Source organism: Pseudomonas orientalis (genome assembly GCF_001439815.1).
Taxonomy (GTDB): domain Bacteria; phylum Pseudomonadota; class Gammaproteobacteria; order Pseudomonadales; family Pseudomonadaceae; genus Aquipseudomonas; species Aquipseudomonas orientalis.
The window spans coordinates 1-55,527 of sequence record NZ_JYLM01000008.1 but is presented as its reverse complement, the minus strand read 5'-3'; the positions used below and the strand labels follow the sequence as shown (position 1 = coordinate 55,527).

Sequence of the window (55,527 nt, the reverse complement as noted above, 5' to 3'; positions counted from 1 at the left end):
TGGTGGAGGTACTACGTGCGCGCCTGGGCGGTTTCGGCCCATTGACGCTGCCCGAAATCGCCGCGCCCCTGGCGCTGCCGCCCGCCACCGTGGCCCAGGGGTTGGCGCGGCTGGAGCAGGAAGGCTACGTGCTGCGCGGGCACTTCAGCCCGGGCTGTGGTGATGAGCAATGGTGCGAACGGCACCTGCTGGCGCGTATTCATCGCTACACGGTCAAGCGCCTGCGCCGCGAAATCGAACCGGTGGCGCTGCAGGATTTCATGCGCTTTCTGTTCGACTGGCAGCACCTGTCCGACAGCACGCGCGGCCAGGGCAGCGCGGTGTTGCCGCAGATCGTCGGCCAGTTCGAAGGCTACGCCGCCGCCACTTCGGCCTGGGACAGTGACCTGCTCAGTGCGCGTATCAAGGACTATTCCTCGACCTGGCTCGACGACCTGTGCCGCAGCGGCAAGCTGGTTTGGACGCGCCTGAGCCACAAGGGCGGCGCCATGGCCTTGCGCAGCACGCCGATCGTGCTGTTGCCGCGCAGCCAGGTACCGTTGTGGAGCGGACTCACCGAACAGACCGACAGCACCACGCTGTCGCCCAAGGCGCAGAAAGTCCACTTGGCCCTGCGCGAACAGGGCGCGCTGTTTTTCGATGAGCTGGTGCACGAAGCCCATCTGCTGCGCAGCGAGCTGGAAACCGCGTTGCAGGAGCTGGTCGGTGCGGGGTTGGTGAATGCCGACAGCTTTGCCGGGCTGCGCGCCCTGACCACACCCGCCAGCAAACGCCAGGCGCGCAGCAGCCGGCGTGGACGCGGCGCCTTTATCGGCGGCATGGACGATGCCGGGCGCTGGGCCTTGATACGCCGCGCGCCAGCCGAGCCCGGTGCGCATTCGGCCGAGACGCTGGAGCATGTGGCGATGACCCTGCTGCGCCGCTATGGCGTGGTGTTCTGGCGCGTGCTGGACCGCGAAGCGGACTGGTTGCCGAGCTGGCGCGAATTGCTGCGCACCTACCACCGCCTGGAAGCGCGGGGCGAGATTCGCGGCGGGCGGTTTGTCAGTGGCCTGGCGGGGGAACAGTTTGCACTGCCGGAGGCGATCCCGCTGCTGCGTGAAGTGCGACGCCGGCCCCATGACGGGAGCTTGATCGCGGTGTGCGGGGCCGACCCGCTGAACCTGGTTGGTACGCTGCTACCGGGGACCAAAGTCCCGGCGGTGAGTGGCAATCGGATTGTGTACCGGGATGGGGTGCCGGCGGGGGTGATGGTTGGCGGCAAGCAGCAGGTGTTGCTGGAGGTGGATCAGCAGGCTATTCAGGAGAAGTTGCTCAGGTGGTGACTTTGAGGGCCTCATTGGGGGCAAGCCCCCTCCCACACTGGATTTGTGAACACCGTTCAAATGTGGGAGGGGGCTTGCCCCCGATAGCGTCGGCTCAGCCACCCCAATCACTCGGCACGCGGCTGCTCGGTCATCGCCACCTCATGCTCCTGCCCCACCCGCTTGGGCAACAACACCTGCTGTGGATAAGTCTGCGCGAAATGCACCTCGTCGCAGTTATCCACAAGCTTCTTCAAGCGCTGGTTAAACGCGCGGCTCACCGCATATTGCCCACCCGACACAGTACGGAACTGCGCCGTCAGCACCACGCCGTTGAGGTCCATCTTGTCGACGCCGAACACCTCCAGCGGCCCTTGCAGGTTGTACTTGAGGAACACGTCGTCGCGGATCGACTGCCCGGCCTCGCGGATCAGCTCCACGGCTTTGTCCACATCGGTGTCGTAAGTGAACTGCACTGAGAAGAAGGCATAAGCGAATTGCCGCGACTGGTTGGTGACCGCCTTGATCTGCCCGAACGGCACCGAATGCACGAAGCCCTTGCCGTCGCGCAGGCGCAGGGTGCGGATGGTCAGGCCTTCGACGGTGCCGGCATGGCCGGAGTCGAGCACCACCCAGTCGCCGATCGACAGGGTGTCTTCGATGATGATGAACAGGCCGGTGATCACGTCCTGCACCAGTTGCTGTGAGCCGAAACCGATGGCTAGGCCGACCACACCGGCACCCGCCAGCAGCGGCGCGACGTTGATGCCCAGGTTGGCCATGGTGGTGATGGCACAAATCACCACCAGGATAATTTTCACCGCGTTGCGCAACAGCGGCAGGATGGTTTTCACCCGGGTGCTGGGCTGGCGGCTGGAGCGCTTGTTGACCGGCGGTTTGAGCGCTTCCTGGATCGCCGTATCGAGCACCACCCAGAACAACCAGGTCATCAGCAGGATCAGGCCTATGCTGCTTAAGGAATCGCTGATCGCCCGGCCCACCGAGTTGCGCTGGGCAAACTCGAACAACGACACGCCCCAGATACGCCCGAGAATTTCGATAAAGGCGACCGCCATGACGATGCGCAAGACCGCGTGCAACAGGCTGAGGAAGCGCTCCTTGTAGGCGCTGCTGCGCTGGATCGCCACCTGGCTGCGAGATTTGAACAGGTGTTGCAGCACCGTGCTGAGGAACACCGTGCCGATCAACAAAATAGTGGTGAACAAGGCACAGCGCAGGGCCTTTTGATTATCGTCGCCGGCACCGATCAGGTTGATTGCCGAGACCAGCACCATCAGCAGAATCGGCCAGTACCAGAGCCCGGAAAATACCCGCAACGACTGCTGCAACGCCGGGTGCTTGAGACGCTGGGCCAGCGGCCGATTGCGGATCAGGTGCGCCACCGGACGCCGCAGGCGCACCACCAGCACGCCAAAGATCACCGTGGCAAACAGGCCGGTGAACACCGCGATGCTGCTGGTGATATTGCCGCCGAGCTGACGGGCGATCTGCGGACTGGTCAGCGCGTCGCTGAGGGCGGCGAGGAAGCCGATCAGGAACAGCGGCTTGGGGCAGTAGTCGCGGATCAACCGCACCGCCGGGCGCTTGTGGCCGAGGTTGAACATGACAATGACGCACAGCAGCATCGAGGTGGAAAAGATGCCGCTACTGGTGGCGTAGGCAAAACACAGCGCCAGCGCCCGGCCCACGGAGGTGGCTAAAAAGTGGCTGACATACAGCGTCAAAGGCAGGCAGATGATGGCCGGGACGGTGTAGGGCACCACATACCCGAGCACCGCCAGCAGGCGCTCACGGCGCTGGAAAAAACCACGCTGGCCCAGGCGCCGCACGATGACGCGGCCCACCAGGGTCAGCACTGCAAAAGCACCGATCCACACGGCGGACAGCAACAGGAAATCCCCGGCCACGCTCCACGGCGAGCGCGCAGCGGTCTGGTCGACCAGACGCCCGACTTCGTTCGCGGCCCGGTCGGCCCGCAGGCGCCACTCGTCAATGAAGTTCTGGTTGAGGTCCAGCTTCTGCTGCACATCATCGATGCTGGAGCTGATCGCCCCAAGCAGGCCGCCCTCCACCAGCAATTCCGGCTTGGCCGGGGCTTCGGGTTCAGGCGCGGTGGCCGCGGCCTGCAGTGCGCCGTTGCCGCATAACAGCAGCGCGCCGAGCAGTAATGCAGTCTTTAAATTCAGCAAAACACCGGGCTCCTTCAGGGGGTCTGTAAGGAACTGACGGGTTTGAGCCGCGATCGTTCCCCTGATTCGCCCAGCCCCTTTTCTACATTCCGCCCCTCTACCGCCTGTAGGAATGTGGAAACTTTCGGCCAGAGATCGCAGTCATCCCAACACGCGGGGCAATCGACCCTACTTCAACGGGAGTAAGCATGGCGGCGATTCACATCGGCATTTCCGGCTGGCGCTACACGCCCTGGCGGGGCGATTTCTACCCCGAAGGCTTGACCCAGAAACGCGAGTTGCAGTTTGCGTCACGCGCCGTCAACGCGATCGAAATCAACGGTTCGTTCTACGCGCTGCAAACCCCCAAGCGCTATGCCGAATGGTATGCCGACACGCCCGAAGGGTTCATGTTCAGCGTCAAGGCGCCGCGCTATATCACCCACATCCTGCGCCTGCGCGATGTGCACAAGCCCATGGCGAATTTCTTCGCGTCCGGGGTACTGGAGCTCAAAGACAAGCTTGGCCCGATACTCTGGCAGTTCCCGCCCAGCTTCAAGTTCGACCCGCCCCTGTTCGAAGCCTTCCTGGCCGAACTGCCCACCACCACCTTGCAGGCCGCCGCCCTCGCCCATCAGCATGAGCCCCGCCTGAACGGCAAGGCGAGCATGAAGGCCTACGGCAAACAGCCGTTGCGCCATGCTGTGGAAATTCGCCACCAAAGCTTTGCGGTGCCCGAGTTTGTGCAGCTGCTGGACAAGTATGGCGTGGCCCTGGTGGTGGCGGACACCGCCGGCAAGTGGCCGTATGCCGAAGACGTCACCGCCAACTTCATGTACCTGCGCCTGCATGGCGACAAGCAGTTGTACGCCAGTGGCTACACCGACGAAGCGCTCAAGCGCTGGGGCGACCGCATCGAGCGTTGGCGTCACGGCAAGCAGCCTGCGGATGCGCATTTGATCGACCCGCAACACAAGCCACGCGTGCGCAAACAGCGCGACGTGTTCTGCTTTTTCGATAACGACATCAAGGTGCGTGCGCCTTTCGATGCCCGTCAATTGCTGCAGCGCTTCGATCTGGACAAGCACCTGGCCACAGCGCCGGGGCAATTGCCGGAACCTGGAGTGCTGCCATGACCCAGCCGGAGTTGATTCCCATCACACCCACGACGCCCATAACCCGCTTCACCGTGCTGACGGTCAATATCCATAAGGGTTTTACTGCCTTGAATCGGCGCTTCATCCTGCCCGAGTTGCGCGAAGCGGTGCGCAGCGTCGGCGCCGACATGGTGTTCCTGCAGGAAATCCATGGCACCCATGAGCAGCATCCGCAGCGCTACAGCGATTGGCCGAAGATGCCGCAGTACGAGTTCCTGGCCGACAGCATCTGGCCGCAGTTCGCCTACGGGCGCAACGCGGTCTACCCCCATGGCGACCACGGCAACGCGTTGCTGTCGAAATTCCAGATCGTGCGTCACGACAACCTCGACATCTCCCAGAGCGGCCACGAAAACCGCGGCCTGTTGCATTGCGTGCTGCGCTTGCCGGGTAGCGGGCAGGAGATGCATGCGATCTGCATCCACCTGGGCCTGCGCGAAGTGCATCGCCAGCAGCAACTGCGCTTGCTGGAGCAGCGCATCAGCGAGATTCCGGCCGACGCGCCGGTGGTGGTCGCCGGCGATTTCAACGACTGGCGCCAGCGCGCCGACCTCAGCCAAAGCGGTCTGGAGGAAGTCTTTGTACAGACCCAGGGCAAACCGGCGCGCACCTTTCCGGCGCGCCTGCCGTTGTTGCCGCTGGACCGCATCTACGTGCGCAATCTGAAGGTGCATAACCCCCGAGTGCTGACCACGCGGCCCTGGTCCCATCTGTCCGACCATGTGCCGCTGTCGGTGGAGATTGAGTTATGAACGTTGCTGTAGAACATATCGCCACCGACCAACCGCCGGATGATGCCAAGGCGCGCGACCTCGACTACGGCTGGCAAAGCGGGAACCGCATCGAGTTGCTGGAAAATGGCGAGGCCTACTTTCCCAGGGTGTTCGACGCCATGCGCGCGGCGCAGCGCGAGATTCTGCTGGAGACGTTTATCCTCTTCGAAGACAAGGTCGGCTTTGAACTCAAAGCGATCCTGATCGAAGCCGCGCAGCGCGGGGTGAAAGTGGTGGCCAGCCTGGATGGCTTTGGTTGCGGCGAACTGAGCTCCGCATTTTTGCGCGAGCTGGCCGAAGCCGGGGTGGAGGTGCAGATGTTCGACCCGGCCTCGAAGACGCTGGGCATCCGCACCAACTGGTTCCGCCGCCTGCACCGCAAAATCGTGGTGGTGGATGCCAGCGTGGCGTTCATCGGCGGTATCAACTTTTCCGCCGACCATCTGGGTGACTTCGGCCCTGAAGCCAAGCAGGATTATGCGGTGCAAATCGTGGGCCCGGCGGTGGCCGACCTGCACCACTTCGCCCTGGCGCAGAGTGGTCGCCAGGTGCGCACGCGGCGCGGATGGCGGCGCCGTCAGCAACGCCCTACGCCGTGGGCAACCTCTGATGAAGACGGGCTGGTACGCCTGATTTATCGCGACAACGTGCAGCATCGCGATGACATCGAGGAAGCCTACATCCACGCGTTGAGCAAAGCCCGTACGCGTGCCGTGATCGCCAACGCGTATTTCTTCCCCGGTTACCGCCTGCTGCGTGAAATCCGCAACGCCGCGCGCCGTGGCGTGCATGTGCAATTGATCATGCAGGGTCAGCCGGATGTGCTGCTGGCCAAGCTGGCGGCGCGCATGCTGTATGACTATCTGCTCAAGGACGGCGTGGTCATTCACGAGTACTGTCAGCGCCCGCTGCACGGCAAGGTCGCCTTGGTGGACGATGACTGGAGCACCGTAGGGTCAAGCAACCTGGACCCGTTGAGCCTGGCATTGAACCTTGAAGCCAATGTGCTGATTCGCGACCGGGCGTTCAATCAGCAGTTGTACGAGAGCCTGGAAGCGCTCGCCAGGGACCATTGCCAGACCATGCCGGCAAAACGCAAACCGCGCCTGTGGTTGTGGCGCCTGACCGTGGGCTTCCTGGTCTTTCATGTGATGCGTCACTTCCCCGCCCTGACCGGCTGGCTGCCGGCACACAAGCCGCGTTTGAAACCCATTGAGAGTCCGGCCCATGACGTCTGAAAAAAAAAGCTCCCGGTTCCAGCGCTGGAAGAAGCCCCTGACCATCGCGTTCTTCCTGCTGCTGATCGTGCTGTTCACCTTGCTTGCCCGACGCATCGACTGGAGCGAAGTGCTGCAGACGTTGAGCGAATTCAAGGTGCGCACGCTGCTGATCGCCGGCGCGCTGACGGTGTGCAGTTTTATCGTGTATGCCTGCTTCGACCTCATCGGCCGCACCTACATTCGCCAGCCCTTGCGCTGGAAGCAGATCCTGCCGGTGGGCATCATCAGCTACGCATTCAACCTCAACCTGAGCGCGTGGGTGGGCGGCATCGCCATGCGTTATCGCCTGTACTCGCGACTGGGCGTGAGCACCGGCAATATCGCCAAGATTCTGGGGCTGAGCCTGGCAACCAACTGGTTCGGCTATATGGCGTTGGCCGGCGCGGTGTTCAGCAGCGGCCTGGTCACCATGCCGCCGGGTTGGAAAGTCAGCACTACGGCACTGCAAGGCATTGGGGCGCTATTGGTACTGGCCAGCCTGGGCTATCTGGTGGCCTGTCGGTTCTCGAAAAAACGTGCGTGGACGATTCGCGGCATGGAAATCAACCTGCCGTCACTGCGCATGGCGTGTCTGCAATTGCTGTTGGGCGCGTTGAACTGGTCGCTGATGGCGGCGGTGATTTTCACCCTGTTGCCGGCGAAACTGGATTATCCGCTGGTGCTCGGGGTGCTGCTGATCAGCGCGATTGCCGGGGTGCTCACGCATATTCCAGCCGGCCTTGGCGTGCTGGAAGCAGTGTTTATCGGGCTGTTGCAGCATGAGGTGTCACGCGGCAGTTTGCTGGCCGGGTTGATTGCCTATCGGGCGATCTATTTCATCTGCCCGTTGTTGATCGCGCTGGTGATGTACCTGGGGGTGGAGGCGAAGGCCAAGGCGTTGCGGGTGAAGAAGACACCCGCCTAGCGCGTCAGCGGGACTGGATGATGCTCAGCCGCTCACCCACCACCATCTCGGTGATCCAGTCCACCAGGATCGAGGTGTACGCCTGCTGCGACACCGGGTCGCTCAGTGAATGGTCGGCGCCATCGATGATGCGGTGGGTCAGGGAATGGGTGTGCTGGCAGGCCGCGCGGTAACTCATGATGGTGGCGTGGGGCACGTGGTCGTCGGTCTCCGACTCGACGATCAGCACATCGCCGGTGAATTTTGCGCAGGCATGCAGGGCCCGGTTGGTTTCGGCCTGCACCAGCGTGCTGCGGTAATCCATCAGGTCGGCCTTATCCAGGTCACGCTTGGGCTTGAGCCATTCCTGATCGCGGTACAGCGCAGGCACCCGCAGCGCCAGCCAGCGAACCGGGCGCAATGAGGTGAGGATGGCCGCCAGGTAACCGCCATAGCTGGTGCCCACTACCGCCACCGCCGAGGTGTCGATGGCCGGATGCGACAGCAGGCGGTCGTAGGCGGCCAACAGGTCGCGCAGGTTGTCTTCACGGGTCACACGCGAAAGCGGGATACCCGTACCGGCATGGCCGCGCAGGTCGAAGGTCAGGCACACGCAACCCAGCCCCGCGATACCCTTGGCGCGCTCCAGGTCGCGCTCCTGGCTGCCGCCCCAGCCATGCACGAACAACACGCCCGGCACTTTGGATTTGGGGCTCAAAAAGGTCCCGCTCATCTGTTCGTCGTCGATGTCGATTGCAATGCTCTCGCTTCTAGCCGTCATAAGCGTTAACCGTCACATATTTGAGAAGAAAGTCGCTGTTTTCAGCCGGCCCGCGGTACACCTCGATGGCGTCCGCCGGCAACGTCTGGTCTACGTAGGTTTCCACCGAGGCCACCCGGATCGCGCGCAAGCCGGGCTGGTTGACGAAGCTCTGCAGCGCCGCGACTTCCGCGCTGCTGGCCCCGCCCATGCGCCAGGATTGTTCGAGCACGCCACTGCGGCGCTGGCCGTCGCTGTCTTGCCCCTGGGCGATGTCGTAGTTGCGTCGCGAAGCGTAGAAGCCGGGGTAGGCTTCATCGGCGGCCTTGTCGAAAACCTGCGCTTGCCTGACGGCTTCGCGTACATCGTCAGGCAGGTCCAGCGCGAGCAGGTCGTCGTAGCCGCCGGACACCACCAGCAGCTTGGAACCGCCATAGACCTCTTCGCCCTGCCCGTCCCGGGTCAGGTATTGCTCGCCGCAGTAGCTGAACGGGTGATCGCCAATAAAGCTCTGACCCACACTGTGAGTGACTACGTCGTGCAGGTCTTGTTCCAGCACCACCCCATCATTGAACAGTGCGGCGGCTTCGGAACGCGCCAGCAGGGCATCGAATTCGTCGAGGCTGCGGATGACTTGTTGCCCGCGTCCCGCGCAGGCGTTTACGGGCTTCAGGCGAATCGGCCCGCTGTAGAGCAAGCGGGTAGCGGCAGGCCGTGCGTCTTCCAGCGCAAAGACGCTCAAGCCATCGAGGACTACGTCGCGCACGCGCTCGCAAAACAGCGGCGACCAACCCTCGGGCGCCTTGGCTTGGGGGCTTAACAGGCCATGAGTGATGGCTTTGGAGCAGATAAATGCATGGTCGACGTAGCCGCCCCACAGGTCCTGCGGGCCTTTGATATTGAGCGCCCTTGCCTGGGCTGGGCCCACCAGGGTTTGTGTGGGAAGCAGGTAAATATCGCGGTCGGCGTGCTTCTGTGGGTCATAGCTGCCGCCGAATTCGAGCCCCAGTATCTGCGCCAACCAGCGCGCCAGGGCGCGATTGGTCTCCACTTCATGCTGAGGTGCGCCGCTGCGAGTTGAATGAGAGAGCACCAGTTTTTTACGTGAAATCGGGGTCATGCATCCCCCTTGGCATCCGGCCATGTGTGTAGCAAAAGCGTAGCAGGGATCAGGCCAAGGTCGCGCTCACGAGGACCTCTTTAAAATCAATCGGTTGCCGCAAATGCAATAGCAGTTAGCCTGCGCCATTTTGCACGATGGGTGCTAGGACGCGCGGCGTTCTGCACGATTCACACGCCGAAGCGGCTGCGGTAGGCACTGGGGGCCATGCCGGTAATTTTCTTGAAGGTGGCGCGAAAGGCGCTGGGGTCCTGGTAGCCCACGGTCCAGGCAATGTGATCGATAGTGCCGTTGGTGAGTTCAAGCAATTGCCGCGCCTTGCCTACGCGCAGGTGCTGGCAGTACTCGGTCGGTTTCAAACCGGTGGCGCTGCGAAAGCGGCGCAGGAAGGTACGTTCTTCCAGGCCCGCCTCTTGCGCCATGGCCGCGATGGACACCTCCACCGCGCCGCTGGCTTGCAGCCAATGCTGGACCTTGAGGATTGCAGCGTCACCATGTCCGAGGATCGGCGCGAAGTTGCTGGCGCATTGGCTGGCGCTGCCACTGTGTTCAATCACCAGAAAACGCGCGGTATCGGCGGCGATGCTCGGCCCCAGCAAACGCTCGACCAGGCGCAGACCCAACTCGGACCAGGCCATCAGCCCGGCGGTGGTGATCAGGTCGCCGTCATCGACGATGGGCTTGTCCGCCTCCAGTCGCACAGCCGGATAGAGGACGGCGAAGCTGGCGGCGGACGACCAGTGGGCGGTGGCGCGGCGCCCGTCCAGCAGGCCGCTGCGCGCGAGCATGATCGAACCGATGCACACGCCTGCGAGCACAGTGCCCGCCGCGTGCTGCTGGCGCAGCCATTCGAGCAACGCGGGGGGCGTCTGCTCTTCACTGAAATCGCCCACCGAGGGAGGCACCAGCACGGCAGCCATGGGCAGGTCCTGGCCAGGCTGAGTATCGAACACCCGCACAGGCATGCCTTGCTTATCGACCTGCCAATGGCTGACCCGCAACATCGGCAATTGCGCGGATGGGTGCTCGGCGGCCATGCGATTGGCGACGCCAAACAAATCGGTCAAGCCATGCACGGCGGCCAATTGCGCGCCCGGGTAGATCACTATGCCCAGCTCAACCACCGCCATTGTCAGTTTTCCCTCTGTTATTGTCGGTACAGCCAATGTCCGACGTGCGCGCCAGCTAAGATACTGGGCCCATCAACCCATTACGAGGCAACACACATGGCCAAGCAAGCACTCATCCTGATTGATATCCAGAACGACTACTTCCCCCAGGGCAAGTGGCCGCTTGACGGTGTGGAGGCCGCCGCGGACAACGCTGCGCGGGTGCTGCAGGCCTTTCGTCAGGCCGGGGATGCGGTGATTCATGTACGTCATGAGTTCGCAGGCGATGACGCGCCGTTCTTCACGCCGGGCTCCGAAGGCGCGCACTTGCATGCCAAAGTGCTGAACGAGGGGAACGAGCCGGTGGTGCTCAAGCACTTTGTGAATGCCTTTCGCCAGACCAATCTGCGCGAGCTGCTGGAACAGCGCAGCATTACCGACGTGGTCGTGGTCGGCAGCATGAGCCATATGTGCATCGACGCCGTGGTGCGGGCGGCGGCGGACTTGGGCTACAAGGTCACGGTGATCCACGACGCATGCGCTACCCGCGACCAGGAGTTCAATGGGCAGGTGATTCCCGCCGCGCAGGTGCATGGCGCGTACATGGCTTCGCTGGCGTTCGGGTATGCGGGCGTGGTGTCGACGGATGAATATTTGAAGGCCCAAGCGGCGGCTTGACCGCCGCTCGGCGCGGTCAGCGAGTGGCGATGATGAACAGACGCGGGAATGGCAGCAGCACCGTACCATCGACCAGGGCTGGATAGGCCTGGATAATCCGCGCCTGGTACGCCTGCAGGAAAGCGGCTTTTTCGTCATCGTTCAGTGGCGCCAGGAAAGGCCGCAGGGCTGACGCCTTGAACCACTCCACCACTGCCCTGTGATCCGCCAACGGGTGGTGGTAGGTAGTGCGCCAAACATCGACGGTGCCGCAATGCCGGTTCAGCAGTGCGTAGTAATAGCTCGCCGAATGCCGCTCGTTATGCCTGACCGCGCCGATCTTCGCAGACCACGGGCCCTCGGCCGCGACTTCACGGGCGAGCCGATGGGCAGGCTCGTCGAGGTTGTCCGGCGTCTGTACCGCCAGCGTACCACCGGGTGTCAGTTGGTCGACAAGGTGCGGATAGAGCGTGGCGTGGTCAGGTAACCATTGCAGGGAAGCATTGGCGAGAATCACGTCGAACCGCTGCGCCGGACGCCAGGCGCCGATATCCGCCAGTTCGAAGCTCAAGGCCGGCAGGCGCTGGCGGGCGTCGCGCAGCATGTCATCGGAACTGTCCAAGCCGGTAATGTGGGCCTGTGCAAAACGCTCGGCCAACACCTGGGTGGAATTGCCGGGGCCACAGCCCAGATCGACGGCCGTGCCCACATCGGTATTGGGAATCGCCGCTACCAGGTCGCGAACGGGACGCGTGCGTTGCTGCTCGAACATCGTGTACTGCTTGGCGGACCAGGTCATCGGGGTTTTCCTCTTGGTGATTAAGCATCGCCCATAAAAACCCCCCGACGCCAGGGCTATCGGGGGTTTTGTAGATCTGGGTGTCAGACCTTAACCTCCTTACCCGTTCAGCCACGCCGCATAAGCGGGCCGTGCCTTCGCTTCAACAGAACTTCCCCGACTCCTTGAACTGCTCGGTCGCCTCGATCAGCGCACTGATGATCCCCGGCTCCGATGGCGAGTGCCCGGCGTCGTTGATGATCTTTAACACCGAGCCTGGCCAGGCCTTGTGCAAGCGAAAAGCGGAATTGGGCGTGGCGATCATGTCGTGCCCGCCCTGGATGATTTTGCACGGGAGATGTTTGACTGCCTCAATGTTGATCAGTTGATCTTCCTCAAGAAACAGCCGGTTTTCCAGATGCTCGCGTAGCTTTTCCAGGTCGTCGACCAACGCCTGCGTCGTGTTGTGGCGCAATTCGCCCAAGGGCGCCGAGCGAAGGGCGCCGCGCTGATCGAACAGCACGATGCGGTAGTGATCCGGATCCCAGAACTGGCGCTTGCCGGGCGGGGCACCTTCGCCGGGGCCGCCGTGCAAGTACACGACCGGAACGCCGTGAGGGTTGCCGCTTTCTTCCCAATAGAGGGTATGGATTGCATCGACTTTCAGCGTACCGCTGCATCGTGGTTCTTCGATGGAGGGGAACAGGTTGTAGGTGACTTCACGGGGGGCTTCCATTGTTCATCCTTGCGATTGGCAAATGAAGGGCCGCTCGGTGTGACCTCGCAAGGTCCGCGCGGCCCTGGATGAAGGACATATTCGTGCTCATCGACCACGCAGGCTGCGTGTGGAGGTCAGGACATGCTCCAACTGCGGTTCTGCCAGCGCCATGTGCATGGCCAGATCCTGCGCCTGCTCCCATTGCAGGTCGGGACTTAGCCATACCCACGCATCCGCGGCAGTAAAGGCCAGCAGGCGTTGCTGTTTGGTGGAGCTTTCCTGGTGCGTGATCAATGCGAGCCCGTCACAGCCATTGAAGTTTTCACTGGCCTGCGCCAGCGCCGCGAGGAAAATCGGCGCGCTCTGGCGCGACGTGGTGTAGCTGAGGTGGTGGCTGTTCTTTGATTGCTCGGGCTCGCAGGCTTCATACCAGCCGTCAACAGCGATGAGCATGCGCCCTTCGCGCTTGACCCGGTCGAACACCTTCGAACGCATCACCAGATGCAGAGGCAGATGAGTCATCGGGGGCATTGTTCCCATCGACCAGAAAGGTTTCCACCCCCAGCGAACCTTAATGCATTCCAACAGCCCGTCGCGGCTTCGTATGGCACTGACCCGCATGTTCGGCTTGATCACGTTTGGGCTGTGCTGCGGTTCGTAGGTTCGGTGCAGGCTGCCGTCCGCCACAGCAATTGCACTCCCGGAACTCTGGTTTTGCGCTGCGACAAACAACGCGTTGAGTCCCTCGGCCACATCCTGTTGAACAATGCACTCGCACATTGCGAAAACTCCTTGCAGTGGCTATTTCAAAAGGTCCGCCGCATCGCGTCTTAAAATCTCTACGGATTGTGCGGCGGGTTATGTAAATGCGAGTCAGGGGTTTGCAACGTGGTTCGAAACTCCTTTCTTTGAGCGGACGAGCGGAAAAAAGCTGGATTACGTGGCCGTTCATCGGGTGCTGCCGTTTGAAAAGGGAGGTGAATGCTCAATCTTTTTGTCGTCAGTCAATCGGGTCAAGAGCCGTTCAGGAGGGCAGCGCATGTCACTTAACCCAGATGAGTACAGGAAAGATTCAGATCGCCCCGAATCAGCCCTCAGCGGTCATGTCGACGTTGATTGCCTGATTGTCGGCGCAGGTCCCGCAGGGCTTACGACGGCGGTTTATCTGAGCCGCTTCCACCGGCGAGTCGTGGTCGCCGACGGCGAGCAAAGTCGTGCGAGCCTGATTCCGCTTTCGCACAATTATCCCGGCTTTCCACCAGGCATATCGGGTAACGACTTGCTTGATCGATTGCGCGAGCAAGCCTTGTCATACGGTGCGACGATTGAAGCCGGGTGCGTGGAAAGTCTGCTCAAGAACCGCACCGGCTTCGTTGCGCAATTCAACGGACGAGCGCTGAGCGCACGCCGCGTGGTGCTGGCAACGGGTATCGTCGATACCTTGCCGCTGATGGACCGCCCCTACGATGGCATCGCACAGTCGGTCATTCGGCTATGCGCCATATGCGACGGCTACGAAGTCAACGGCCACAATGTCGCGGTGTATGGCGAAGCACACTGCGCGATTAATCACGGGCTGTTTTTGCGCAACTTCACTGACCGCGTGACGGTGCTGGTGGAGGGTGATAGCGCAGCGTGTGAGGAGGCGGTCGTGGCAGCGCGGCAAGCGGGGATATGTATGGTCAGTGACCGGGTCGAGAACATCGAAGTGAGCGATGGCAAAGTCCTCGTGAAGGTGTGCCAGGGCCAAGCGTTTTGCTTTGATATCGTCTACCCGTCGCTGGGCTCGCACTACCGCTCGGAGTTGGCAGTGCAACTGGGCGCGCAGGTTGACGAGGACGGCGCTTTGCACGTTGACAATCACCAATGCACATCGATCAACGGGCTCTACGCGGTCGGGGATGTCGTGGACTCGCTCAAGCAGATCAGCGTCGCTACGGGCCAGGCGGCGGTCTGCGCGACTGCGGTGCATAACAGCCTGGACGTGCGTTTGTGGGACCGCGTACGGGATGAAAGAATCGCTCAGCGCGACGGTCATAAATCCGAGGCATGAACCTGCTTCACCTTATTTCTACAGCGCGAAACGAAGAAACCCCCGCAATGCGGGGGCTTTCAAGAGAAACCTAACAAAAAAGTCTCTGGTGGTACTTAGAACGGAATATCGTCATCAAAGCTGTCGAAATCCGGAGCTGGCTGCGGCGCGGCCTGTTGTGGCGCTGGACGCGACTCACGCTGCGGCTGCTGGCTTGGCTGCGGACGCGATTGCTGTGGACGCGGCGCCGAGTTGGACATGCCGCCCTGGCCCTGTTGGTCGCCCTGTGGACGGCCGCCCAGCAATTGCATGGTGCCTTGCATGTCGACCACGATTTCAGTGGTGTAACGCTTGATGCCGTCTTTTTCCCACTCGCGGGTTTGCAGCTTGCCTTCGATGTAGACCTGCGAACCTTTGCGCAGGTACTCACCGGCGATCTCGGCCACTTTGCCGAACATCGACACACGGTGCCATTCGGTTTTTTCGACCTTCTGGCCGGTCTGCTTGTCGGTCCACTGTTCGCTGGTCGCCAGACTCAGGTTGGTCACGGCGTTACCGTTAGGCAAGTAGCGAACTTCGGGATCCTGGCCGCATGTACCGACCAATATGACTTTGTTAACCCCACGGGCCATAACGTTCTCCTAGGCTGGGCGCGCTGTCGGCACTGGGTTGACCAGTTGCTCGAGCGTCGCGCGATCCAATAATTCGGTGTCCAATTTGATGTAAATCGCAGTTTCTTCTGCGACCACTACTGCGTCCGTTACTCCAACGACGGCCTTCAGGCGCTCGGCCAGGCCAGCTTCGCGCATCGCTTCAGGCGATAACGGCAGGCGTAGGCTCGTCACATACGGAGGTTCGCGCATGGTAACAGCAAAGACCAGCCAAAGTGCAGCCAGCCCGGCGCATCCGAGGAACACAACCGACAAACCGCCATGCTGGAACATCCAGCCGCCCATGATCCCGCCCAGCGCCGAACCGAGGAACTGGCTGGTGGAATACACGCCCATCGCCGTGCCCTTGCCGCCGGCCGGTGAAACCTTGCTGATCAGCGACGGCAATGACGCCTCCAGCAGGTTGAACGCGGTGAAGAACACCACCGTGCCGACCACCAGCGCCCGCAGGCTGTCGCCGAACTTCCAGAAGAATAGTTCAGTGAGCATCAATGTCGCGACGGCGCCGAGCAGAACTCGTTTCATTTTGCGTTTTTTCTCGCCGTAGATGATGAACGGAATCATGGCGAAGAACGAAATCAACAGGGCGGTCAGGTAGACCCACCAGTGCTGTTCCTTGGGCAAACCGGCTTTTTCCACCAGCGCCAGGGGCAAGGCGACGAAGCTGCACATCAGCATTGCGTGCAACACGAAGATACCTAAATCCAGGCGCAGCAAGTCCGGATGCCTGAGCGTCGGCAACAGCGCCTTGCGCGCGACACCCGATTCACGGTGCTGCAGCGTGCCGGTGGAGCGCGGCACCATGAAGGCCACGATCACGATCCCGAACAACGCCATGCCGCCGGTGGCCAGGAACAACCCGTGCAGGCCGAAGGCGCGCGTCAGCAGCGGGCCGACCACCATCGCCACGGCAAACGACAGGCCGATGGTCATGCCGATCATGGCCATGGCCTTGGTACGATGCTGTTCGCGGGTCAGGTCTGACAGCAATGCCATCACCGCAGCGGAAATCGCCCCGGCGCCTTGCAGGATACGTCCGGCGATCACGCCCCAGATCGAATCGGACTGCGCCGCGAGCACACTGCCCAGGGCGAACACGATCAGCCCCAGGTAAATCACCGGGCGACGGCCAATACGGTCGGAAATGATGCCGAACGGAATCTGGAAGATCGCCTGGGTCAGGCCATAGGCGCCAATCGCCAGGCCGATCAGTGCGGGGGTCGCGCCTGCGAGATCCATTCCATAGGTCGCCAGCACCGGCAACACCATAAACATGCCCAGCATACGGAAGGCGAACACCAGGGCCAGACCGCTTGCCGCTCGGGTCTCGCCGCTACTCATGCGTTCGCTGTGGGGATCGTGCATGGAAAAACCTCGTGTGAACCGGCGGCGATTCTACCAGTCCCATCGATTGAGAGGGTATATGCGGCGCTTTGCCGCGCAGCTTTCATGTAAGGCTGCAAGCGGCCTTTTGACAGTGTATATTCATCCAGTCTTTAGCCGTATACTCCGGCATTATTTACGCCCGCCGTGCGAGGCCATCTTGGACAAGATCCTGATTCGTGGGGCTAGAACCCACAACCTGAAGAACATCGACCTGACCCTGCCCCGGGACAAACTGATCGTCATCACCGGCCTGTCCGGCTCGGGCAAATCGTCCCTGGCGTTCGACACGCTGTATGCCGAAGGCCAGCGGCGCTATGTGGAATCGCTGTCGGCCTATGCCCGGCAGTTCCTGTCCATGATGGAAAAGCCCGACGTCGACACCATCGAAGGTCTGTCGCCGGCCATTTCCATCGAGCAGAAGTCGACGTCCCATAACCCGCGCTCCACCGTGGGCACCATTACCGAAATCTACGACTACCTGCGCCTGCTGTACGCACGCGTGGGTATTCCGCGTTGCCCGGACCACGATATTCCGCTGGAGGCCCAGACCGTCAGCCAGATGGTTGACCTGGTGCTGGCCCAGCCGGAAGGCGCCAAGCTGATGCTGCTGGCGCCGGTGATTCGTGAGCGCAAGGGTGAACATCTTTCCGTCTTCGAAGAGCTGCGTGCCCAAGGGTTCGTGCGCGCCCGCATCAACGGCAAGCTTTATGAGCTGGATGAAGCGCCCAAGCTCGACAAGCAGAAAAAGCATTCCATCGATGTGGTCGTTGACCGTTTCAAGGTGCGCGCCGACCTGCAGCAGCGCCTGGCGGAATCCTTCGAGACCGCATTGAAGCTGGCCGACGGTATTGCCCTGGTCGCGCCGATGGACGACGAGCCGGGCGAAGAGACCATCTTCTCCGCGCGCTTTGCCTGCCCTATCTGCGGCCATGCCATCAGCGAGCTGGAACCCAAGCTGTTTTCCTTCAACAACCCGGCCGGCGCCTGCCCGACCTGTGACGGCCTGGGGGTAAAGCAGTTCTTCGACATCAAACGCCTGGTCAACGGCGACCTGACGCTGGCGGAGGGGGCGATTCGTGGCTGGGACAGGCGCAACGTCTACTACTTCCAGATGCTGGGGTCGTTGGCGTCGCACTATAAGTTCAGCCTCGAAGTACCGTTCAACCAGCTGCCGGCGGACCAGCAGAAGGTCATCCTCAACGGCAGCGGTTCGCAGAACGTCGATTTCAAGTACCTGAACGACCGTGGCGATATCGTCAAGCGCTCCCACCCGTTCGAAGGCATCGTGCCGAACCTTGAGCGCCGCTACCGCGAGACCGAATCGGCCAGCGTGCGTGAAGAGCTGGCGAAATTCCTCAGCACCCAGCCTTGCCCGGATTGCCGCGGCACACGCCTGCGTCGCGAGGCGCGGCATGTGTGGGTGGGCGAAAAGACATTGCCGGCTGTCACCAACCTGCCGATCGGCGACGCCTGCGAGTACTTTGGTGTGCTCAAGCTGACCGGCCGGCGCGGCGAAATCGCCGACAAGATTCTCAAGGAAATTCGCGAGCGACTGCAGTTCCTGGTCAACGTCGGCCTGGATTACCTGTCGCTGGATCGCAGTGCCGACACGTTGTCGGGCGGTGAGGCCCAGCGGATTCGCCTGGCCAGCCAGATCGGTGCCGGCCTTGTGGGTGTGTTGTATATCCTCGATGAGCCGTCGATTGGCTTGCATCAACGGGACAACGATCGCTTGCTGGGTACGTTGAAACACCTGCGCGATATCGGCAACACGGTGATCGTGGTCGAGCACGATGAAGACGCAATTCGCCTGGCGGATTACGTAGTCGACATCGGCCCGGGCGCGGGCGTGCATGGCGGACATATTGTCGCCCAGGGCACGCCTGCCGAAGTCATGGCGCATCCGGACTCGCTGACCGGCAAGTACCTGTCGGGCCGCGTGAAAATTGCGGTGCCGGCCAAGCGCACGCCGCGTAACAAGAAGATGGCGCTGCACCTCAAGGGCGCGCGTGGCAACAACCTGCGCAATGTCGACCTGGAGATTCCGCTGGGCCTGCTGACCTGTGTGACCGGTGTTTCCGGCTCGGGCAAATCGACGCTGATCAACAACACGTTGTTCCCCTTGAGTGCCACCGCCTTGAACGGCGCGACCACCCTTGAGGCGGCGCCCCACGACAGCATCAAAGGCCTGGAACTGCTCGATAAAGTCGTTGATATCGACCAGAGCCCAATCGGCCGTACGCCGCGTTCCAACCCGGCGACCTACACCGGGTTGTTCACGCCCATTCGCGAGCTGTTTGCGGGTGTTCCGGAATCCCGTTCGCGGGGTTACGGGCCAGGCCGTTTCTCGTTCAACGTCAAGGGCGGGCGCTGCGAAGCGTGCCAGGGCGATGGCTTGATCAAGGTGGAGATGCACTTCCTGCCGGATATCTATGTGCCGTGCGATGTGTGCAAGAGCAAGCGCTATAACCGCGAGACCCTGGAAATCAAATACAAGGGCAAGAACATCCACGAAACCCTTGAGATGACCATCGAGGAAGCTCGGGTGTTCTTCGATGCGGTTCCGGCGTTGGCGCGCAAGCTGCAGACGTTGATGGATGTGGGCCTGTCGTATATCAAACTGGGCCAGTCGGCGACCACGCTGTCCGGTGGTGAGGCGCAGCGGGTGAAGCTGTCCCGCGAGCTGTCCAAGCGCGATACCGGCAAGACCTTGTATATCCTCGATGAGCCGACCACCGGCCTGCACTTCGCGGATATCCAGCAACTGCTGGACGTGCTGCACCGCTTGCGTGACCACGGCAATACCGTGGTGGTGATCGAGCACAACCTGGATGTGATCAAGACCGCCGACTGGCTGGTGGACCTGGGGCCGGAAGGCGGTTCCAAGGGTGGCCAGATCATCGCGGTGGGCACGCCGGAGCAAGTTGCCGAGATGCCGCAGTCACATACCGGCTACTACTTGAAGCCGCTGTTGGAGCGCGACCGGGCCTGACTTTTTCGGGCCCAATGAAAAGCCCCTGTCACTTTGCTGTGACAGGGGCTTTTTCGTAGCCGGGAATCAGAACTGCGATTGCAGGTAATTTTCCAGGCCGATCAGCTTGATCAGGCCCAGCTGCTTTTCCAGCCAGTAGGTGTGATCTTCTTCGGTGTCATTCAACTGCACTCGCAGGATTTCCCGCGTGACGTAGTCGTTGTGCTGCTCGCAGAGCTCGATGCCCTTGCAAAGCGCGGCACGGACCTTGTACTCCAGGCGCAGGTCGGCAGCGAGCATGTCAGGTACCGTGGTGCCCACATCCAAGTCATCCGGACGCATACGCGGCGTGCCTTCAAGCATGAGGATACGGCGCATCAGTGCGTCGGCGTGCTGTGCCTCTTCTTCCATCTCGTGGTTGATACGTTCGTAGAGCTCGGTAAAGCCCCAGTCTTCGTACATGCGCGAGTGGATGAAATATTGATCACGAGCCGCCAGTTCGCCCGTCAGCAACGTGTTGAGGTAATCGATTACGTCGGGGTGACCTTGCATCGCCCTACATCTCCCTGCTTGAAAGTCTGTAGTTTGAACCATGCTGACCTGAAGGTCACGGGACTAACGGCAGAAAAGCGAAGATTTCCGGAGAAAAGTGGCTGAAATAACGCAAAAACCGCCCAAATGAGGGCGGTTCTGCTTATCGTTTAGAGTCAGTTAAGCGATACACCCAGTGCCTTTGCGATTGCTTCTCCATAAGCAGGGTCTGCCTTGAAGAAGTGCTGCAATTGACGCTGAACCACATCACTGGAAACTCCGCCCATCGCACCGGCGATGTTGCTGGTCAACAATGCTCTTTGCTCATCCTTCATCAAGCGGAACAGTGCACCGGCGTGGCTGTAGTAGTCGGTGTCTTCGCGATGATCATAGCGATCAGCCGCGCCGCTCAAGGCCAGTGCAGGTTCCGCGTACTGTGGCGCCTGCTTTGGCGCATCGGCGTAGCTGTTAGGCTCGTAGTTTGGCGCCGCACCACCATTGCTGCCAAAAGCCATCGAACCGTCGCGCTGGTAGCTGTTCACCTGATTACGCGGGGCATTTACCGGCAGTTGCTGGTGATTGGTGCCGACGCGGTAGCGGTGAGCATCTGCGTAGGCGAAGACGCGACCTTGCAGCATCCGGTCTGGCGACAGGCCAACGCCTGGCACCATATTGCTCGGGCCGAACGCGGCTTGTTCCACTTCGGCGAAATAATTCTGCGGGTTGCGGTTGAGCTCCAGCTCACCCACCTCGATCAGTGGAAATTCTTTTTGCGACCAGGTCTTGGTTACGTCAAACGGATTCTCGTAGTGAGCGTTCGCTTGAGCCTCGGTCATGATCTGGATGCAAACGCGCCATTTTGGGAAATCACCACGTTCAATGGCGCCGAACAGATCGCGCTGTGCATAGTCTGGATCGGTACCCGCCAGGCGCGCAGCTTCGGCTGGTGCCAGGTTCTTGATGCCTTGCTGGGTCTTGTAGTGCCATTTCACCCAGTGGCGCTCGCCACTGGCGTTGATCAGGCTGTAGGTGTGACTGCCGAAGCCGTGCATGTGGCGGTAGCCATCCGGAATGCCACGGTCCGAAAACAGGATGGTGACCTGGTGCAGCGCCTCCGGGGAGTGCGACCAGAAGTCCCACATCATCTGTGCGCTTTTCAGATTGCTTTGCGGCAAGCGCTTTTGGGTGTGGATGAAATCAGGGAATTTCAACGGATCGCGGATGAAGAACACAGGCGTGTTATTGCCGACGATGTCCCAGTTGCCTTCCTCGGTGTAGAACTTCAAGGCGAAGCCGCGTGGGTCACGCTCGGTGTCAGCCGAACCGCGCTCGCCACCTACAGTGGAGAACCGCAGGAAGGTCGGGGTTTGCTTACCCACTGACTCGAACAGTTTGGCGCTGGTGTATTGAGTGATGTCCCGGGTGACGGTAAAGGTACCGTAGGCGCCCGAACCCTTGGCGTGCACACGGCGCTCCGGAATATTCTCGCGGTTGAAGTGAGCGAGCTTCTCGATCAAGTGGAAGTCGTCGAGCAGCAGTGGGCCACGAGGGCCGGCGGAACGGGAATTCTGATTATCCGCAACGGGAGCGCCGCTGGCGGTGGTAAGGATTTTATTCTGGCTCATGCGCAATCTTCCTCAGGTCGGACTTGGAACTGCCGGCTAATCGGCTTGGAGGGAGTATCAATCAACCACATGACACCTACAAATTTATTAAATCGTAGGCATCAATAGAAAATTACTAACACCCAAGCCAACCCTCATCATGCCCGCTGTTTTCCTGGGAAACTTGTACCTATCGCGCTTTTGTTACGCGCACAAAAAACCGGGCGCTAGGCCCGGTTCTTCGTTACAGACTGTCGTCTTACTCGGCGCTTACAGCTTCGCCGGCAGTAGCACGATCAACCAACTCGACGTACGCCATAGGCGCGTTGTCGCCAGTGCGGAAGCCGCACTTGAGGATGCGCAGGTAGCCACCCTCACGGGTAGCATAACGCTTGCCCAGGTCGTTGAAGAGCTTACCAACGATAGCTTTCGAACGAGTACGGTCGAAAGCCAGACGGCGGTTAGCCAGGCTGTCTGTCTTGGCCAAAGTGATCAGCGGCTCAGCAACGCGACGCAGTTCTTTAGCTTTCGGCAGTGTAGTTTTGATCAGCTCGTGCTCGAACAGCGACACCGCCATGTTTTGGAACATGGCCTTGCGGTGCGAGCTGGTACGGCTCAGGTGACGACCACTTTTACGATGACGCATGGTTCATTCCTTACCAAACTCACGTTCGGTGATTACGACGATCAGGCAGTCGCCTTGTCGTCCTTCTTAAGACTTGCAGGCGGCCAGTTGTCGAGGCGCATGCCGAGGGACAGACCGCGGGAGGCCAGAACGTCCTTGATTTCAGTCAAGGATTTCTTGCCCAGGTTCGGAGTCTTCAACAGCTCTACTTCGGTACGCTGAATCAGGTCACCGATGTAGTAGATGTTTTCCGCCTTAAGGCAGTTAGCCGAACGTACAGTCAGTTCCAGATCGTCAACCGGGCGAAGCAGGATCGGATCGATCTCGTCTTCCTGCTCGATTACCACTGGTTCGCTGTCACCCTTGAGGTCGACGAACGCAGCCAACTGCTGTTGCAGAATGGTTGCAGCGCGGCGAATAGCCTCTTCAGGATCCAGAGTACCGTTGGTTTCCAGATCAATAACCAGCTTGTCCAGGTTAGTACGCTGCTCGACACGGGCGTTTTCCACCACGTATGCGATACGGCGAACCGGGCTGAACGAAGAGTCAAGCTGCAAGCGACCAATGCTGCGGCTTTCGTCTTCATCGCTCTGACGCGAGTCGGCCGGTTCATAACCACGACCACGAGCTACGGTGAGCTTCATGTTCAGGGCGCCGTTAGACGCCAGGTTAGCGATTACGTGATCGGGATTAACGATCTCGACATCATGATCCAGCTGAATATCGGCAGCGGTAACCACCCCCGAACCCTTCTTCGACAAGGTCAGCGTAACTTCGTCACGGCCGTGCAGCTTGATAGCCAGACCTTTAAGGTTCAACAGGATTTCAATTACGTCTTCCTGTACACCTTCGATGGCGCTGTACTCGTGGAGCACACCGTCAATCTCGGCCTCGACTACTGCACAGCCGGGCATTGAGGACAACAGGATGCGGCGCAGCGCGTTGCCCAGGGTGTGGCCAAAACCACGCTCGAGAGGCTCGAGAGTGATTTTAGCGCGGGTTGGACTGACAACCTGCACATCAATGTGGCGGGGTGTCAGGAACTCATTTACCGAAATCTGCATGGATGCACCTATTTTCTAGCCCTTACTTGGAGTAGAGCTCGACAATCAGGCTTTCGTTGATGTCGGCGGACAGATCACTGCGAGCAGGAACGTTCTTGAAAACGCCCGACTTCTTCTCAGTGTCTACTTCTACCCATTCTACGCGGCCACGTTGGGCACACAGATCGAGAGCTTGGACAATGCGAAGTTGGTTTTTTGCTTTCTCGCGAATCGCGACCACGTCACCAGCACGAACCTGGTAAGACGGTACGTTAACGGTTTGGCCGTTTACGCTGACGGATTTGTGCGATACCAGCTGACGGGATTCGGCGCGAGTCGAACCAAAGCCCATACGGTATACAACGTTGTCCAGACGGCATTCGAGCAGTTGCAGCAGGTTTTCACCGGTTGCACCTTTCTTGCCAGCAGCTTCTTTGTAGTAGCCGCTGAACTGACGCTCGAGAACGCCGTAGATACGACGGACCTTCTGCTTTTCACGCAGTTGGGTGCCGTAATCGGACTGGCGACCGCGGCGTTGGCCGTGGATACCAGGTGCTGCTTCAATGTTGCACTTCGATTCGATCGCGCGCACGCCGCTCTTCAAGAAGAGATCGGTGCCTTCACGACGAGCGAGTTTGCATTTTGGACCAATGTAACGAGCCATTCTTTACAATCTCCTGGATTACACGCGGCGCTTCTTCGGCGGACGGCACCCGTTGTGCGGGATTGGCGTCACGTCGGTGATGCTGGCGATCTTATAGCCACAGCCGTTCAAAGCACGGACAGCAGACTCACGACCTGGACCTGGACCTTTGACGTTGACGTCGAGGTTTTTCAGGCCGTATTCCAGCGCAGCTTGACCAGCACGTTCAGCAGCTACTTGAGCAGCAAACGGGGTGGACTTGCGGGAACCGCGGAAACCCGAACCACCGGAGGTAGCCCAAGAAAGCGCGTTACCTTGACGGTCGGTGATGGTCACGATTGTGTTGTTAAAAGATGCATGGATGTGGGCGATGCCATCAACCACTGTCTTTTTAACTTTTTTACGAGGACGAGCAGCAGGTTTTGCCATGATAATTTTCCTGTCGATTCGCGTGGGCGATTACTTGCGGATCGGCTTACGCGGACCTTTACGGGTACGCGCGTTAGTCTTGGTACGCTGACCGCGTACTGGAAGACCACGACGATGACGCAGACCACGGTAGCAACCGAGGTCCATCAAACGCTTGATTTTCATGTTGATTTCGCGACGCAGGTCACCTTCAGTGGTGAACTTCGCCACTTCGCCACGCAACGCTTCGATCTGCTCGTCGCTCAGATCCTTGATCTTTGCGGCTGGGTTTACCCCAGTGTCTGCGCAAATTTTCTGCGCAGTAGTGCGACCAACACCATAGATGTAGGTCAGCGAGATAACAGTGTGCTTGTTATCTGGAATGTTAACGCCTGCAATACGGGCCATTCAGTGGGACTCCAATTGACAGCTACCTACGCCCCGGAAGCCAAGAAATAGGGCGCGAGATAATATCGCTGTAATAACAAATAATCAACCCGGCAGCGCACTAGCTGCCGGGCTTCAAGCGGATCACATTCAGCCTTGGCGCTGTTTGTGACGCGGTTCCGCGCTGCAAATTACTCGAACAACACCTTCGCGGCGAATAATCTTGCAGTTGCGGCACAGCTTTTTCACCGATGCACGAACTTTCATCACCAACTCCTCGAACCTTATGGGGTACTCAGCGCAACATGCCGCTGCCGTAGCCCTTCAGGTTGGCTTTCTTCATCAGGGATTCGTACTGGTGCGAAACGAGGTGCGATTGTACTTGGGACATGAAGTCCATCACAACCACGACCACGATCAGCAACGAGGTCCCGCCAAGGTAGAACGGAACGTTTGCTGCAACCACCAGGAACTGGGGAAGCAAACAGACGGCCGTCATATATAGAGCACCGAACAGGGTCAAACGAGTCAGAACGCCATCAATGTAGCGCGCAGACTGCTCACCTGGACGAATACCCGGAATAAAGGCACCGGACTTCTTCAGGTTTTCCGCTACGTCTTTCGGATTGAACATCAACGCCGTATAGAAGAAGCAGAAGAAAATAATCCCTGCACTAAACAGCAGAATATTCAACGGCTGACCAGGAGCGATCGACTGAGAGAGGTCCTGCAGCCAGCCCATATTTTCAGACTGACCAAACCAGGTACCCAACGAAGCCGGAAACAGCAAGATGCTGCTCGCGAAAATTGCCGGAATAACGCCGGCCATATTCACCTTCAGCGGCAAGTGGCTGGTCTGCGCAGCAAACACCTTACGGCCCTGCTGACGCTTGGCGTAGTGAACAGCAATACGACGCTGACCACGCTCAATGAACACCACAAAACCGATAATCGCTACTGCCAGCAAACCGATGGCAACCAGGGCGAAGATATTGATATCACCCTGACGTGCAGACTCGAAAGACTGCCCGATTGCTCTCGGAAGACCGGCGACGATACCTGCGAAAATCAACATCGAGATACCGTTACCAACACCACGTTCAGTAATCTGCTCACCCAGCCACATCATGAACATCGCACCAGCCACAAACGTGGATACCGCGACGAAATGGAAGCCAAAGTCACCAGTGAACGCAACGCCCTGCCCCGCCAAGCCAACGGACATGCCGATAGCTTGAACCAGGGCGAGAACGACAGTGCCGTAGCGGGTGTACTGGCTAATCTTGCGACGGCCAGCTTCACCTTCCTTCTTCAACTGCTCCAGCTGCGGGCTGACGGCGGTCATCAGTTGCATGATGATCGATGCCGAAATGTACGGCATGATCCCCAGTGCAAAGATGCTCATCCGTTCCAGCGCGCCGCCGGAAAACATGTTGAACAAGCTAAGAATGGTCCCCTCATTCTGTCGAAACAGGTCTGCGAGTCGGTCCGGATTGATACCTGGAACCGGGATGTGTGCGCCTATTCGGTAGACGATAATCGCCAGGAACAGAAAACGCAGACGAGCCCAAAGTTCAGACATACCGCCTTTGCCGAGCGCTGAGAGAGCACCTTGCTTAGCCATTTATTCCTCGAACTTGCCGCCAGCTGCTTCGATAGCCGAACGCGCACCTTTGGTGGCGCCGATTCCCTTGCCGATAGTGACAGCGCGAGTCACTTCACCGGACAGCATGATTTTCACACGCTGTACGTTGACGTTGATCACGTTGGCATCTTTCAGGGTCTGCACAGTAACGATGTCGCCTTCCACTTTAGCCAGCTCGGACAGACGCACTTCTGCGCGGTCCATGGCCTTCAGGGATACGAAACCGAACTTAGGCAGGCGACGATGCAGCGGCTGTTGACCGCCTTCAAAGCCTGGAGCGATGGTGCCACCGGAGCGGGAGGTCTGACCTTTGTGGCCACGGCCACCAGTCTTACCCAAACCGCTACCGATACCACGGCCCGGACGATGCTTTTCGCGACGGGAACCCGGCGCTGGACTCAGATCATTGAGTTTCATCGATTAACCCTCTACACGCAGCATGTAGTAAGCCTTGTTGATCATCCCGCGATTCTCGGGAGTATCCTGGACTTCTACAGTGTGACCGATGCGACGCAGACCCAAACCTTTAACGCACAGTTTGTGGTTAGGGATGCGGCCGGTCATGCTTTTGATCAGCGTTACTTTAACGGTAGCCATGATCAGAAGATCTCCTTGACAGTCAGGCCACGCTTGGCAGCGATAGACTCAGGAGATTGCATAGCTTTCAAACCCTTGAAAGTGGCGTGAACCACGTTTACCGGGTTAGTCGAGCCGTAGCACTTGGCCAGAACGTTCTGAACGCCAGCAACTTCGAGGACAGCACGCATAGCGCCGCCAGCGATGATACCGGTACCTTCAGAAGCAGGCTGCATGTACACCTTCGAAGCGCCATGGGCGGACTTCATTGCGTACTGCAGGGTGGTGCCGTTCAGATCAACTTGGATCATGTTGCGACGAGCAGCTTCCATTGCCTTCTGGATCGCGGCAGGCACTTCACGTGACTTGCCACGGCCGAAGCCAACACGCCCTTTACCATCACCTACCACGGTCAACGCGGTGAAAGTGAAGATACGGCCGCCTTTAACGGTTTTGGCTACGCGGTTAACTTGAACCAGCTTCTCAATGTAGCCTTCGTCGCGCTTTTGGTCGTTATTTGACATAACTTAGAACTCCAGCCCAGCTTCACGAGCAGCATCAGCCAGCGCTTTAACGCGGCCGTGGTACTTGAAGCCAGAGCGGTCGAAAGCCACTTGCGAGACGCCCACGGCCTTAGCACGCGTAGCGACCAGCTGGCCAACCTTTGTGGCCGCGTCGATGTTGCCGGTGGCACCATCACGCAGTTCTTTATCCAAAGTCGAGGCGCTTGCCAGGACTTTGTTGCCGTCGGCCGAGATGACCTGGGCGTAGATGTGCTGCGACGAGCGATACACGCAGAGACGCACGACTTCGAGTTCGTGCATTTTCAGGCGTGCTTTGCGAGCGCGACGCAGTCGAGTAACTTTTTTGTCGGTCATTTGCTATGCCCTACTTCTTCTTGGCTTCTTTACGACGGACGACTTCGTCCGCGTAGCGCACACCTTTGCCTTTGTACGGCTCTGGTGGACGGAAGTCGCGGATCTCAGCGGCCACCTGACCTACCAGCTGCTTATCGATACCCTTGATCAGGATATCGGTCTGGCTAGGGGTCTCAGCGGTGATGCCTTCCGGCAGTTCGTAATCCACTGGGTGCGAGAAGCCAAGGGCGAGGTTCAAAACCGTGCCTTTTGCTTGCGCTTTGTAACCAACACCGACCAGCTGGAGCTTACGCTCGAAGCCTTGGCTTACGCCCTGGACCATGTTGTTTACCAACGCACGCGTGGTACCGGCCATTGCGCGAGTTTGTTGATCGCCATTGCGAGCAGCGAAACGCAGCTCACCAGCTTCTTCAACGATCTCAACGGACGAATGGATGTTCAGTTCAAGAGTGCCCTTGGCACCCTTCACCGAAAGCTGTTGGCCTGCGAATTTGACTTCGACACCGGCTGGCAGCTTAACGGGGTTCTTAGCGACGCGAGACATGCTTATCCCCCCTTAGAACACAGTGCAAAGAACTTCGCCGCCGACACCGGCAGCGCGCGCAGCACGATCCGTCATCACACCTTTGTTGGTGGAGACGATAGACACGCCCAGACCGCCACGAACTTTCGGCAGATCTTCAGCGGACTTGTACTGACGCAGGCCTGGACGGCTAACGCGCTTCACTTCCTCGATGACCGAACGGCCTTCGAAGTATTTCAGCTCGATGGACAGCAGTGGCTTGATTTCGCTGCTGATCTGATAACCCGCAATGTAGCCTTCGTCTTTCAGGACTTTGGCAACAGCTACCTTCAACTTGGAAGATGGCATGCTTACGACGGACTTTTCAGCCATCTGGGCATTACGGATACGAGTTAGCATGTCCGCTAACGGGTCCTGCATACTCATGGGCTAGACGCTCCTAATACAAAAAAATTAGCCTTGCGGCTACATATGTCGCCGAGAATCTTCCGAGCGTAAAAAACACGGGCTCAGGCGAGCCGCGTATTTTAGACACAGTGCGGAAATGAAACAAGCCCCAAAAGGGGCTTGTTCCAGATTCAAGGCCACCGGCGGTCAGTATCTTGCGAACCTGACCACCTTGGCGTTGAAAGTACTTACCAGCTGGCTTTAACCAGACCTGGTACGTCACCACGCATTGCCGCTTCACGCAGTTTGTTACGGCCGAGGCCGAACTTGCGGTAAACGCCGTGTGGACGACCGGTCAGGCGGCAGCGGTTACGCATGCGCGAGGCGCTTGCGTCACGTGGCTGCTTCTGCAGAGCAACTGTAGCTTCCCAACGTGCTTCTGGACTTGCGTTCAGATCAACGATGATCGCTTTCAGTGCTGCACGCTTCTTGGCGTACTTGGCAACCGTGAGCTGACGCTTCAGCTCGCGGTTTTTCATGCTCATCTTGGCCATGGTCCTACTCCAATCAGTTGCGGAACGGGAATTTGAAAGCACGCAACAGGGCGCGACCTTCATCATCGTTCTTGGCAGTGGTGGTCAGGGTGATGTCCAGACCGCGGAGAGCATCGATCTTGTCGTAGTCGATTTCCGGGAAGATGATCTGCTCTTTCACGCCCATGCTGTAGTTACCACGACCATCGAAGGACTTGGCATTCAGGCCGCGGAAGTCGCGAACCCGAGGCAGGGAGATCGACAGCAGACGATCCAGGAATTCGTACATACGCTCACGGCGCAGAGTCACTTTGACGCCGATCGGCCAGCCTTCGCGGACTTTAAAGCCAGCGATGGATTTCCGAGCGTAAGTCACAACGACTTTTTGACCGGTGATCTTTTCCAGGTCAGCAACAGCGTGCTCGATGACTTTTTTGTCACCGACCGCTTCGCCCAAACCCATGTTCAGGGTGATTTTGGTAACGCGTGGAACTTCCATCACGTTCGAAAGCTTAAGTTCTTCCTTAAGTTTCGGTGCGATTTCTTTCCAGTAAATCTCTTTTAGTCGTGCCATGGTCTTCTACCTAGCAGTGTTCAAGCATCAACCGCTTTTTGGGTCGACTTGAAGACACGAATTTTCTTGCCATCTTCTACTTTGAAACCAACGCGGTCAGCCTTGTTGGTTTCGCCGTTGAAAATGGCGACGTTAGAAGCGTCCAATGGAGCTTCTTTTTCGACGATACCGCCCTGCACGCCCGACATCGGGTTAGGCTTGGTATGACGCTTGACCAGGTTCAGACCGCCGATAACCAGACGGTTGTTAGCGAGAACCTTAAGCACCTTACCGCGCTTACCTTTGTCTTTGCCGGCGATCACGATGATCTCGTCGTCACGACGAATCTTTTGCATGTCGGATCTCCTTACAGCACTTCTGGGGCGAGCGAGACGATCTTCATGAACTTCTCAGTACGAAGCTCACGGGTCACTGGCCCAAAGATACGGGTGCCGATAGGCTCTTGCTTGTTGTTCAGAAGAACAGCAGCGTTGCCATCAAAGCGGATAATGGAGCCATCAGCACGACGTACGCCGTGACGAGTGCGGACTACAACAGCAGTCATCACTTGGCCTTTTTTCACTTTACCGCGAGGAATTGCTTCCTTGACGGTAACCTTGATGATGTCACCGATACCAGCGTAACGACGATGGGAGCCACCCAGCACCTTGATGCACATAACGCGGCGAGCGCCGCTGTTATCGGCCACATCGAGCATGGATTGAGTCTGAATCATATAATTTCTCCGACCCCTAGTCCTTAGACTTCCACAGCGCGTTCGAGAACATCAACCAGTGCCCAAGACTTGGTCTTGGCCAGCGGACGAGTTTCACGAATAGTGACTTTGTCGCCGATGTGGCACTGATTGGTTTCGTCGTGCGCGTGCAGCTTAGTCGAACGCTTAACATATTTACCGTAGATCGGGTGCTTAACGCGACGCTCGATCAAAACGGTGATGGTTTTGTCCATCTTGTCGCTGACAACACGGCCAGTCAGCGTACGGACAGTCTTTTCGGCTTCAGCCATGATCACTTACCTGCCTGCTGGTTGAGCACAGTCTTCACGCGAGCAATGTCACGCTTAACTTGCGAGAGCAGATGAGACTGCCCCAACTGGCCAGTTGCTTTCTGCATACGCAGATTGAACTGGTCGCGCAGCAGGCCGAGCAGTTGCTCGTTCAGCTGCTGTGCGGATTTTTCACGAAGTTCATTCGCTTTCATCACATCACCGTCCGTTTAACAAAGGCGGTGGCGAGCGGCAGCTTTGCAGCAGCCAGGGCAAAAGCCTCACGCGCCAGCTCTTCAGTTACACCCTCGATTTCATACAGGACTTTGCCTGGCTGAATCTGGGCTACCCAGTATTCCACGTTACCCTTACCTTTACCCATACGAACCTCGAGAGGCTTTTTGGAGATCGGCTTGTCCGGGAATACACGGATCCAGATCTTGCCACCACGTTTTACGTGACGGGTCAGTGCACGACGCGCTGACTCGATCTGACGAGCGGTGAGACGACCACGAGCTACAGACTTCAGCGCGAACTCGCCGAAGCTGACTTTGCTACCGCGCTGAGCCAGACCACGGTTGTGGCCTGTCATCTGCTTGCGGAACTTCGTACGCTTTGGTTGCAACATTTGGCGTACCCCTTACTTAGCAGCTTTTTTACGAGGCGCTGGTGCTTGTGGTTTCAGTTCTTCTTGGCGACCACCAATTACTTCGCCTTTGAAGATCCAAACCTTTACACCGATCACACCATAAGTGGTGTGAGCTTCGTAGTTGGCATAGTCGATGTCGGCACGCAGGGTGTGCAGTGGCACACGACCTTCGCGATACCATTCAGTACGTGCGATTTCAGCACCGCCGAGACGACCGCTCACTTGGATTTTGATGCCTTTGGCACCAATGCGCATGGCGTTCTGTACAGCGCGCTTCATAGCGCGACGGAACATGACACGACGCTCCAGCTGCTGAGCTACGCTCTGCGCAACCAGCATACCGTCGAGCTCCGGCTTGCGGATCTCTTCGATATTGATGTGCACAGGCACACCCATTTGCTTGGTCAGGTCCTGACGCAGTTTCTCAACATCTTCACCTTTCTTCCCGATAACAATACCTGGACGAGCAGTGTGGATGGTGATACGTGCGGTTTGCGCCGGGCGATGGATATCGATACGGCTTACGGACGCGCTTTTTAGTTTGTCTTGGAGATACTCACGCACCTTCAGATCAGCGAACAAATAGTCCGCATAAGTCCGGCCGTCTGCATACCAGACGGAGGTGTGTTCCTTGACGATTCCCAGGCGAATGCCAATGGGATGTACTTTCTGACCCATCTCTTCGACTCCGTTACTTGTCAGCAACCTTGACAGTGATATGGCAAGACCGCTTGACGATGCGATCAGCACGGCCTTTGGCACGTGGCATGATTCGCTTCAGCGAACGCCCTTCGTTGACGAAAACGGTGCTGACCTTAAGGTCATCAACGTCTGCGCCTTCGTTATGCTCGGCGTTGGCTACGGCCGACTCCAGCACTTTTTTCATGATCTCGGCGGCTTTCTTACTGCTGAAAGCCAACAGGTTGAGCGCCTCGCCCACCTTCTTCCCGCGGATCTGGTCGGCGACCAAGCGGGCTTTCTGGGCGGAGATTCGAGCGCCCGACAACTTAGCGGCTACTTCCATTTCCTAACCCCTTAACGCTTGGCTTTCTTGTCTGCCACGTGCCCACGATAAGTGCGGGTACCGGCAAACTCGCCCAGTTTGTGGCCGACCATGTCTTCGTTAACGAGAACTGGGACGTGTTGACGACCGTTGTGTACTGCGATGGTCAAACCGACCATTTGTGGCAGGATCATCGAACGACGCGACCAGGTCTTAACTGGTTTGCGATCGTTCTTTTCCGCCGCCACTTCGATCTTCTTCAGTAGGTGAAGATCAATAAAAGGACCTTTTTTCAGAGAACGTGGCACTGTCGTATCCCTCTATTTACTTGCGACGACGGACGATCATTTTGTCGGTACGCTTATTACCACGAGTCTTCGCGCCCTTAGTCGGGAAGCCCCATGGCGATACCGGATGACGACCACCAGAGGTACGACCTTCACCACCACCGTGTGGGTGGTCAACCGGGTTCATGGCAACACCACGAACGGTTGGGCGAACGCCACGCCAGCGTTTGGCACCAGCTTTACCCAGCGAACGCAGGCTGTGCTCGGAGTTCGAGACTTCGCCCAGGGTCGCACGGCATTCAGCCAGCACTTTACGCATCTCACCAGAACGCAGACGCAGGGTCACGTAGACACCTTCACGAGCGATCAGCTGAGCCGAAGCACCAGCGGAACGAGCGATTTGCGCGCCTTTACCTGGCTTCAATTCGATGCCGTGTACGGTGCTACCAACTGGAATGTTGCGCAGTTGCAGAGCGTTGCCCGGCTTGATCGGTGCCAGGGCACCTGCGATCAGCTGGTCGCCAGCGCTCACGCCTTTAGGGGCGATGATGTAGCGACGCTCGCCATCTGCGTACAGCAGCAGAGCGATGTGAGCAGTACGGTTTGGATCGTATTCAATACGCTCGACAGTGGCGGAGATGCCATCTTTGTCGTTGCGACGGAAATCGACCAGACGATAATGCTGCTTATGGCCACCACCGATGTGACGAGTGGTAATACGACCATTGTTGTTACGACCACCAGTCTTCGATTTTTTCTCGAGCAGCGGTGCGTGAGGAGCGCCTTTATGCAGCTCCTGGTTGACCACCTTGACCACAAAACGGCGGCCAGGGGAAGTCGGTTTGCATTTAACGATTGCCATGATGCACCCCTTCCTTACTCAGCACTGCTGCTGAAATCGAGATCTTGGCCTGGCTGAAGGGAGATAACCGCCTTCTTCCAGTCATTACGCTTGCCCAGACCGCGAGCAGTGCGCTTGCTCTTACCCAGAACATTCAGGGTAGTAACACGCTCTACTTTCACGCTGAACAGGCTTTCGACGGCCTTCTTGATTTCCAGCTTGGTTGCGTCAGTTGCAACCTTGAAAACGAACTGGCCTTTCTTGTCAGCCAGAACCGTAGCCTTTTCGGAAACGTGCGGGCCAAGCAGAACTTTAAATACGCGTTCCTGGTTCATCCCAGCAGCTCCTCGAATTTCTTCACGGCCGACACGGTGATCAACACCTTGTCGTATGCGATCAGACTAACTGGATCGGAACCTTGCACGTCACGTACATCAACGTGTGGCAGGTTGCGAGCAGCCAGGTACAGGTTCTGATCAACAGCTTCGGACACGATCAAAACGTCGGTCAGGCTCATGTTGGTCAGTTTGCCCAGCAGTTCTTTGGTTTTTGGACTTTCAACAGCGAAGTCCTGAACCACGACCAGACGATCGGTACGCACGAGTTCAGCAAGGATGGAGCGCAGTGCTGCGCGATACATCTTCTTGTTGAGCTTCTGCGAGTGATCCTGTGGACGAGCTGCGAAAGTGGTACCGCCGCCACGCCAGATTGGGCTACGGATAGTACCGGCACGAGCACGGCCAGTGCCTTTCTGACGCCAAGGGCGCTTACCGCCACCACGTACGTCGGAACGGGTCTTTTGCTGCTTGCTACCTTGACGGCCGCCGGCCATGTAGGCCACGACTGCTTGGTGAACCAGCGTCTCGTTGAATTCGCCGCCAAATGTCAGTTCGGAAACTTCGATTGCTTGAGCGTCATTTACATTTAATTGCATGTCAGCTTCCCCTTAACCGCGAGCCTTGGCCGCCGGACGTACAACCAGGTTGCCGCCAGTAGCGCCAGGAACAGCACCCTTGACCAACAACAGATTGCGTTCAGCGTCGACGCGCACTACTTCGAGGGACTGCACGGTCACGCGCTCAGCGCCCATATGACCGGACATTTTCTTGCCCTTGAATACACGACCAGGAGTCTGGCACTGGCCAATAGAGCCCGGGACGCGGTGGGAAACGGAGTTACCGTGAGTGTTGTCTTGGCCACGGAAATTCCAACGCTTGATCGTACCCTGGAAGCCTTTACCTTTGGACTGACCGGTTACATCAACCAGTTGACCAGCGGCGAAGATTTCAGCGTTGATCAGATCGCCAGCCTGGTAGTCGCCGTCTTCGAGACGGAACTCCATGACGGTGCGACCAGCTGCAACGTTTGCCTTGGCGAAGTGACCTGCTTGAGCAGCAGTCACGCGCGAAGCACGACGCTCGCCGACAGTGACTTGCACTGCACGATAGCCATCGGTTTCTTCAGTTTTGAACTGGGTGACGCGATTCGGTTCGATCTCAATGACCGTGACCGGAATGGAGACACCTTCTTCGGTGAAAATACGGGTCATACCGCATTTACGACCGACTACACCAATAGTCATGTTGTAAACCTCATGAGTGTACGGGGCTTTCACCCGCTATGGCCGCCCATTTCAGAGCGTTACACGACTAAGACCCAAGTCTTAGCCGAGGCTGATCTGTACTTCCACACCGGCCGCCAGATCGAGCTTCATAAGTGCATCAACGGTTTTATCCGTTGGCAGGACGATGTCCAGCACGCGCTTATGAGTACGGATCTCGTACTGGTCACGCGCGTCTTTGTTGACGTGCGGGGAGACCAGAACGGTGAACCGCTCTTTACGGGTAGGCAGTGGAATTGGACCACGCACTTGAGCACCAGTACGTTTCGCGGTTTCCACGATTTCCTGGGTGGATTGGTCGATCAGTTTGTGGTCAAAAGCCTTCAACCTGATACGAATTTGCTGATTTGCCATTGGATTTCAGACTCCGGCTGCTATTCCCAGCGAGCGCAACACGCCCGTTAAAAGGAGGCGCAATTCTATAGACGCCCCCGATAGGTGTCAACCCAATAAAAAAGGCCCCCGCCAGGCGGGAGCCTTCTCAAACATCAAGCTATCTCGGAAGAGATGATTACTCGATGATTTTAGCTACAACGCCAGCACCAACGGTACGGCCGCCTTCACGGATTGCGAAACGCAGACCGTCTTCCATAGCGATGGTTTTGATCAGGGTGACAACCATTTTGATGTTGTCGCCCGGCATTACCATTTCTACGCCTTCCGGCAGTTCGCAGTTACCAGTCACGTCAGTAGTACGGAAGTAGAACTGTGGACGGTAGCCTTTGAAGAACGGAGTGTGACGACCGCCTTCTTCTTTGCTCAGCACGTACACTTCAGCTTCGAACTTGGTGTGCGGCTTAACCGAACCTGGCTTGACCAGAACCTGGCCACGCTCAACGTCGTCACGCTTGGTACCACGCAGCAGAACGCCACAGTTCTCGCCAGCACGACCTTCGTCGAGCAGCTTACGGAACATTTCAACACCGGTGCAGGTGGTGACGGTAGTGTCACGCAGACCAACGATTTCCAGTGGATCTTGAACCTTGACGATACCGCGCTCGATACGACCAGTCACAACAGTACCGCGACCGGAGATCGAGAATACGTCTTCGATTGGCATCAGGAACGGCTTGTCGATAACACGGACTGGATCTGGGATGTAGCTGTCCAGAGTCTCAACCAGTTTACGAACGGACGTGGTGCCCATTTCGTTATCGTCTTTGCCTTCCAGAGCCATACGAGCAGAACCGATGATGATCGGAGTGTCGTCGCCTGGGAAGTCGTAAGTGCTCAGCAGATCGCGCACTTCCATCTCAACCAGTTCCAGCAGCTCAGCGTCGTCTACCAGGTCGGCCTTGTTCAGGTAAACCACGATGTACGGAACGCCAACCTGACGGGACAGCAGGATGTGCTCACGGGTTTGTGGCATCGGACCATCAGCGGCCGAGCAAACCAGGATTGCGCCGTCCATCTGGGCAGCACCGGTGATCATGTTCTTCACATAGTCAGCGTGACCTGGGCAGTCAACGTGAGCGTAGTGACGGATCAGCGAGTTGTATTCAACGTGCGCGGTGTTGATGGTGATACCACGAGCTTTCTCTTCTGGTGCGCTGTCGATTTTATCGAAATCAACGATTGCGGAACCGAATACTTCGGAGCAAACGCGAGTCAGAGCAGCAGTCAGAGTGGTTTTACCGTGGTCAACGTGACCGATGGTGCCAACGTTGACGTGCGGTAGGGAACGATCAAATTTTTCTTTAGCCACGACAATTAACTCCTTGCCTAAAGGACTGAATCAGCCTTGTTTTTTGGATACAGTTTCAGCGATGTGCGCCGGAGCTGTGTTGTATTTTTTGAATTCCATAGAGTAGCTTGCGCGACCCTGAGACATGGAGCGAACATCGGTCGCATAACCGAACATCTCACCCAACGGAACCTCGGCGCGAATCACTTTGCCGGAAACCGTGTCTTCCATACCCAAGATCATGCCGCGACGACGGTTAAGGTCGCCCATGACATCACCCATATAGTCTTCAGGTGTAACAACTTCTACCGCCATGATTGGCTCAAGCAACTCACCACCGCCCTTCTGGGCCAGTTGCTTGGTTGCCATGGAGGCAGCCACCTTAAACGCCATCTCGTTGGAGTCGACGTCGTGGTAAGAACCGTCAAAAACGGTTGCTTTCAGGCCGATCAGCGGATAGCCGGCAACAACACCGTTCTTCATCTGCTCTTCGATACCCTTCTGGATAGCAGGGATGTATTCCTTAGGAACCACACCACCTACTACTTCGTTCACGAATTGCAGACCTTCCTGACCTTCGTCAGCAGGAGCAAAACGGATCCAGCAGTGACCGAACTGACCACGACCGCCGGACTGACGAACGAACTTGCCTTCGATTTCACAGTTCTTCGTGATGCGCTCACGATAGGAAACCTGAGGCTTACCGATGTTGGCTTCGACGTTGAACTCACGGCGCATCCGGTCAACCAGGATGTCCAGGTGAAGCTCGCCCATGCCGGAGATGATCGTTTGACCAGTCTCTTCATCAGTCTTGACGCGGAAAGATGGATCTTCCTGAGCAAGCTTGCCCAGAGCGATACCCATTTTTTCCTGGTCATCCTTGGTCTTAGGCTCTACGGCAACCGAAATAACCGGCTCCGGGAAGTCCATGCGAACCAGAATGATTGGCTTGTCAGCGTTGCACAAGGTTTCACCAGTGGTGACGTCCTTCATGCCGATCAAGGCCGCGATGTCGCCAGCGCGTACTTCCTTGATCTCTTCGCGGGCGTTTGCGTGCATTTGCACCATACGACCCACGCGCTCTTTCTTGCCTTTAACCGAGTTGATCACGCCGTCGCCGGAGTTCAACACGCCCGAGTAAACGCGGACGAAGGTCAAGGTACCCACGAATGGGTCAGTGGCAATTTTAAATGCCAGAGCGGAGAACGGTTCTGCGTCGTCTGCATGACGCTCCAGCTCGATAGTCTCGTCATCCGGGTCGGTACCCTTGATGGCAGGAATATCAACCGGCGCCGGCAGGTAGTCGATCACAGCATCGAGAACCAGGGGAACGCCCTTGTTCTTGAACGAGGAGCCGCAAACAGCCAGGACGATTTCGCCAGCGATAGTACGCTGACGCAGAGCGGCCTTGATTTCCGCGTTGGTGAGTTCTTCACCTTCGAGGTACTTGTTCATCAACTCTTCGTTGGCTTCGGCCGCAGCTTCAACCATGTTGTTGCGCCATTCGTCAGCCAGTTCCTGCAGCTCAGCAGGGATAGGCTTGCGAACAGGAACCATACCTTTGTCGGCATCGTTCCAGTAGACAGCTTCCATGGTCAGCAGATCGATCTGGCCCTGGAAATTATCTTCGGAACCGATAGCCAACTGGATTGGCACCGGGGTGTGACCCAAGCGCTGCTTAATCTGACCGATCACGCGCAGGAAGTTCGCACCGGCACGGTCCATCTTGTTTACGTAAACAAGACGTGGAACGCCGTATTTGTTGGCTTGACGCCATACGGTTTCCGACTGTGGCTCAACACCCGAGGTACCGCAGAACACAACGACAGCGCCGTCGAGTACGCGCAGGGAACGTTCAACTTCGATGGTGAAGTCTACGTGGCCCGGGGTATCGATTACGTTGAAGCGGTGCTCATCTTTGTACTGCTTCTCGGAACCTTTCCAGAAGGCGGTAATGGCAGCAGAAGTAATGGTAATACCACGCTCCTGCTCCTGAACCATCCAGTCTGTGGTCGCGGCGCCGTCATGCACCTCGCCCATCTTGTGACTTTTGCCGGTGTAAAACAGCACGCGCTCGGTAGTGGTGGTTTTACCAGCATCCACGTGAGCGACGATACCGATGTTACGGTAGCGGCTAATCGGAGTAGTACGAGCCATAAAGCCCTCGCAAAATTAGTGAAGCTAAAATTAGAAGCGGTAGTGCGAGAAAGCTTTGTTAGCTTCAGCCATACGGTGCACGTCTTCACGCTTCTTAACAGCAGCACCTTTACCTTCAGCAGCGTCCAACAGTTCGCCGGCCAAACGCAGAGCCATAGACTTCTCGCCGCGCTTACGGGCGAAGTCTACCAACCAGCGCATTGCCAGAGCGTTACGACGGGACGGACGAACTTCAACCGGAACCTGGTAAGTAGCACCGCCTACACGGCGCGACTTCACTTCGACCAGCGGAGCGATGGCGTCGAGAGCTTTCTCGAAGATTTCCAGGGGGTCGCTATTCTTGCGTTCTTTAACCTTTTCCAGCGCGCCATAAACGATACGCTCGGCAACGGCTTTCTTGCCGCTTTCCATCACGTGGTTCATGAACTTGGCCAGAATTTGGCTTCCGTATTTTGGATCGTCAAGCACTTCGCGCTTGGCTGCTACGCGTCTTCTTGGCATGGATAAGCCCTCAAACGGTCTTCAGGTTCGCTCGGAATCGGTGCCCTTTCGGGACGCCTCCGACCTTACTCTTATCGACTCAGAAAATAAGATGATTCAGTTTTACAAAAAGCCGCTACTACTTAGGCTTCTTGGTACCGTACTTCGAACGACCCTGGTTACGACCTTTAACGCCGGAAGTATCCAAGGAGCCGCGTACGGTGTGATAACGAACACCTGGCAAGTCTTTTACACGACCGCCGCGGATCAGTACCACGCTGTGCTCTTGCAGGTTGTGGCCTTCACCACCGATGTACGAGGAAACCTCGAAACCGTTGGTCAGGCGCACACGGCATACTTTACGCAGTGCCGAGTTAGGTTTTTTCGGCGTGGTGGTATACACACGGGTGCATACGCCACGACGTTGCGGGCAGTTCTGCAGCGCAGGCACGTCGGATTTCTCGACGATACGCTTACGCGGCTGACGTACCAGCTGGTTGATAGTTGCCATCTACTAGCTCCACTGTTGTCTTGCGACGCTATTGTCTTGCAAGAAAAGCAAAATGGCAGGAACGAATTCCCGCCAAATTTAGGGGTACAAGAGTCTAAAGAGGATCTTGTCCCCAGTCAAGGCAAGGCCCCGACCTCCCCTCCCGTCGAATCGGTGCATATATGCCTCGATCCGACGAATGGGGGTGCCAGGGCCCAGTCTCATCTACTGCAGAACTCAGTTACCGCTTGAGTTCAACGCTTCGGTCAGTGCAGCTTCCACTTCACTGGCGCTTACGCGCAACGGTTTGTCAGCATCACGGCGGCGCTTGCGCTCGCTGTGGTAAGCCAAACCGGTACCGGCCGGGATCAAACGACCCACGACTACGTTTTCTTTCAGGCCGCGCAGGTAATCGCGCTTGCCGGTTACCGCTGCTTCGGTCAGTACGCGAGTGGTCTCCTGGAAGGAGGCCGCCGAGATGAACGACTCAGTGGACAACGACGCCTTGGTGATACCCAGCAGCACGCGAGTGAACTTGGAGACAAACTTGTCATCCGCGCCCAGACGCTCGTTCTCTACCAGTACGTGAGTCAGTTCCATCTGGTCGCCCTTGATGAAACTGGAATCGCCGGATTCAGCGATTTCAACTTTACGCAGCATCTGACGCAGGATGGTCTCGATGTGCTTGTCGTTGATCTTCACGCCTTGCAGACGGTAAACGTCCTGGATCTCGTTAACGATGTACTTGGCCAGCGCACTCACACCCAACAGACGCAGGATGTCGTGTGGATCGCTCGGGCCGTCGGAGATAACTTCGCCGCGGTTTACCTGTTCGCCTTCGAAGACGTTCAGGTGACGCCACTTCGGAATCAGCTCTTCGTACGGATCGCTACCGTCGTTCGGGGTAATGACCAAACGGCGCTTGCCTTTGGTTTCCTTACCGAACGCGATGGTGCCGCTGACCTCAGCCAGGATCGACGCTTCTTTCGGACGACGCGCTTCGAACAAGTCGGCAACACGCGGCAGACCACCGGTGATGTCACGGGTCTTCGAAGTTTCTTGCGGGATACGCGCGATAACATCACCGATCGCGATCTTCGCACCATCCGCCACACCGACCAGGGCGTTGGCTGGCAGGAAGTACTGAGCGATTACGTCAGTGCCTGGCAGCAAAAGGTCCTTGCCGTTGTCGTCGACCATCTTCACGGCAGGACGGATGTCTTTACCGGCAGCTGGACGATCTTTGGCGTCGAGTACTTCAATGTTGGTCATACCGGTCAATTCGTCAGTCTGACGCTTGATCGTGATGCCTTCTTCCATGCCCACGTAGGTCACGGTACCTTTCATTTCGGTAACGATTGGGTGAGTGTGCGGATCCCACTTGGCCACGATTGCGCCAGCGTCGACCTTGTCACCTTCTTTAACCGAAATCACAGCACCGTACGGCAGCTTGTAACGCTCACGCTCACGACCGTAGTCATCAGCGATTGCCAGCTCACCGGAACGGGACACGGCAACCAGGTGGCCATCCACTCGCTCAACATGTTTCAGGTTGTGCAGGCGGACGGTACCACCATTCTTCACCTGAACACTGTCGGCTGCGGAGGTCCGGCTTGCCGCACCACCGATGTGGAACGTACGCATGGTCAGCTGGGTACCCGGCTCACCGATGGACTGGGCGGCGATAACGCCGACCGCTTCACCGATGTTCACCTGATGACCACGAGCCAAGTCACGGCCGTAGCACTTGGCGCAGATGCCATAGCGGGTTTCGCAGCTGATCGGCGAGCGAACGATCACTTCGTCGATGCTGTTGAGTTCGATGAACTCGACCCACTTTTCATCTACCAGCGTGCCGGCAGGAACGATAACTTCCTCGGTACCTGGCTTGAACACGTCACGGGCAATCACACGACCCAATACGCGCTCACCCAGCGGCTCTACAACGTCACCGCCTTCAATGTGCGGCGTCATCAGCAAGCCGTGCTCGGTGCCGCAATCGATCTCGGTTACTACCAGATCTTGTGCAACGTCTACCAGACGACGTGTCAGGTAACCGGAGTTAGCGGTTTTCAACGCGGTATCCGCCAGACCCTTACGAGCACCGTGAGTGGAGATGAAGTACTGGAGTACGCTCAAACCTTCACGGAAGTTCGCGGTAATCGGCGTTTCGATGATGGAACCGTCCGGCTTGGCCATCAGGCCACGCATACCGGCGAGCTGACGGATCTGCGCAGCAGAACCCCGTGCGCCCGAGTCGGCCATCATGTACATCGAGTTGAAGGATTCCTGGTCAACTTCGTCGCCATGACGGTCGATGACTTTCTCTTTCGAGAGGTTGGCCATCATCGCCTTGGAAACTTCGTCGTTGGCCTTGGACCAAAGGTCGATCACTTTGTTGTACTTCTCGCCCTGTGTAACCAGGCCCGAGGCGTACTGGCTTTCGATCTCTTTCACTTCATCGGTAGCAGCCGCGATGATGCGGGCTTTTTCATCCGGGATAACGAAGTCGTTAACACCGATGGAAACGCCAGAGATAGTCGAATAAGCGAAACCTGTGTACATCAACTGGTCAGCGAAGATCACGGTCTCTTTCAGACCAACCACGCGGTAGCACTGGTTGATCAGCTTGGAGATCGCCTTTTTCTTCATCGGCAGGTTGACGACGTCGTACGACAGACCTTTCGGCACAACTTGATACAACAGCGCACGGCCAACCGTAGTGTCGACGATACGAACGTTGCTCACGCTGCCGCCGTCACGGTCGTTGACGGTTTCGTGGATCCGCACTTTGACCTTGGCGTGCAGTGCGGCTTCGCCGGCACGGAACACCCGGTCAACTTCCTGCAGGTCAGCGAACACACGACCTTCGCCCTTGGCGTTGATCGCTTCACGGGTCATGTAGTACAGACCCAATACAACGTCCTGCGACGGAACGATGATTGGCTCACCGTTGGCTGGCGACAGAATGTTGTTGGTCGACATCATCAACGCACGCGCTTCCAACTGGGCTTCCAGTGTCAGCGGTACGTGCACGGCCATTTGGTCGCCGTCGAAGTCGGCGTTGTACGCAGCACAGACCAGAGGGTGCAGCTGGATAGCCTTGCCTTCGATCAGTACCGGTTCAAACGCCTGGATACCCAGACGGTGAAGGGTCGGTGCACGGTTGAGAAGAACCGGGTGTTCGCGGATCACTTCGGCGAGAACGTCCCAAACCTCTGGCAGTTCGCGCTCGACCATTTTCTTGGCCGCTTTGATGGTGGTCGCGAGACCGCGCATTTCCAGCTTGCCGAAGATGAATGGCTTGAACAGCTCAAGTGCCATTTTCTTGGGCAGACCGCACTGGTGCAGACGCAGGGTCGGGCCTACGGTAATTACCGAGCGACCGGAGTAGTCAACACGCTTACCGAGCAAGTTCTGACGGAAACGACCCTGCTTACCCTTGATCATGTCAGCTAGGGATTTCAGAGGACGCTTGTTGGAACCGGTGATAGCACGGCCACGACGACCGTTGTCGAGCAAGGCGTCGACGGCCTCCTGCAACATACGCTTTTCGTTGCGCACGATGATGTCCGGAGCGGACAGATCGAGCAGACGCTTCAAGCGGTTGTTACGGTTGATCACGCGGCGGTACAGGTCGTTGAGGTCGGACGTCGCGAAACGACCACCGTCCAACGGCACCAGCGGACGCAGGTCTGGCGGCAGAACCGGCAGAACGGTCAGCACCATCCACTCTGGCAGGTTGCCGGAACCCTGGAAGGCTTCCATCAACTTCAGACGCTTGGACAGCTTCTTGATTTTGGTTTCGGAGTTGGTTTGCGGAATTTCTTCACGCAGACGGCCAATCTCGTGTTCCAGGTCGATAGCGTGCAGCAGCTCGCGGACAGCCTCGGCACCCATGCGGGCATCGAAATCGTCGCCGAACTCTTCCAGCGCTTCGAAGTACTGCTCGTCATTGAGCAGCTGACCTTTTTCAAGGGTGGTCATGCCTGGATCGATAACGACATAGCTCTCGAAGTAGAGAACGCGTTCGATATCACGCAGGGTCATGTCCATCAGCAAGCCGATACGGGACGGCAGCGATTTCAGGAACCAGATGTGGGCAACCGGCGAAGCCAGTTCGATGTGCGCCATGCGCTCACGACGAACCTTGGCCAGCGCGACTTCAACGCCGCACTTCTCGCAGATCACACCACGGTGCTTCAAGCGCTTGTACTTACCGCACAGGCACTCGTAATCCTTGACCGGGCCAAAGATCTTGGCGCAGAACAGGCCGTCACGCTCGGGTTTGAACGTACGGTAGTTGATGGTTTCCGGCTTTTTAACTTCACCGAACGACCACGAACGGATCATCTCAGGCGATGCCAATCCAATACGGATGGCGTCGAACTCTTCGACTTGACCCTGGTTTTTCAGCAAATTCAGTAGGTCTTTCAAGGCCTTTCCTCCTGGCGGAGCAGAGAGCGGGCCAAACGGCCTCGCTCTCGATTCGCGTCACGTGTTATTCGGTTTCCAGATCGATATCGATGCCGAGGGAACGAATTTCTTTGATCAACACGTTGAAAGACTCGGGCATGCCCGGCTCCATACGGTGATCGCCGTCCACGATGTTTTTGTACATCTTGGTACGACCGTTCACATCGTCCGACTTCACTGTGAGCATTTCTTGCAGAGTGTATGCAGCACCGTATGCTTCCAGTGCCCAGACCTCCATCTCCCCGAAACGCTGACCACCGAACTGAGCCTTACCACCCAGCGGCTGCTGGGTAACCAGGCTGTAAGAACCGGTAGAACGAGCGTGCATCTTGTCGTCTACCAAGTGGTTCAGCTTCAGCATGTACATGTAGCCAACAGTAACCGGGCGCTCGAACTTGTTGCCGGTACGGCCATCGAACAGCTGCATCTGGCCGCTTTCCGGCAGGTCTGCCAATTTCAGCATGGCCTTGATTTCGCTTTCCTTGGCACCGTCGAACACCGGGGTAGCCATTGGAACGCCGCCGCGCAGGTTCTTCGCCAGGTCCAGGATTTCCTGGTCGGTGAAGGTGTCCAGCTCTTCGTTGCGACCGCCGATCTCGTTGTAGATCTCGTGCAGGAACTTACGCAGGTCAGCGACCTTGCGCTGCTCTTCGATCATACGGTTGATCTTCTCGCCCAGACCTTTGGCCGCGAGGCCCAGGTGGGTTTCGAGGATCTGACCAACGTTCATACGCGAAGGTACGCCCAACGGGTTGAGGACGACGTCGACCGGGGTGCCATTGGCATCGTGCGGCATGTCTTCAACCGGCATGATCACGGAGACCACACCTTTGTTACCGTGACGACCGGCCATCTTGTCGCCCGGCTGGATGCGGCGACGGATTGCCAGGTAAACCTTGACGATTTTCAGCACGCCCGGAGCCAGGTCATCGCCCTGCTGCAGTTTGCGCTTCTTGTCTTCGAACTTGTCGTCCAGCAGACGGCGGCGATCAACGATATAGGCTTGGGCCTTCTCGAGTTGCTCGTTCAGAGCGTCTTCAGCCATGCGCAGTTTGAACCACTGGCCGTGCTCAAGACCGTCGAGGATTTCGTCGGTGATGTCCTGACCTTTCTTCAGACCTGCGCCGCCTTCAGCCTTGTGGCCTACCAGCGCGGAACGCAGACGTTCGAAGGTCGCGCCTTCAACGATACGGAACTCTTCGTTAAGGTCCTTGCGGATCTCGTCGAGCTGGGTCTTCTCGATGGACAGTGCACGAGCATCACGCTCAACGCCGTCGCGGGTGAAGACCTGTACGTCGATGACAGTACCCTTGGTACCGGTTGGTACACGCAGGGAGGTGTCTTTAACGTCGCTGGCTTTTTCACCGAAGATGGCACGCAACAGTTTTTCTTCCGGCGTCAGCTGGGTCTCGCCTTTCGGAGTGACCTTACCGACCAGAATGTCGCCTGCGCCAACTTCAGCACCTACATAAACGATACCGGCTTCGTCCAGCTTGTTCAGTGCAGCTTCACCCACGTTAGGGATGTCTGCAGTGATTTCCTCTGGCCCAAGCTTGGTGTCACGTGCCACACAGGTCAGTTCCTGGATGTGGATCGTGGTAAAGCGATCTTCTTGAACAACGCGTTCCGACAGACAGATGGAGTCTTCGAAGTTGTAACCGTTCCAGGCCATGAACGCGATGCGCATGTTCTGACCCAGTGCCAGCTCACCCATATCGGTGGACGGGCCGTCGGCCATGATGTCGCTACGCTGAACGCGGTCACCCTTACGCACCAGCGGACGCTGGTTGATGCAGGTGTTCTGGTTCGAACGGGTGTATTTGGTCAGGTTGTAGATGTCGACGCCGGCTTCACCGGTTTCAACTTCGTCATCGGCAACACGCACCACGATACGGCTGGCATCAACGGAGTCGATCACGCCGCCACGACGAGCCACGACGCAAACGCCGGAGTCACGGGCTACGTTACGCTCCATGCCGGTACCTACCAGCGGCTTGTCGGCGCGCAGGGTCGGTACAGCTTGACGCTGCATGTTGGAACCCATCAACGCACGGTTGGCGTCATCGTGTTCCAGGAACGGGATCAGCGACGCTGCAACCGACACTACCTGCTTGGGCGAAACGTCCATCAGGGTGACGTCTTCCGGCGCCTTGACGGTGAACTCGTTCAAGTGACGAACAGCTACCAGCTCGTCGATCAGGACTTTCTTGTCGTTCATCGTGGCCGAAGCTTGGGCGATCACGTGATCAGCTTCTTCGATGGCGGACAGGAAGACGATCTCGTCGGTAACCAGACCTTCCTTCACCACACGGTACGGGCTCTCAAGGAAACCGTACTGGTTGGTGCGCGCATAAGCGGCCAGGGAGTTGATCAGACCGATGTTCGGACCTTCCGGCGTTTCGATCGGGCATACACGACCATAGTGCGTCGGGTGTACGTCACGGACTTCAAAGCCGGCACGCTCACGGGTCAGACCGCCCGGGCCCAGTGCGGAAACACGGCGCTTGTGGGTGATCTCGGAGAGCGGGTTGTTCTGGTCCATGAACTGCGAGAGCTGGCTGGAACCGAAGAACTCTTTCACCGCGGCAGCCACTGGCTTGGCGTTGATCAGGTCTTGCGGCATCAGGCCTTCGCTTTCAGCCATCGACAGACGTTCCTTGACCGCACGCTCAACACGTACCAGGCCAACGCGGAACTGGTTCTCGGCCATTTCGCCTACGCAGCGAACACGACGGTTACCCAAGTGGTCGATGTCATCGACGATGCCTTTACCGTTACGGATGTCGACCAGGGTCTTCAGTACCGCGACGATGTCTTCCTTGCACAGCACGCCCGAACCTTCGATCTCGGTACGACCGATACGACGGTTGAACTTCATCCGGCCGACCGCAGACAGGTCATAGCGCTCAGGGCTGAAGAACAGGTTGTTGAACAGGGTTTCGGCAGCGTCTTTGGTTGGTGGCTCACCCGGACGCATCATGCGATAGATCTCGACCAGCGCTTCCAATTGGTTGCTGGTGGAGTCGATCTTCAGCGTGTCGGAGATGAACGGACCGCAGTCGATGTCGTTGGTGTACAGGGTCTCGATGCGAACGACCTGAGCCTTGGCGATTTTGGCCAGGATCTCGGTGTTCAGCTCGGTGTTGCACTCAGCCAGGATTTCGCCTGTCGCCGGGTGAACGATGACCTTGGCGGTCGTGCGGCCCAGGACGTAGTCCAGCGGCACTTCCAGCTCTTTGAGACCGGCTTTTTCGATCTGGTTGATGTGGCGCGCGGTGATACGGCGGCCGGCTTCAACAATGACCTTGCCCTTTTCATCCTGGATGTCCAGGACGGCAATTTCACCACGCAGACGCGAAGCGATCAGCTCCAGCTTGAGGGTTTCATCCTTCAGACTGAATACGTTGGTGGTGTAGAAGGCATCCAGCACTTGCTCAGTGGTATAGCCGAGCGCGCGCAGCAGTACCGAGGCCGGCAGCTTGCGACGACGGTCGATACGCACGAACACGCAATCTTTCGGATCGAACTCGAAGTCCAACCACGAACCGCGGTACGGAATGATCCGCGCGGAGTACAGGAGCTTACCGGAGCTGTGCGTCTTGCCGCGGTCGTGGTCGAAGAACACGCCCGGGGAACGGTGCAGCTGGGAAACGATTACGCGCTCGGTACCGTTGATAACGAAGGTACCGTTTTCAGTCATCAGTGGGATTTCGCCCATGTAGACTTCTTGCTCTTTGATGTCCTTGATCGCTTTGTTCGACGATTCTTTGTCGAAAATGATCAGACGGACTTTTACCCGCAAAGGTACGGCGTACGTAACACCGCGCAACACGCATTCTTTGACATCAAATGCCGGTTCGCCCAGGCGATAACCGACGTACTCCAGCGCAGCATTGCCGGAGTAGCTGATGATCGGGAAAACGGATTTGAAGGCCGCATGCAGGCCCACGTCGCGGAACTGATCTTTGGTCGCTCCCGCCTGCAAGAATTCACGATACGAATCCAGCTGGATAGCCAGAAGGTACGGGACATCCATGACGTCCGGCAACTTGCTAAAGTCCTTGCGGATACGTTTTTTCTCAGTATATGAGTAAGCCATCAGCGTTCCCCAGCTTGGTCACCTGCTTGTTTGGCCCTCCCGACGGGAGCAGCCAGAAAATCTTGCAAACCCCATGGTTTGCACCACCGCATCGGGTGGCTACAGCGCGTTAATGGCGGCGACCGAGTCGACAGCCAAGAACGGAAAAAGGCCGGTGGCAAGAGCCACCAGCCATCAGCCTTCAGCTTAAAGCTTGGGCTGGAGACGCAAGGTCGATGCTTACTTCAGCTCGACTTTAGCGCCTGCTTCTTCCAGAGTAGCTTTGGCTTTGTCAGCGGCGTCTTTGGACACAGCTTCCAGAACCTGGGCAGGAGCGCCGTCAACTACAGCCTTGGCTTCTTTCAGGCCCAGACCGGTCAGTTCACGTACTGCCTTGATCACGTTTACTTTCTTCTCGCCAGCTTCCAGCAGCATGACGTTGAATTCGGTTTGCTCTTCAGCAGCAACAGCAGCAACAGCTGGGCCAGCGGAAGCAGCGGCAGCGGAAACGCCGAATTTTTCTTCGAAAGCTTTGATCAGCTCAACAACCTGCAGAACCGACATTTCAGCTACGGCGTTGAGGATATCGTCTTGGGAGATAGACATTGCTGTATTTCCTGAATTGGGGGACGGCCTACGCGGCCATCGAAATAAACAAAAATACGCGAGAGAATTTGCTCAGCCTTAGGCTGCGGCAGCTTCTTTTTGCTCGCGAACTGCAGCCAGAGTACGAGCCAGCTTGCTGGTAGCGCCTTGAATCACGCTCATCAGCTGCGAAATGGCTTCGTTACGGGTCGGCAGTGTTGCCAGTACGTCGATTTGGTTAGCTGCGAGGAACTTGCCCTCGAACGCAGCTGCCTTGATCTCGAACTTGTCCTGACCCTTGGCGAACTCTTTGAACAAACGGGCAGCAGCGCCTGGATGATCGGTGGAGAACGCAATCAGGGTCGGGCCGGTGAACACGTCGTTGAGGACACTGTATTCAGTGTCAGCAACAGCGCGCTTGAGCAGGGTGTTACGTACAACACGTACGTATACGCCAGCTTCACGAGCCTCTTTACGGAGTCCGGTCATAGCGCTTACTGTCACACCACGGGCATCAGCCACGACAGCGGACAGAGCAGCTTTGGCAGCCTCGTTGACTTCAGCGACGATGGCCTTCTTGTCTTCGAGATTAATTGCCACGGGTTTAACTCCTGCTTGTTACCGTTTCATCTGGCCTAGGCCTGATGTCGTTTTGGTGTCTGATTCGGTAAGGAACCGGGAGCACCATCTGCGTAGGCTTGTTGGTTTAAGACTTGCGTCGCCTACGGTCTTGGATAGCCCCCGCCAGGCAGGGACCCCAATCTTTCAATTGGCGCAATCGCTCGCGCCAACCTGTGTCTTATACGTCCAGCGAGCCTTGGTCGATGACCAGACCTGGGCCCATAGTGGTGCTCAGGGTAACGCGCTTGACGTAGATGCCTTTCGAGGAAGCAGGCTTGATACGCTTGAGATCAGCGATCAGGGCTTCAACGTTTTCCTTCAGCTTGACGGCATCAAAGCCGACTTTGCCAACGGAGGTGTGAATGATGCCGTTTTTGTCGGTGCGATAACGAACCTGACCAGCCTTGGCGTTTTTAACCGCGGTGGCTACGTCTGGCGTTACGGTGCCGACTTTAGGGTTAGGCATCAGGCCACGAGGACCCAGGATCTGACCCAACTGACCTACAACGCGCATTGCATCCGGGGAGGCAATAACAACGTCATAGTTCAGGTCGCCGCCTTTCATTTCGGCAGCCAGGTCGTCCATGCCAACGCGATCGGCACCGGCGGCCAGAGCAGCTTCAGCGGCCGGACCTTGAGTGAAGACAGCAACACGTACAGTCTTGCCAGTACCGTGTGGCAGCACAGTAGCGCTACGAACGACCTGGTCGGATTTACGTGGGTCAACACCCAGGTTCACAGCAACGTCAACGGACTCGCTGAACTTGACAGTCGACAGCTCGGTCAGCAGGGCAGCAGCGTCTACAAAGTTGTAGGACTTGCCCGCTTCGATTTTGCCGGCGATAGCCTTTTGGCGCTTGGTCAGCTTAGCCATTACACACCCTCCACGTTAAGGCCCATGCTACGAGCAGAACCGGCGATGGTACGCACGGCTGCATCCATATCAGCTGCAGTCAGATCCGCGTTTTTGGTTTTCGCGATTTCTTCCAGCTGAGCACGAGTGACGGTGCCAACCTTAACGGTGTTCGGACGAGCGGAACCGCTGGTCAGACCAGCAGCTTTCTTCAGAAGAACCGAAGCCGGAGTCGACTTGGTTTCGAAAGTGAAACTACGGTCGCTGTATACAGTGATGATCACTGGAGTCGGCAGACCTGGCTCAATACCCTGGGTACGGGCGTTGAAGGCCTTGCAGAATTCCATGATGTTCACGCCGTGCTGACCCAGAGCTGGACCGACGGGTGGGCTAGGGTTGGCCTGAGCGGCCTTCACTTGCAGCTTGATGTAAGCGGTAATCTTCTTGGCCATGAGGCACTCCAATTACGGGTTCAAGCGCCTCGAAAGGCTCCCCGGTTACTTGCGCGTTTATCCCAGTGACGACAAAACCCCACAGCCTAGGCTGTGGGGTTGGGATGCTTGCTCAGCTAGACCTTCTCGACCTGGCTGAACTCCAACTCTACCGGAGTAGAGCGACCGAAAATGAGCACCGCCACTTGGATCCGGCTCTTTTCGTAGTTAACTTCTTCGACAGTGCCGTTGAAATCAGCAAACGGACCATCTGTGACACGAACCACCTCGCCCGGCTCGAACAAAGTCTTCGGCTTAGGCTTGTCGCTACCGTCAGCAACACGACGCAGAATCGCTTCCGCCTCTTTATCGGTGATCGGCGCAGGCTTATCGGCAGTACCGCCAATGAAACCCATGACACGAGGAGTGTCCTTGACCAAGTGCCAAGTACCTTCGTTCATGTCCATCTGTACCAGCACGTAGCCAGGGAAGAACTTGCGCTCACTCTTGCGCTTCTGGCCATTCCGCATTTCAACCACTTCTTCAGTGGGAACCAGAATTTCGCCGAAGCCATCTTCCATGCCTGCCAGCTTTACGCGCTCCAGCAAAGAGCGCATAACATGCTTCTCGTAACCCGAGTAAGCATGCACAACGTACCAACGCTTAGCCACGGGACACCCTTAGCCAACAATCAAGGAAACAAGCCAGCCGAGCAGGGAATCGAGCCCCCACAACAGCAACGCCATAACCAGAACAACAGCCACGACAATCAATGTGGTCTGTGTGGTTTCTTGGCGAGTCGGCCAAACGACTTTACGAATTTCAGTGCGAGCTTCCTTTACCAGGACCGCGAAAGACTTGCCTTTGGCAGTCTGCAGGCCTACAAAGGCAGCTACAGCAGCAAGGGCCAGCAAAGCGAGAACACGGTACAGGATCGGCGAAGCAGAATAGTACTGATTGCCAACAACGCCTACGACCACCAACGCGACTACGGCGAGCCACTTGACCAGATCGAAACGAGAGCTTTGAGCTTCAGCCTTAGGAGTCATCTATGAAGATCCTGTGAAAAGAAAGCCAGACACACCAAGTGAATCTGGCAGGTCAGGAGGGAATCGAACCCCCAACCTACGGTTTTGGAGACCGTCGCTCTGCCAATTGAGCTACTGACCTAAAACAAAATCAGGCCGACCATTATGCAGGCCTGAAAAAGACTTTACAACAACCAACCCCAACAGACTTGCAATCACCTGACATCCAACGCCAGAAACAACACGATACAAGCCGAGGCAGCTGTTAAAACAAAGGCAGATATTTTCATATCTGCCTTGTTATATGGAGCTCTTGAGCGGATTTGAACCGCTGACCTCACCCTTACCAAGGGTGTGCTCTACCAACTGAGCTACAAGAGCAAAACACCTGCACAACCTGCAAACTTGGAGCGGGTAGCGGGAATCGAACCCGCATCATCAGCTTGGAAGGCTGAGGTTCTACCACTAAACTATACCCGCGGAGCTTGCAGCTCACGCTAAAATGGTGGAGGGGGAAGGATTCGAACCTTCGAAGTCGTAGACGTCAGATTTACAGTCTGATCCCTTTGGCCGCTCGGGAACCCCTCCTAAGCGAGCCGGCATTTTACATCACGCCGACCTTCTGTCAAGCATTTTCTCATTTAAATTATGAGGTTAGCTGCGTTGACGCCGCCTCACATCAAATACCTAAAAGGTCTTCACTGCGAAGCGGGCGCCATTCTATGCAAACTATCCGAGAGTTGCAATGCCTTCGCACAGCATTATTTTATGTTTTAACTCATTGAATTCCTTAGCAAGGTTTTCAAAGGGCAGATCGTCCGCCAGGTGCCTGCTTTCAGGAGCCACCCGAAGCCAGTAACCGGTCGCTTCAGGCATGTTCAGCAATTGAACCTTGACCTTTATATCCAGGCTGGTGAGGCGCTGCTCGACAGATTGCGCCTGACGCTGATCGGCAAACCCACCAATGTACAAGCAGGTATTTTGCGTATCAGACGTTTTCGCCCGATCCCTGCGAGCCATCGCCTCGGAAGTCTCACTCAGCAGTCGTATGTCCTGCTGGGGGCCACGGTAAAGGCTCAAAGGCGTGACATCCTTGGCGCGCAATGGCGCCTCTTGCTGATGCCATATGTAATAAAAGACGTTGAGGATCAGTAGAAGCAGAAACAACCAACGCATAAGCACCTCAGGGCAAAGGACACGCCATTGCCAGGCCAATAAATACCAGATCCGGCACAAGCCGTGCCTGCGGCACAGTGTCAAAGACCAGATCGGCATCGCCGCCAGTCAGAAACACCGTGAAGTCATCCCCCCAATAACTCCTGGCAAGTTCGATCTGGGTGAGGACAAACCCTCTTAACATCAGTGTACAACCACGCTCGACCGCCTCGGCCGTTGTACGCCCAGGTGAAAGACGCTCCAGAGCGCGCTCGGCAGATGCATCGTCGTAGCGTATCTTGCGCGTATGGGTGCGCAGCTGGTTGCGCATAAGCGGCAGGCCAGGACAAATGAATCCCCCCAAATGCTCGCCATTGATATCAATGTAATCTGCAGTCGCCGCGGTACCAAAATCCAACACCAGGCACGGGCCGGACGCCAGCTTGTACCCTCCAAGAATCGCCAGCCAACGGTCCAGACCAAGCCGCTCAAAGTCGTCATAGCCGTTGCGAACGCCCGCCATTTCCACGGCTGAGGTCGCACATGAGACGGTAATGCCAAAAGCCTCGATCAATGTCTCGACCAGCTTGTTTGTTTCCTCCAGGGCACGAACACTCACCAGCCGGCAACGCGTCAGCGAAATGCCTGGCACTGCGCTCAAACTTTCAATCAGTGCGACATTCGAACCGACGACCCCCTCTGCGAAGGCGCCCACCCTGTCGACATTAAGCACGCGCCATTTGATAAAGCTATTCCCACAGTCGAGCTCAAGAATCATCACGCAACCTCAGGCTTAACTCACCACCGCTGTATATTTTCTCGACGCCGCCAACGTCCAGGCGCAACGCACCTTGACGATCAACACCGAGCACCACTCCATCAACACGATTCACACCCGCGATAAGTGATACCGCCCGCCCTTGCCACGCATGATTTCGCTCCCACTCCTCCTGGAGGGCTGCAAAGCCTGACTCCCTGTGCCGATCGAGGTAGCGCTGGAGCTGCACGCTGACTTGGGCCACCAGAGCGTTACGATCAGCGGCAGATCCTGTCTCAAGCTGCACCGATGTCCATTGCTGATCTACCTCGGCAGCCCTTTGCATATTCACATTGATCCCGATACCGAGAACCACATGACAAATATCTGCGGGGTCCCCCACCAACTCCAGCAATATCCCTGCAATTTTCTTGCGCCCGACCAATACGTCGTTGGGCCATTTCAAGACGGCATCCTTAACACCAGACTCTCGCAGAGCCTGAATGACCGCCAAGCCAACAACAAGACTTAGCCCTTCCAGCTGTCGGAGGCCATCCTCAATACGCAGGACGAGGCTGTAATAGATGTTTTGGGCAAATGGACTGACCCACTTTCGACCGCGCCTGCCCCGCCCTGCCATTTGCTGCTCAGCCAATATCAGGAACGGGGCAGCTCGCGCGACATCAACCATGCGCAACGCCTCTGCGTTGGTGGAATCAATCGAGTCATAAATATGAATAGGCCACGACAACGACGGTGCACTTCGCGAAATATCTCCAGCATTTAGAAACACCAGTGGCGATGCTAACTGGTAACCCTTACCACGCACCTTATGAATAGGTAGATTCAATTCGGCCTCAAGAAGCTGAAGCTGCTTCCATACGGCGCTGCGGCTGATGCCCAGGGCGGCACCCAGCGCCTCTCCGGAATGGAATCGGCCATCTTTCAGAAGTTCTAACAGCGTAAGCATGCAGGTATCGCCTCACAATGAGGCACGCATGATAGCCATGCGAAGGGGCATTGCATAGAAAGGCCGCACGCCCCAAGGCCGTAACGAGCGTCCCGGCACTTTCCGACCGCCCAAAACAAAACCCCAACTGCTTTCGCAATTGGGGTTCTGGAATTTAATCTTGACGATGACCTACTCTCACATGGGGAAACCCCACACTACCATCGGCGATGCATCGTTTCACTGCTGAGTT

Annotated in this window: 62 protein-coding genes, 4 tRNA genes and 1 rRNA gene (1 of these 67 only partly in view); 8 read left to right on the top strand and 59 right to left on the bottom strand. The window is 57.5% G+C overall.

Annotated elements, in window-relative coordinates:
- On the top strand, positions 1–1,325 hold the 3' portion of the coding sequence (locus TU82_RS19380; RefSeq protein WP_057724844.1) for a DEAD/DEAH box helicase. Its footprint begins 2,923 nt before the window's first position; only the last 1,325 of its 4,248 coding nucleotides appear in the window; the start codon falls outside the window, past its left edge; the stop codon is at positions 1,323–1,325.
- Positions 1,326–1,432: 107 nt separating this feature from the next.
- Here the strand turns inward: TU82_RS19380 and TU82_RS19375 are convergent, their stop codons facing one another.
- A complete protein-coding gene (locus TU82_RS19375; RefSeq protein WP_057724843.1) occupies positions 1,433–3,514 on the bottom strand; it encodes a mechanosensitive ion channel family protein in 2,082 nt (693 codons plus the stop codon).
- A gap of 188 nt (positions 3,515–3,702) precedes the next feature.
- On the opposite strand from TU82_RS19375, the gene TU82_RS19370 reads away from it, so the two are divergent.
- From TU82_RS19370 to TU82_RS19355, 4 genes are read left to right on the top strand one after another with little or no spacing between them, the layout of a single operon-like run.
- Positions 3,703–4,629: a DUF72 domain-containing protein gene (locus tag TU82_RS19370; protein ID WP_057724842.1), complete on the top strand. Its 927-nt coding sequence runs from the start codon at positions 3,703–3,705 to the stop codon at positions 4,627–4,629.
- The gene (locus TU82_RS19365) at positions 4,626–5,402 is read left to right on the top strand and encodes an endonuclease/exonuclease/phosphatase family protein (protein ID WP_057724841.1); all 777 of its coding nucleotides are present in this window, start codon (positions 4,626–4,628) and stop codon (positions 5,400–5,402) included. The genes TU82_RS19370 and TU82_RS19365 overlap by 4 nt, the downstream gene beginning before the upstream one ends.
- Positions 5,399–6,661 carry a cardiolipin synthase ClsB gene (clsB, locus tag TU82_RS19360; RefSeq protein WP_057724840.1) on the top strand — a complete coding sequence of 421 codons (1,263 nt, stop codon included), beginning with the start codon at positions 5,399–5,401 and terminating at the stop codon, positions 6,659–6,661. The genes TU82_RS19365 and clsB overlap by 4 nt, the downstream gene beginning before the upstream one ends.
- Positions 6,651–7,607, top strand: a complete 957-nt coding sequence (locus tag TU82_RS19355; RefSeq protein ID WP_057724839.1) for a lysylphosphatidylglycerol synthase domain-containing protein — start codon at positions 6,651–6,653, stop codon at positions 7,605–7,607. The genes clsB and TU82_RS19355 overlap by 11 nt, the downstream gene beginning before the upstream one ends.
- Before the next feature lie 4 nt (positions 7,608–7,611).
- Here the strand turns inward: TU82_RS19355 and TU82_RS19350 are convergent, their stop codons facing one another.
- From TU82_RS19350 to TU82_RS19340, 3 genes are all read right to left on the bottom strand, one after another.
- The gene (locus TU82_RS19350; protein WP_057724838.1) at positions 7,612–8,367 is read right to left on the bottom strand and encodes an alpha/beta hydrolase family protein; all 756 of its coding nucleotides are present in this window, start codon (positions 8,365–8,367) and stop codon (positions 7,612–7,614) included.
- On the bottom strand, positions 8,357–9,466 hold the full coding sequence (locus TU82_RS19345; RefSeq protein ID WP_057724837.1) for a DUF3182 family protein: 1,110 nt from the start codon (positions 9,464–9,466) through the stop codon (positions 8,357–8,359). The genes TU82_RS19350 and TU82_RS19345 overlap by 11 nt, the downstream gene beginning before the upstream one ends.
- Positions 9,467–9,636: 170 nt before the next feature.
- Positions 9,637–10,596, bottom strand: coding sequence for a GlxA family transcriptional regulator (locus TU82_RS19340; protein WP_057724836.1), 960 nt, complete (start codon positions 10,594–10,596; stop codon positions 9,637–9,639).
- Positions 10,597–10,692: 96 nt separating this feature from the next.
- On the opposite strand from TU82_RS19340, the gene TU82_RS19335 reads away from it, so the two are divergent.
- Entirely contained in the window at positions 10,693–11,253 is a 561-nt protein-coding gene (locus tag TU82_RS19335) for a cysteine hydrolase family protein (RefSeq protein WP_057724835.1), read from the top strand.
- Positions 11,254–11,269: 16 nt separating this feature from the next.
- Here TU82_RS19335 and tam read toward each other — a convergent pair whose 3' ends face one another.
- From tam to TU82_RS19320, 3 genes are all read right to left on the bottom strand, one after another.
- Positions 11,270–12,031: a trans-aconitate 2-methyltransferase gene (tam, locus tag TU82_RS19330; protein WP_057724834.1), complete on the bottom strand. Its 762-nt coding sequence runs from the start codon at positions 12,029–12,031 to the stop codon at positions 11,270–11,272.
- A gap of 142 nt (positions 12,032–12,173) precedes the next feature.
- On the bottom strand, positions 12,174–12,746 hold the full coding sequence (locus tag TU82_RS19325) for an alpha/beta fold hydrolase (protein WP_057724833.1): 573 nt from the start codon (positions 12,744–12,746) through the stop codon (positions 12,174–12,176).
- Positions 12,747–12,833: 87 nt separating this feature from the next.
- A complete protein-coding gene (locus tag TU82_RS19320) occupies positions 12,834–13,508 on the bottom strand; it encodes an SOS response-associated peptidase family protein (protein WP_057724832.1) in 675 nt (224 codons plus the stop codon).
- Between the two features lie 259 nt (positions 13,509–13,767).
- Here TU82_RS19320 and TU82_RS19315 point away from each other — a divergent pair, with 259 nt between their 5' ends.
- Complete coding sequence (locus TU82_RS19315; protein ID WP_057724831.1) at positions 13,768–14,781, top strand: NAD(P)/FAD-dependent oxidoreductase; 1,014 nt, start codon at positions 13,768–13,770, stop codon at positions 14,779–14,781.
- Positions 14,782–14,876: 95 nt separating this feature from the next.
- Here the strand turns inward: TU82_RS19315 and TU82_RS19310 are convergent, their stop codons facing one another.
- A complete protein-coding gene (locus TU82_RS19310; protein WP_003232445.1) occupies positions 14,877–15,392 on the bottom strand; it encodes a single-stranded DNA-binding protein in 516 nt (171 codons plus the stop codon).
- A gap of 9 nt (positions 15,393–15,401) precedes the next feature.
- Complete coding sequence (locus tag TU82_RS19305) at positions 15,402–16,796, bottom strand: MFS transporter (RefSeq protein ID WP_057724830.1); 1,395 nt, start codon at positions 16,794–16,796, stop codon at positions 15,402–15,404.
- Positions 16,797–16,974: 178 nt separating this feature from the next.
- Between TU82_RS19305 and uvrA the strand changes: the two genes are divergently transcribed.
- Entirely contained in the window at positions 16,975–19,809 is a 2,835-nt protein-coding gene (gene uvrA, locus TU82_RS19300) for an excinuclease ABC subunit UvrA (RefSeq protein ID WP_057724829.1), read from the top strand.
- A gap of 66 nt (positions 19,810–19,875) precedes the next feature.
- Here the strand turns inward: uvrA and bfr are convergent, their stop codons facing one another.
- The 50 genes from bfr to rrf form a co-directional block, all read right to left on the bottom strand.
- Positions 19,876–20,340, bottom strand: coding sequence for a bacterioferritin (gene bfr / locus TU82_RS19295; RefSeq protein ID WP_003176400.1), 465 nt, complete (start codon positions 20,338–20,340; stop codon positions 19,876–19,878).
- Positions 20,341–20,495: 155 nt separating this feature from the next.
- The gene (locus TU82_RS19290) at positions 20,496–21,944 is read right to left on the bottom strand and encodes a catalase (protein ID WP_057724828.1); all 1,449 of its coding nucleotides are present in this window, start codon (positions 21,942–21,944) and stop codon (positions 20,496–20,498) included.
- Positions 21,945–22,182: 238 nt separating this feature from the next.
- Positions 22,183–22,569: a 50S ribosomal protein L17 gene (gene rplQ / locus TU82_RS19285; protein WP_007918448.1), complete on the bottom strand. Its 387-nt coding sequence runs from the start codon at positions 22,567–22,569 to the stop codon at positions 22,183–22,185.
- Positions 22,570–22,610: 41 nt separating this feature from the next.
- A complete protein-coding gene (locus tag TU82_RS19280; protein ID WP_003176403.1) occupies positions 22,611–23,612 on the bottom strand; it encodes a DNA-directed RNA polymerase subunit alpha in 1,002 nt (333 codons plus the stop codon).
- A gap of 22 nt (positions 23,613–23,634) precedes the next feature.
- Positions 23,635–24,255 carry a 30S ribosomal protein S4 gene (rpsD, locus tag TU82_RS19275; protein WP_003210056.1) on the bottom strand — a complete coding sequence of 207 codons (621 nt, stop codon included), beginning with the start codon at positions 24,253–24,255 and terminating at the stop codon, positions 23,635–23,637.
- Between the two features lie 18 nt (positions 24,256–24,273).
- The gene (gene rpsK, locus TU82_RS19270; protein ID WP_002555466.1) at positions 24,274–24,663 is read right to left on the bottom strand and encodes a 30S ribosomal protein S11; all 390 of its coding nucleotides are present in this window, start codon (positions 24,661–24,663) and stop codon (positions 24,274–24,276) included.
- A 30-nt stretch (positions 24,664–24,693) separates the two neighbouring features.
- Positions 24,694–25,050 carry a 30S ribosomal protein S13 gene (rpsM, locus tag TU82_RS19265; RefSeq protein WP_057724827.1) on the bottom strand — a complete coding sequence of 119 codons (357 nt, stop codon included), beginning with the start codon at positions 25,048–25,050 and terminating at the stop codon, positions 24,694–24,696.
- Positions 25,051–25,179: 129 nt separating this feature from the next.
- Positions 25,180–25,296, bottom strand: a complete 117-nt coding sequence (gene rpmJ, locus TU82_RS28050) for a 50S ribosomal protein L36 (RefSeq protein ID WP_002555468.1) — start codon at positions 25,294–25,296, stop codon at positions 25,180–25,182.
- A 28-nt stretch (positions 25,297–25,324) separates the two neighbouring features.
- Positions 25,325–26,653 (bottom strand): preprotein translocase subunit SecY, encoded by a 1,329-nt coding sequence (secY, locus tag TU82_RS19260; RefSeq protein WP_003194637.1) that lies wholly within the window; start codon positions 26,651–26,653, stop codon positions 25,325–25,327.
- A complete protein-coding gene (rplO, locus tag TU82_RS19255) occupies positions 26,654–27,091 on the bottom strand; it encodes a 50S ribosomal protein L15 (protein WP_003176407.1) in 438 nt (145 codons plus the stop codon).
- Between the two features lie 3 nt (positions 27,092–27,094).
- A complete protein-coding gene (gene rpmD / locus TU82_RS19250) occupies positions 27,095–27,271 on the bottom strand; it encodes a 50S ribosomal protein L30 (protein ID WP_003176408.1) in 177 nt (58 codons plus the stop codon).
- 2 nt (positions 27,272–27,273) lie between these two features.
- Positions 27,274–27,774, bottom strand: a complete 501-nt coding sequence (gene rpsE / locus TU82_RS19245; RefSeq protein ID WP_003176409.1) for a 30S ribosomal protein S5 — start codon at positions 27,772–27,774, stop codon at positions 27,274–27,276.
- Between the two features lie 3 nt (positions 27,775–27,777).
- Positions 27,778–28,128 carry a 50S ribosomal protein L18 gene (gene rplR / locus TU82_RS19240; protein ID WP_017135964.1) on the bottom strand — a complete coding sequence of 117 codons (351 nt, stop codon included), beginning with the start codon at positions 28,126–28,128 and terminating at the stop codon, positions 27,778–27,780.
- A gap of 10 nt (positions 28,129–28,138) precedes the next feature.
- On the bottom strand, positions 28,139–28,672 hold the full coding sequence (gene rplF / locus TU82_RS19235; protein WP_003176412.1) for a 50S ribosomal protein L6: 534 nt from the start codon (positions 28,670–28,672) through the stop codon (positions 28,139–28,141).
- 12 nt (positions 28,673–28,684) lie between these two features.
- Complete coding sequence (rpsH, locus tag TU82_RS19230) at positions 28,685–29,077, bottom strand: 30S ribosomal protein S8 (RefSeq protein WP_003176413.1); 393 nt, start codon at positions 29,075–29,077, stop codon at positions 28,685–28,687.
- A 209-nt stretch (positions 29,078–29,286) separates the two neighbouring features.
- Positions 29,287–29,592 (bottom strand): 30S ribosomal protein S14, encoded by a 306-nt coding sequence (gene rpsN / locus TU82_RS19225; RefSeq protein ID WP_003176414.1) that lies wholly within the window; start codon positions 29,590–29,592, stop codon positions 29,287–29,289.
- Positions 29,593–29,605: 13 nt separating this feature from the next.
- The gene (rplE, locus tag TU82_RS19220; RefSeq protein ID WP_003176415.1) at positions 29,606–30,145 is read right to left on the bottom strand and encodes a 50S ribosomal protein L5; all 540 of its coding nucleotides are present in this window, start codon (positions 30,143–30,145) and stop codon (positions 29,606–29,608) included.
- 20 nt (positions 30,146–30,165) lie between these two features.
- Positions 30,166–30,480 (bottom strand): 50S ribosomal protein L24, encoded by a 315-nt coding sequence (gene rplX / locus TU82_RS19215; RefSeq protein ID WP_003176416.1) that lies wholly within the window; start codon positions 30,478–30,480, stop codon positions 30,166–30,168.
- Positions 30,481–30,491: 11 nt separating this feature from the next.
- Positions 30,492–30,860, bottom strand: a complete 369-nt coding sequence (rplN, locus tag TU82_RS19210; protein WP_002555479.1) for a 50S ribosomal protein L14 — start codon at positions 30,858–30,860, stop codon at positions 30,492–30,494.
- Between the two features lie 23 nt (positions 30,861–30,883).
- Positions 30,884–31,150 carry a 30S ribosomal protein S17 gene (rpsQ, locus tag TU82_RS19205; RefSeq protein WP_003176419.1) on the bottom strand — a complete coding sequence of 89 codons (267 nt, stop codon included), beginning with the start codon at positions 31,148–31,150 and terminating at the stop codon, positions 30,884–30,886.
- 2 nt (positions 31,151–31,152) lie between these two features.
- The gene (gene rpmC, locus TU82_RS19200) at positions 31,153–31,344 is read right to left on the bottom strand and encodes a 50S ribosomal protein L29 (RefSeq protein WP_002555481.1); all 192 of its coding nucleotides are present in this window, start codon (positions 31,342–31,344) and stop codon (positions 31,153–31,155) included.
- The gene (rplP, locus tag TU82_RS19195) at positions 31,344–31,757 is read right to left on the bottom strand and encodes a 50S ribosomal protein L16 (RefSeq protein WP_003232424.1); all 414 of its coding nucleotides are present in this window, start codon (positions 31,755–31,757) and stop codon (positions 31,344–31,346) included. The genes rpmC and rplP overlap by 1 nt, the downstream gene beginning before the upstream one ends.
- 12 nt (positions 31,758–31,769) lie before the next feature.
- A complete protein-coding gene (rpsC, locus tag TU82_RS19190) occupies positions 31,770–32,456 on the bottom strand; it encodes a 30S ribosomal protein S3 (RefSeq protein WP_003176422.1) in 687 nt (228 codons plus the stop codon).
- 13 nt (positions 32,457–32,469) lie between these two features.
- The gene (gene rplV / locus TU82_RS19185) at positions 32,470–32,802 is read right to left on the bottom strand and encodes a 50S ribosomal protein L22 (RefSeq protein WP_003103908.1); all 333 of its coding nucleotides are present in this window, start codon (positions 32,800–32,802) and stop codon (positions 32,470–32,472) included.
- An 11-nt stretch (positions 32,803–32,813) separates the two neighbouring features.
- Positions 32,814–33,089 (bottom strand): 30S ribosomal protein S19, encoded by a 276-nt coding sequence (rpsS, locus tag TU82_RS19180; RefSeq protein WP_002555486.1) that lies wholly within the window; start codon positions 33,087–33,089, stop codon positions 32,814–32,816.
- 16 nt (positions 33,090–33,105) lie between these two features.
- The gene (gene rplB / locus TU82_RS19175) at positions 33,106–33,930 is read right to left on the bottom strand and encodes a 50S ribosomal protein L2 (protein ID WP_003176423.1); all 825 of its coding nucleotides are present in this window, start codon (positions 33,928–33,930) and stop codon (positions 33,106–33,108) included.
- A 14-nt stretch (positions 33,931–33,944) separates the two neighbouring features.
- On the bottom strand, positions 33,945–34,244 hold the full coding sequence (gene rplW / locus TU82_RS19170; protein ID WP_002555488.1) for a 50S ribosomal protein L23: 300 nt from the start codon (positions 34,242–34,244) through the stop codon (positions 33,945–33,947).
- On the bottom strand, positions 34,241–34,843 hold the full coding sequence (rplD, locus tag TU82_RS19165; RefSeq protein WP_057014518.1) for a 50S ribosomal protein L4: 603 nt from the start codon (positions 34,841–34,843) through the stop codon (positions 34,241–34,243). The genes rplW and rplD overlap by 4 nt, the downstream gene beginning before the upstream one ends.
- A gap of 12 nt (positions 34,844–34,855) precedes the next feature.
- A complete protein-coding gene (gene rplC / locus TU82_RS19160) occupies positions 34,856–35,491 on the bottom strand; it encodes a 50S ribosomal protein L3 (protein ID WP_003194649.1) in 636 nt (211 codons plus the stop codon).
- Positions 35,492–35,572: 81 nt separating this feature from the next.
- Complete coding sequence (rpsJ, locus tag TU82_RS19155; RefSeq protein ID WP_003210084.1) at positions 35,573–35,884, bottom strand: 30S ribosomal protein S10; 312 nt, start codon at positions 35,882–35,884, stop codon at positions 35,573–35,575.
- A 157-nt stretch (positions 35,885–36,041) separates the two neighbouring features.
- Entirely contained in the window at positions 36,042–37,235 is a 1,194-nt protein-coding gene (gene tuf / locus TU82_RS19150) for an elongation factor Tu (protein ID WP_003176426.1), read from the bottom strand.
- A 30-nt stretch (positions 37,236–37,265) separates the two neighbouring features.
- Positions 37,266–39,371 (bottom strand): elongation factor G, encoded by a 2,106-nt coding sequence (gene fusA / locus TU82_RS19145; RefSeq protein ID WP_057724826.1) that lies wholly within the window; start codon positions 39,369–39,371, stop codon positions 37,266–37,268.
- A 30-nt stretch (positions 39,372–39,401) separates the two neighbouring features.
- Complete coding sequence (gene rpsG, locus TU82_RS19140; RefSeq protein ID WP_002555493.1) at positions 39,402–39,872, bottom strand: 30S ribosomal protein S7; 471 nt, start codon at positions 39,870–39,872, stop codon at positions 39,402–39,404.
- A 118-nt stretch (positions 39,873–39,990) separates the two neighbouring features.
- Complete coding sequence (gene rpsL, locus TU82_RS19135; RefSeq protein WP_002555494.1) at positions 39,991–40,362, bottom strand: 30S ribosomal protein S12; 372 nt, start codon at positions 40,360–40,362, stop codon at positions 39,991–39,993.
- 216 nt (positions 40,363–40,578) lie between these two features.
- Positions 40,579–44,778 carry a DNA-directed RNA polymerase subunit beta' gene (gene rpoC, locus TU82_RS19130; protein WP_057724825.1) on the bottom strand — a complete coding sequence of 1,400 codons (4,200 nt, stop codon included), beginning with the start codon at positions 44,776–44,778 and terminating at the stop codon, positions 40,579–40,581.
- Between the two features lie 64 nt (positions 44,779–44,842).
- Positions 44,843–48,916, bottom strand: a complete 4,074-nt coding sequence (rpoB, locus tag TU82_RS19125) for a DNA-directed RNA polymerase subunit beta (RefSeq protein WP_057724824.1) — start codon at positions 48,914–48,916, stop codon at positions 44,843–44,845.
- A gap of 219 nt (positions 48,917–49,135) precedes the next feature.
- The gene (gene rplL, locus TU82_RS19120; RefSeq protein ID WP_003176432.1) at positions 49,136–49,501 is read right to left on the bottom strand and encodes a 50S ribosomal protein L7/L12; all 366 of its coding nucleotides are present in this window, start codon (positions 49,499–49,501) and stop codon (positions 49,136–49,138) included.
- A 78-nt stretch (positions 49,502–49,579) separates the two neighbouring features.
- Entirely contained in the window at positions 49,580–50,080 is a 501-nt protein-coding gene (gene rplJ / locus TU82_RS19115; protein ID WP_015886139.1) for a 50S ribosomal protein L10, read from the bottom strand.
- A gap of 199 nt (positions 50,081–50,279) precedes the next feature.
- Entirely contained in the window at positions 50,280–50,975 is a 696-nt protein-coding gene (gene rplA / locus TU82_RS19110) for a 50S ribosomal protein L1 (RefSeq protein WP_003176434.1), read from the bottom strand.
- Positions 50,975–51,406, bottom strand: a complete 432-nt coding sequence (gene rplK / locus TU82_RS19105; protein ID WP_003210097.1) for a 50S ribosomal protein L11 — start codon at positions 51,404–51,406, stop codon at positions 50,975–50,977. Before rplK ends, rplA begins: the two co-directional genes overlap by 1 nt.
- A gap of 116 nt (positions 51,407–51,522) precedes the next feature.
- Positions 51,523–52,056, bottom strand: coding sequence for a transcription termination/antitermination protein NusG (nusG, locus tag TU82_RS19100; RefSeq protein WP_003176436.1), 534 nt, complete (start codon positions 52,054–52,056; stop codon positions 51,523–51,525).
- 9 nt (positions 52,057–52,065) lie between these two features.
- Positions 52,066–52,434: a preprotein translocase subunit SecE gene (gene secE, locus TU82_RS19095; RefSeq protein WP_003194658.1), complete on the bottom strand. Its 369-nt coding sequence runs from the start codon at positions 52,432–52,434 to the stop codon at positions 52,066–52,068.
- Between the two features lie 45 nt (positions 52,435–52,479).
- Positions 52,480–52,555: transfer RNA gene (locus TU82_RS19090), tRNA-Trp, on the bottom strand.
- Positions 52,556–52,718: 163 nt separating this feature from the next.
- Positions 52,719–52,794 (bottom strand) — tRNA-Thr (locus TU82_RS19085).
- Positions 52,795–52,819: 25 nt separating this feature from the next.
- Positions 52,820–52,893 (bottom strand) — tRNA-Gly (locus TU82_RS19080).
- Positions 52,894–52,916: 23 nt separating this feature from the next.
- Positions 52,917–53,001, bottom strand: a tRNA-Tyr gene (locus tag TU82_RS19075).
- 141 nt (positions 53,002–53,142) lie between these two features.
- Positions 53,143–53,589, bottom strand: coding sequence for a hypothetical protein (locus TU82_RS19070; RefSeq protein ID WP_057724823.1), 447 nt, complete (start codon positions 53,587–53,589; stop codon positions 53,143–53,145).
- Positions 53,590–53,596: 7 nt separating this feature from the next.
- Complete coding sequence (locus TU82_RS19065; RefSeq protein WP_057724822.1) at positions 53,597–54,346, bottom strand: pantothenate kinase; 750 nt, start codon at positions 54,344–54,346, stop codon at positions 53,597–53,599.
- A complete protein-coding gene (gene birA, locus TU82_RS19060) occupies positions 54,336–55,295 on the bottom strand; it encodes a bifunctional biotin--[acetyl-CoA-carboxylase] ligase/biotin operon repressor BirA (protein WP_057724821.1) in 960 nt (319 codons plus the stop codon). Before birA ends, TU82_RS19065 begins: the two co-directional genes overlap by 11 nt.
- Before the next feature lie 158 nt (positions 55,296–55,453).
- A 5S ribosomal RNA gene (rrf, locus tag TU82_RS29625) occupies positions 55,454–55,527 on the bottom strand; the annotation flags it as partial.

Excerpts from the sequence above, each read along its gene's own strand:
- TU82_RS19370 (WP_057724842.1), top strand. The coding sequence starts at position 3,703 with ATGGCGGCGATTCACATCGGCATTTCCGGCTGGCGCTACACGCCCTGG.
- TU82_RS19365 (WP_057724841.1), top strand. The coding sequence starts at position 4,626 with ATGACCCAGCCGGAGTTGATTCCCATCACACCCACGACGCCCATAACC.
- clsB (WP_057724840.1), top strand. The coding sequence starts at position 5,399 with ATGAACGTTGCTGTAGAACATATCGCCACCGACCAACCGCCGGATGAT.
- TU82_RS19355 (WP_057724839.1), top strand. The coding sequence starts at position 6,651 with ATGACGTCTGAAAAAAAAAGCTCCCGGTTCCAGCGCTGGAAGAAGCCC.
- TU82_RS19350 (WP_057724838.1), bottom strand. The coding sequence starts at position 8,367 with ATGACGGCTAGAAGCGAGAGCATTGCAATCGACATCGACGACGAACAG.
- TU82_RS19345 (WP_057724837.1), bottom strand. The coding sequence starts at position 9,466 with ATGACCCCGATTTCACGTAAAAAACTGGTGCTCTCTCATTCAACTCGC.
- TU82_RS19340 (WP_057724836.1), bottom strand. The coding sequence starts at position 10,596 with ATGGCGGTGGTTGAGCTGGGCATAGTGATCTACCCGGGCGCGCAATTG.
- TU82_RS19335 (WP_057724835.1), top strand. The coding sequence starts at position 10,693 with ATGGCCAAGCAAGCACTCATCCTGATTGATATCCAGAACGACTACTTC.
- tam (WP_057724834.1), bottom strand. The coding sequence starts at position 12,031 with ATGACCTGGTCCGCCAAGCAGTACACGATGTTCGAGCAGCAACGCACG.
- TU82_RS19325 (WP_057724833.1), bottom strand. The coding sequence starts at position 12,746 with ATGGAAGCCCCCCGTGAAGTCACCTACAACCTGTTCCCCTCCATCGAA.
- TU82_RS19320 (WP_057724832.1), bottom strand. The coding sequence starts at position 13,508 with ATGTGCGAGTGCATTGTTCAACAGGATGTGGCCGAGGGACTCAACGCG.
- TU82_RS19315 (WP_057724831.1), top strand. The coding sequence starts at position 13,768 with ATGTCACTTAACCCAGATGAGTACAGGAAAGATTCAGATCGCCCCGAA.
- TU82_RS19310 (WP_003232445.1), bottom strand. The coding sequence starts at position 15,392 with ATGGCCCGTGGGGTTAACAAAGTCATATTGGTCGGTACATGCGGCCAG.
- TU82_RS19305 (WP_057724830.1), bottom strand. The coding sequence starts at position 16,796 with ATGCACGATCCCCACAGCGAACGCATGAGTAGCGGCGAGACCCGAGCG.
- bfr (WP_003176400.1), bottom strand. The coding sequence starts at position 20,340 with ATGCAAGGTCACCCCGACGTAATCGATTACCTCAACACGTTGCTGACG.
- TU82_RS19290 (WP_057724828.1), bottom strand. The coding sequence starts at position 21,944 with ATGAGCCAGAATAAAATCCTTACCACCGCCAGCGGCGCTCCCGTTGCG.
- rplQ (WP_007918448.1), bottom strand. The coding sequence starts at position 22,569 with ATGCGTCATCGTAAAAGTGGTCGTCACCTGAGCCGTACCAGCTCGCAC.
- TU82_RS19280 (WP_003176403.1), bottom strand. The coding sequence starts at position 23,612 with ATGCAGATTTCGGTAAATGAGTTCCTGACACCCCGCCACATTGATGTG.
- rpsD (WP_003210056.1), bottom strand. The coding sequence starts at position 24,255 with ATGGCTCGTTACATTGGTCCAAAATGCAAACTCGCTCGTCGTGAAGGC.
- rpsK (WP_002555466.1), bottom strand. The coding sequence starts at position 24,663 with ATGGCAAAACCTGCTGCTCGTCCTCGTAAAAAAGTTAAAAAGACAGTG.
- rpsM (WP_057724827.1), bottom strand. The coding sequence starts at position 25,050 with ATGGCCCGTATTGCAGGCGTTAACATTCCAGATAACAAGCACACTGTT.
- rpmJ (WP_002555468.1), bottom strand. The coding sequence starts at position 25,296 with ATGAAAGTTCGTGCATCGGTGAAAAAGCTGTGCCGCAACTGCAAGATT.
- secY (WP_003194637.1), bottom strand. The coding sequence starts at position 26,653 with ATGGCTAAGCAAGGTGCTCTCTCAGCGCTCGGCAAAGGCGGTATGTCT.
- rplO (WP_003176407.1), bottom strand. The coding sequence starts at position 27,091 with ATGAAACTCAATGATCTGAGTCCAGCGCCGGGTTCCCGTCGCGAAAAG.
- rpmD (WP_003176408.1), bottom strand. The coding sequence starts at position 27,271 with ATGGCTACCGTTAAAGTAACGCTGATCAAAAGCATGACCGGCCGCATC.
- rpsE (WP_003176409.1), bottom strand. The coding sequence starts at position 27,774 with ATGTCAAATAACGACCAAAAGCGCGACGAAGGCTACATTGAGAAGCTG.
- rplR (WP_017135964.1), bottom strand. The coding sequence starts at position 28,128 with ATGACCGACAAAAAAGTTACTCGACTGCGTCGCGCTCGCAAAGCACGC.
- rplF (WP_003176412.1), bottom strand. The coding sequence starts at position 28,672 with ATGTCTCGCGTCGCTAAGAACCCCGTTAAGCTGCCAGCCGGTGTCGAA.
- rpsH (WP_003176413.1), bottom strand. The coding sequence starts at position 29,077 with ATGAGTATGCAGGACCCGTTAGCGGACATGCTAACTCGTATCCGTAAT.
- rpsN (WP_003176414.1), bottom strand. The coding sequence starts at position 29,592 with ATGGCCAAGATGAGCATGAAAAACCGCGAGCTGAAGCGTCAGCTCACG.
- rplE (WP_003176415.1), bottom strand. The coding sequence starts at position 30,145 with ATGGCACGACTAAAAGAGATTTACTGGAAAGAAATCGCACCGAAACTT.
- rplX (WP_003176416.1), bottom strand. The coding sequence starts at position 30,480 with ATGCAAAAGATTCGTCGTGACGACGAGATCATCGTGATCGCCGGCAAA.
- rplN (WP_002555479.1), bottom strand. The coding sequence starts at position 30,860 with ATGATTCAGACTCAATCCATGCTCGATGTGGCCGATAACAGCGGCGCT.
- rpsQ (WP_003176419.1), bottom strand. The coding sequence starts at position 31,150 with ATGGCTGAAGCCGAAAAGACTGTCCGTACGCTGACTGGCCGTGTTGTC.
- rpmC (WP_002555481.1), bottom strand. The coding sequence starts at position 31,344 with ATGAAAGCGAATGAACTTCGTGAAAAATCCGCACAGCAGCTGAACGAG.
- rplP (WP_003232424.1), bottom strand. The coding sequence starts at position 31,757 with ATGTTGCAACCAAAGCGTACGAAGTTCCGCAAGCAGATGACAGGCCAC.
- rpsC (WP_003176422.1), bottom strand. The coding sequence starts at position 32,456 with ATGGGTCAGAAAGTACATCCCATTGGCATTCGCCTGGGAATCGTCAAG.
- rplV (WP_003103908.1), bottom strand. The coding sequence starts at position 32,802 with ATGGAAGTAGCCGCTAAGTTGTCGGGCGCTCGAATCTCCGCCCAGAAA.
- rplB (WP_003176423.1), bottom strand. The coding sequence starts at position 33,930 with ATGGCAATCGTTAAATGCAAACCGACTTCCCCTGGCCGCCGTTTTGTG.
- rplW (WP_002555488.1), bottom strand. The coding sequence starts at position 34,244 with ATGAACCAGGAACGCGTATTTAAAGTTCTGCTTGGCCCGCACGTTTCC.
- rplD (WP_057014518.1), bottom strand. The coding sequence starts at position 34,843 with ATGCAATTAAATGTAAATGACGCTCAAGCAATCGAAGTTTCCGAACTG.
- rplC (WP_003194649.1), bottom strand. The coding sequence starts at position 35,491 with ATGACTATTGGTGTAGTCGGTCGTAAATGCGGTATGACCCGTATTTTC.
- rpsJ (WP_003210084.1), bottom strand. The coding sequence starts at position 35,884 with ATGGCAAATCAGCAAATTCGTATCAGGTTGAAGGCTTTTGACCACAAA.
- fusA (WP_057724826.1), bottom strand. The coding sequence starts at position 39,371 with ATGGCTCGTACTACTCCGATTAGCCGCTACCGTAACATCGGTATCGTC.
- rpsG (WP_002555493.1), bottom strand. The coding sequence starts at position 39,872 with ATGCCAAGAAGACGCGTAGCAGCCAAGCGCGAAGTGCTTGACGATCCA.
- rpsL (WP_002555494.1), bottom strand. The coding sequence starts at position 40,362 with ATGGCAACTATCAACCAGCTGGTACGTCAGCCGCGTAAGCGTATCGTC.
- rpoB (WP_057724824.1), bottom strand. The coding sequence starts at position 48,916 with ATGGCTTACTCATATACTGAGAAAAAACGTATCCGCAAGGACTTTAGC.
- rplL (WP_003176432.1), bottom strand. The coding sequence starts at position 49,501 with ATGTCTATCTCCCAAGACGATATCCTCAACGCCGTAGCTGAAATGTCG.
- rplA (WP_003176434.1), bottom strand. The coding sequence starts at position 50,975 with ATGGCTAAGCTGACCAAGCGCCAAAAGGCTATCGCCGGCAAAATCGAA.
- rplK (WP_003210097.1), bottom strand. The coding sequence starts at position 51,406 with ATGGCCAAGAAGATTACCGCTTACATCAAGCTGCAAGTGAAGGCCGCT.
- secE (WP_003194658.1), bottom strand. The coding sequence starts at position 52,434 with ATGACTCCTAAGGCTGAAGCTCAAAGCTCTCGTTTCGATCTGGTCAAG.
- TU82_RS19070 (WP_057724823.1), bottom strand. The coding sequence starts at position 53,589 with ATGCGTTGGTTGTTTCTGCTTCTACTGATCCTCAACGTCTTTTATTAC.
- TU82_RS19065 (WP_057724822.1), bottom strand. The coding sequence starts at position 54,346 with ATGATTCTTGAGCTCGACTGTGGGAATAGCTTTATCAAATGGCGCGTG.
- birA (WP_057724821.1), bottom strand. The coding sequence starts at position 55,295 with ATGCTTACGCTGTTAGAACTTCTGAAAGATGGCCGATTCCATTCCGGA.